We start from the raw sequence: 52,161 nt of genomic DNA on the forward strand, positions 1-52,161 counted from the left end.
ATTGCTCATCAGTGTGCCCACGGCGCCGCCGCGTAGCTGGCCCTGACGCAGACCTTCACGGGCGATGATGTAGAGGATCTGATCGCCATCCACTTTGTTGCCCTGGTGGTCAACCATGATGACGCGGTCACCGTCGCCGTCAAACGCAACGCCAAGATCCGCTTTCTCAGCCAGAACGCGGGCCTGAAGCGCCCGTACATCCGTTGCGCCCACGCCTTCGTTGATGTTGACGCCATCCGGCTCGCAGCCCATGGTGATGACTTTCGCACCCAGTTCACGGAACACGCTCGGGGCGATGTGATAGGTCGCGCCGTTCGCACAGTCAACCACCACTTTCAGCTCGTTCAGGCTCAATTCATTCGGAAAGGTCGCTTTACAGAACTCAATGTAACGGCCAGCAGCATCCACGATGCGGCTCGCCTTGCCGAGTTCAGCAGAGTCCACGCAGCTGATCTCTTTTTCCAGTTCTGCTTCAATTGCCGCTTCAACCTCGTCCGGCAATTTGGTACCGTCGATGGAGAAGAATTTGATCCCGTTGTCATAATACGGGTTGTGGGATGCGGAAATCACGATGCCTGCTTCAGCACGGAAGGTACGCGTCAGGTAGGCCACCGCCGGGGTTGGCATTGGCCCGGTGAATGATGCAGACAGCCCCGCAGCCGCCAGCCCTGCTTCCAGCGCTGACTCCAGCATATAGCCTGAAATACGCGTGTCTTTACCGATAATCACCTTGCGCGATCCATGACGCGCCAGCACCTTACCCGCCGCCCAGCCGAGTTTCAGAACGAAATCAGGGGTAATCGGCGCATCGCCCACGCGACCACGGATACCATCGGTGCCAAAATATTTACGGTTACTCATAGCGTTTATCTTCCCTTGCTGACAGCGTCGCTTCGACGACGCGCATCGCTTCTACTGTTTCTTTTACATCATGGACGCGAATGATTTGTGCGCCCTGCATCGCCGCGATCACCGCACAGGCAAGGCTTCCACTCAAACGCTCAGACGGCCCCACGTTCAACAACTGGCCCACCATCGACTTACGCGACATGCCCACTAACAACGGCAGGCCAAAGTGATGAAATTCGGACAGTCGTGCGAGCAAGGCATAATTATGGGTGAGATTTTTACCGAAACCGAATCCCGGGTCGAGCAACAATTTCTCTTTTGCGATGCCTGCCCGCTCACAGCGTGCGATCTGCTCAATAAAGAAACGATTTACATCGGCGAACACATCGTCGTAGTGCGGCGCTTCCTGCATGGTTTTCGGCTGACCCTGCATATGCATCAGGCAGACCGGCAGGCCCGTTTCTGCTGCTGCTTCCAGCGCGCCGGGTTCGGTCAGCGAGCGGATATCATTAATGATGTGAGCGCCCACTCTCGCCGATTCACGGATCACTTCAGGTTTTGAGGTATCAACGGAAATCCAGACTTCAAAACGCTGCGCAATGGCTTCGACAACCGGGATCACGCGTTCCAGCTCTTCTTCGACGCTAACGTCCGCAGCACCGGGGCGCGTGGATTCACCCCCCACGTCAATGATTGTCGCACCCGCGTTAATCATCAGATTGGCATGTTTGACTGCTTCCACCAGCGTATTGTGCGTACCGCCATCGGAGAAGGAATCAGGCGTAACGTTAAGGATCCCCATGACATGAGGAAAATTGAGGTCAAGTTCTGCGCCCTGTGCAGTCAGCTTCATGGTCTATTCCCTGGTATTTTTATGGTTATTTGAATAAGAAAAACCCCGGGGCAAGCCCCAGGGTTTCAGACAGAGACAGCGTCATCAACAGCGGATGACTTATTTATCACCTAACTGTTCTGACATGGTATTGCCCGGGTTCGGCGTACGCGGTTCATCGACCGGACGCGGCGCACGCGGGGTGCCATTGTTGTCAGAATTGTTCGGCGTATTCGGATCTTCCCAGCCTGCCGGTGCGCGGACTTCGCGACGGGCCATCAGGTCGTCGATCTGCGGCGCATCGATGGTCTCATATTTCATGAGCGCCTCTTTCATGGCATGCAGGATGTCCATGTTATCGTTCAGGATCTGACGAGCACGATTGTAGTTACGTTCAATCAGCGCTTTCACTTCCTGGTCGATGATACGCGCGGTCTCATCAGACATATGCTTCGCTTTCGCCACTGAGCGGCCAAGGAACACTTCGCCCTCTTCCTCTGCGTACAGCAGCGGACCGAGTTTGTCGGAGAAGCCCCACTGGGTCACCATGTTACGCGCCAGGTTGGTTGCGACTTTAATGTCGTTCGACGCCCCGGTAGACACATGTTCCACACCGTAGATAATCTCTTCCGCCAGACGACCGCCGTACAGCGTGGAGATCTGACTTTCCAGCTTCTGACGGCTGGCGCTGATGGCATCACCTTCCGGCAGGAAGAACGTCACACCGAGCGCACGTCCACGCGGGATAATCGTCACTTTGTGTACCGGATCGTGTTCCGGCACCAGGCGACCGATAATCGCGTGACCCGCTTCGTGGTACGCGGTTGATTCTTTCTGCGCTTCCGTCATCACCATGGAGCGACGTTCCGCACCCATCATGATTTTGTCTTTCGCTTTCTCGAATTCCACCATCGAGACGACGCGTTTGTTACCGCGAGCGGCAAAAAGCGCGGCTTCGTTCACGAGGTTCGCGAGGTCTGCACCCGAGAAGCCTGGGGTACCGCGGGCAATGATAGCCGCATCGATATCCGGCGACAGCGGGACGCGACGCATATGCACTTTCAGGATCTGCTCACGACCGCGAACATCCGGCAGGCCAACCACGACCTGGCGATCGAAACGGCCAGGACGCAGCAGCGCCGGGTCGAGAACGTCCGGACGGTTAGTTGCCGCGATAACGATAATACCTTCGTTACCTTCGAAGCCGTCCATCTCAACCAGCATCTGGTTCAGGGTCTGCTCACGCTCATCGTGACCGCCGCCAAGTCCAGCGCCACGCTGACGACCCACGGCATCGATTTCATCGATGAAGATAATGCAAGGTGCCGCCTTCTTGGCCTGTTCGAACATGTCACGCACACGAGATGCACCGACACCCACGAACATTTCAACGAAGTCAGAACCGGAAATCGTAAAGAACGGCACTTTCGCTTCACCGGCGATCGCTTTCGCCAGCAGCGTTTTACCGGTACCCGGAGGGCCGACCATCAGGACGCCTTTCGGGATTTTACCGCCCAGTTTCTGGAAGCGGCTTGGCTCGCGCAGGTATTCGACCAGCTCAGCCACCTCTTCTTTTGCTTCGTCACAACCGGCGACGTCAGCGAAGGTGGTTTTGATCTGATCTTCCGTCAGCATACGGGCTTTGCTTTTACCGAACGACATAGCCCCTTTGCCGCCACCGCCCTGCATCTGGCGCATGAAGAAGATCCAGACACCAATCAACAGCAGCATCGGGAACCAGGAGATGAAGATAGAAGCCAGCAGGCTCGGCTCTTCCGGCGGTTCACCAACCACTTTGACGTTTTTGGTCAGCAGGTTATCAAGCAGCTTAGGATCGTTAACCGGAATGTAAGTCGTGTAACGGTTACTATCTTTCTTGGTAACGTTGATCTCACGTCCGTTGATACGCGCTTCGCGAACCTGGTCATTATTGACCTCTTGCAGGAAGGTAGAATACTCCACCTTACGGCCATTCGACTCGCTGGGCCCAAAGCTCTGGAACACTGACATCAGCACAACAGCAATGACCAGCCAGAGTATTAGGTTTTTCGCCATGTCACTCAAGGGATTAACCTCTTATTACAACTGTGTTAAAAACAGCGTCAGGATACTCTATATCCAGCGTCTTTCAAAATTTCGCCTGAAATTCACCGTCTATTATTTTCGCCCGGTCGCTACAATGTACACTTCACGCGAACGTGCGCGTGAAGAGTCCGGCTTACGAACTTTGACCTTCGTAAACAGGGAGCGAATTTCCCGTAGGTACTCTTCGAAACCTTCGCCCTGGAACACTTTGACTACAAAACTACCGCCTGGCGCCAGGACATCCCGACACATTTCAAGCGCCAGCTCCACCAGATACATGGCCCGCGGAATATCCACCGCCGGGGTTCCACACATGTTCGGTGCCATATCGGACATGACAACCTGTACTTTACTGTCACCTACACGCTCAAGTAACGCTTTGAGGACTAATTCATCACGAAAATCGCCCTGAAGGAAGTCCACGCCGACGATTGGATCCATAGGCAAAAGATCGCAGGCGATGATTCGGCCGGTGCCGCCGATTTGCGTCACCGCATATTGCGACCAACCGCCGGGTGCAGCGCCGAGATCGACAATCGTCATTCCCGGCTTAAAGAGCTTGTCACTTTGCTGTATTTCATCAAGTTTAAACCAGGCACGGGAACGCAACCCCTTTTTCTGTGCCTGCTGAACGTATTTATCGCTAAAGTGTTCCTGGAGCCAGCGGCTTGAGCTGGCAGAACGCTTTTTACCTGTCATTTAACTTTCCATCCGGTTTCATCGTATACACCGACGTAAATTTCGACGCGGCAATTTGGCGATATTAGGGAGATGGCGGTAGAATGTACCGTTTTCAATCCCAACGTAAGTAAAAATATACGATGAATCTGAGTACTAAACAAAAACAGCACCTCAAGGGTCTGGCACATCCGCTCAAGCCAGTAGTTATGCTTGGCAATAATGGTTTGACCGAAGGGGTACTGGCCGAGATTGAACAAGCGTTGGATCACCACGAGCTGATCAAAATTAAGATCGCCTCTGAAGACAGAGAGACCAAGAGCCTGATCGTGGAAGCTATCGTCCGTGAAACCGGCGCCTGCAATGTACAGGTCATCGGTAAAACACTGGTTCTGTACCGTCCAACCAAAGAGCGCAAAATCTCGTTGCCACGCTAAGAATATCCTAAAGTTGCACACAACGTTGTGTAAAACGAGGGGTTCCGCGAGCAGACGAGCAAAATGCCATGCTCTTTACGTTGTTAAAAGGCCGCTATGCGGCCTTTTTCTTATCTTTACAATTTATCAACACGCAACAGGCTGCGATCAAATCAAAGGTATTCAACCTTAATGATTTCATATTCGACTTCGCCGCCTGGCGTACGGATGACCACAACGTCATCCTGCTCTTTGCCAATCAGGCCGCGCGCGATAGGCGAATTCACAGAAATCAGATTTTGCTTAAAATCGGCTTCGTCATCACCCACGATACGGTAGGTCTGCTCTTCGTCGTTATCGAGGTTCAGCACGCTGACGGTCGCGCCAAAAATCACCCGGCCATTTTTCGGCATTTTGGTGATGTCGATAACCTGCGCGTTAGACAGCTTCGCTTCGATGTCTTTGATTCGACCTTCACAAAACCCCTGCTGTTCGCGGGCGGCGTGGTATTCCGCATTTTCTTTCAGATCGCCATGCTCACGGGCTTCGGCGATGGCCGCAATGATTTCAGGGCGGCGAACGGATTTCAGATACTCCAGTTCTTCGCGGAGTTTTTCGGCACCACGTAAGGTCATCGGAATAGCTTGCATTTGTTATACCTCTTCATCATTCCTTCGAGGAACGGATTGACGCCGTTCCGGAGCTTCTGACCCGCGAATGGCAGGACAAAAGCAAAAGAAAACTGACCCGGGGGAAAACCCCAGGTCAGCAGCAATTTTTTCATTTGATACGCATTTTAACCTGAAGTTCACTATGGGTCATCGTTTACTTTTCAGGGCAATGCGCCGTAGTATGGCGGCTGGTTTCCAGGTTGTTAGCGCGGGATTATGCGATTTTCCAGATTTATCATCGGATTGACCACCAGTATAGCGTTCGGTGTGCAGGCGGCGAATGTTGACGAATACGTTAACCAGCTTCCCGCAGGTGCCAATCTTGCGCTTATGGTTCAAAAAATCGGCGCACCATCGCCGGACATTGACTACCACGGCCAGCAAATGGCGTTACCGGCCAGTACACAGAAGGTGATTACCGCGCTGGCGGCGCTTCTCCAGCTTGGCCCGGACTTTCGTTTTACGACCACACTGGAAAGTAAGGGTAGCGTAGAAAGTGGCGTTCTGAAAGGTGACCTGATTGCCCGCTTCGGTGGCGATCCGACGCTAAAACGTCAGGATATTCGCAATATGGTGGCCGTTCTGAAGCGATCGGGCGTCGAAAAAATTGCAGGAAATCTCCTCGTCGATACCTCCATTTTCGCCAGCCATGACAAAGCCCCACCGCCCGCCGCCGCGATTGTCGATCGCAACTGTTTCTCGGTATCGCTCTACAGCGCGCAAAAACCTGGCGATCTGGCGTTTATCCGTGTGGCCTCTTACTACCCTGTCACCATGTTCAGCCAGGTACGCACGCTGGCGCGCGGCTCTGGCGATGCCCAGTACTGCGAGCTCGACGTTGTGCCGGGCGATTTAAACCGTTTCACCCTGACCGGCTGTCTGCCGCAACGCAGCGAGCCGTTGCCGCTGGCGTTCGCTATTCAGGATGGCGCGGCCTACGCCGGGGCGATCCTCAAAGATGAACTTAAGCAGGCGGGCATCAGCTACACCGGCACGCTGCTACGCCAGACGCTACCCGATGAGCCAGGCACGGTCATCGCCAGCAAGCAGTCGGCGCCGCTGCACGACCTGCTGAAAATCATGCTGAAAAAATCAGACAACATGATTGCCGATACCGTATTTCGCATGATTGGCCATGCGCGGTTTGGCGTGCCAGGTACCTGGCGTGCGGGTTCCGATGCGGTACGGCAGATCCTCCGTCAGCAGGCGGGTGTTGATTTAGGCAATACGATCATTGCCGACGGCTCCGGGTTATCACGACACAACCTGCTCGCGCCGGCGACAATGATGCAGGTGCTGCAGTACATCGCACAGCATGATAACCAACTGAATTTCATCACCATGCTGCCGCTTGCCGGTCACGATGGTTCGCTGCAATATCGTGCAGGCCTGCACGCGGCGGGGGTAGATGGAAAAGTCTCCGCGAAAACCGGGTCGTTGCAGGGGGTTTATAACCTCGCCGGTTTTATCACCACCGCCAGTGGTCAGCGCATGGCCTTTGTGCAGTACCTCTCCGGCTATGCGGTCGAGCCAGCTGATCAGCGTAACCGCCGAATTCCGCTGGTTCGCTTTGAAAGCCGACTGTATAAAGATATTTATCAGAACAACTAATGAAAAGGCTCCCGTCGGGAGCCTTTTTCACTTAGCGCTTGTAGATAAATTCGACGCCTTCTTCGTCGTCTTCATCCCAGTCGTCGTCCCAGTCTTCATCATCCTCGACGTCAGCCTCTTCAAGCTGTTCGCGATGATAGTCGTCCCACATAAACTCGACTTTTTCCGCGACTTTCTCTTCTTCGGTCTGAACAATCGGGTTTTCGATGATAAAGGTCATGACGTCCCAGCACAGATCTTTCACGCCCACCTGCGTTGCCGCAGAGATGAGATAGAACTTTTCTTCCCAGCCCAGCGCGTCGGCGATGGCTTTCGCCTTCTCTTCCGCAGCGGCTTTATCCATCAGGTCGATCTTATTAAAGACCAGCCAGCGTGGCTTGGAGGCCAGTTTTTCGCTGTATTTCTCCAGCTCGCCAATGATGATGCGGGCGTTTTCCACCGGGTCGGAACCGTCGATAGGTTCGATATCGATGAGATGCAGCAGCACGCGGCAACGCTCCAGGTGCTTCAGGAAGCGAATGCCGAGGCCTGCGCCTTCTGCGGCCCCTTCAATCAGCCCGGGAATGTCAGCCACCACAAAGCTCTTCTCGTTATCCATACGGACAACGCCGAGGCTCGGCACCAGCGTGGTAAACGGATAATCCGCCACTTTCGGCTTTGCCGCGGAAACGGCGCGGATAAAGGTGGATTTACCGGCGTTCGGCATCCCCAGCATCCCGACGTCTGCCAGCAGCATCAGCTCCAGTTGCAGATCGCGCTTATCGCCCGGTGTACCCATCGTTTTCTGACGCGGTGTACGGTTAACGGAGGATTTAAAACGGGTGTTGCCGAGGCCGTGCCAGCCGCCCTTCGCCACCATCAGGCGCTGACCGTGTTTGGTCATGTCGCCCATCACTTCACCGGTGCCCTGATCGATAACGCGCGTCCCGACCGGCACCTTCACGGTGACGTCCTGACCACGTTTACCGGTACAGTCGCGGCTCTGGCCGTTCTGCCCACGCTCGGCGCGGAAGGCTTTTTCGAAACGGTAGTCGATCAGCGTGTTGAGGTTTTCATCCGCCTCAAGCCAGACGTCACCGCCATCGCCGCCGTCACCACCGTCCGGGCCACCTTTCGGAATGTATTTTTCGCGGCGGAAGCTGACGCAACCATTACCGCCATCACCTGCGACCACAAGGATCGTTGCTTCATCAACAAACTTCATCTTACTCTCCGTAAATCATTCGCCTGAGCGCGGTAACGGTATTACCGCTTCACGCTTGCGCCAGCGTCCCCAAAGACGATGACCAATGGCGGAATACATCGCGCCCGCAACCACGACAAACGCACCGAGATAACCTAAAAGGTTTAACATCGGTCTGGCGAAGAAATCGGGCCAGGCCAGTGATAACAAATCTGAAAATAACAGTGTAAACAAAGGGGTAAGCGTGATTAACGCGCTCACCTGCGCCGCCTGCCAGCGTGCCATGGCTTCCGCCAGCGCACCGTAGCCCACCAGGGTATTCAGGCCGCAGAAAATCAGGCAGGCCAGTTGCCAGTGGCTCAACGCAAATACCTTTCCCGGCGCTGCCAGCGGCAGCAACGCTATTGTACATAAAGTGTACAGCAAAAAGAGGATCTGCTGTGACGCCAGACGGCGCAATAACACCTTTTGCGCGACGCCGTAGCTCACCCATACCGTGGCGGCAGCGACGCCGAAAATCACGCCCCAGGTGTAATCCGTCAGGCGGGTAAAAATTTCAATCAGGCTGGTGTTAAAGAACATCACCAGACCGCTAAGCAGCATCAGCGCGCCGACCACCTGGGTGCCACGCATCTTCTCCTTGAGGATGACAACGCTCGCCACCATCATGCCAACCGGCGACAGCTGACCAATCACCTGCGAGGCCGTCGGGCTAAGGTATTGCAGGGAAGAGCTGAACAGAATGAAGTTTCCGAACAAACCGCCCGTGGCAATGGCTAACAGCACCAGCCAGCGCGGTTTACGAAAAATGCGCAGCGGCGGAAGTTTTCCTTTGATAGCCAGAATGGCCCCAAGGCCAATGCTTGCCATCAGAAAGCGATAGAACACCACCGTGGGCGGCTCCATCACTTCAAGCACCTGTTTCATTGCAATTGGCAACGCGCCCCAGCATACGGCTGTGATGAGCGCCAAAAGAATACCAATGCCTGCCTGCTGCTTCATGCCCGCGGTTTCCTGCTGAAAATTTTCCGGGTTTCCAATGTAAAAAGCCCCGCAACACGTTGCGGGGCTTTAATCCGTTACCGGACCGAGAAAACCTTACTCAGCAACGATGCTGATGTATTTACGGTTGTTCGGGCCTTTAACTTCGAATTTCACTTTACCGTCTGCTTTAGCAAACAGAGTGTGGTCACGACCGCAACCTACGTTAGTGCCAGCGTGGAATTTGGTACCACGTTGACGAACGATGATGCTACCCGCCAGAACGGATTCGCCACCGAAACGCTTAACGCCCAGGCGTTTAGCTTCTGAATCGCGACCGTTACGAGTGGAGCCGCCAGCCTTTTTATGTGCCATTTAAATCTCTCCTCAGGTCTTAGGCGCTGATGCCAGTAATTTTCACGTCAGTGTACCACTGACGGTGGCCCTGCTGCTTACGGTAGTGTTTACGGCGACGAAACTTAACGATTTTAACTTTCTCGCCACGACCATGAGCAACAACTTCAGCTTTGATTACGCCGCCATCAACGAAAGGAACGCCGATTTTGACTTCTTCACCGTTTGCGATCATCAGAACTTCAGCGAATTCAACAGATTCGCCAGTTGCGATGTCCAGCTTTTCCAGGCGAACGGTCTGACCTTCGCTTACTCGGTGTTGTTTACCACCACTTTGGAAAACCGCGTACATATAAAACTCCGCTTCCGCGCACGTAATCGTGTGATTCAGAGTGCGCTATAAATATTCACAATAGGGCGCGAATATTACGCAAATCGAGCGCCTTTGACAAGTGTGATCGTCAATCCATGCAGAAAAAAAACACAACTGGCACGGCAACGTTTATCTGGCGCGTTTTTTCAGTACAATCATGTCTACAATTCTAAGGTAAACCCTACGCTTTCTCCTAAGAGTCAGCGGTAAACAGGACATTTAGCCCGGCTTTTGCGATGAATTTAGAAAAAATCAATGAGTTAACCGCGCAAGACATGGCGGGAGTCAATGCGACAATTCTCGAACAGCTCAATTCCGACGTGCAGTTGATCAATCAACTGGGGTACTACATCATCAGCGGCGGCGGTAAACGCATCCGTCCAATGATTGCGGTACTGGCTGCGCGCGCGGTGGGCTACGAGGGTAACGCTCACGTCACCATCGCTGCACTGATTGAGTTTATCCACACTGCCACCCTGCTTCATGACGATGTTGTGGATGAGTCCGACATGCGACGCGGTAAAGCCACCGCCAATGCGGCATTTGGTAACGCCGCCAGCGTGCTGGTCGGCGACTTCATCNACCCGCGCGTTTCAAATGATGACCAGCCTGGGTTCGCTCAAAGTGCTGGAAATCATGTCCGAGGCGGTGAACGTCATCGCGGAAGGCGAAGTATTGCAGTTGATGAACGTCAACGATCCTGACATCACCGAAGCGAACTACATGCGCGTCATCTATAGCAAAACCGCGCGCCTGTTCGAAGCGGCGGCGCAGTGCTCCGGTCTGCTGGCGGACTGCACGGCCGAACAGGAAAAAGGGTTGCAGGATTACGGTCGCTACCTCGGTACGGCCTTCCAGTTAATCGATGATCTGCTCGACTACAGCGCTGACGGCCAGACGCTGGGTAAAAACGTCGGTGATGACCTGAACGAAGGCAAGCCAACGCTGCCGCTGCTGCATGCGATGCGCCACGGTACCGCTGAACAGGCGGCGATGATCCGCGGTGCCATTGAGCAGGGTAACGGCCGGCACTTACTGGAACCCGTCCTGGAAACCATGGCTGCCTGCGGTTCCCTCGAATGGACGCGTACCCGCGCAGAAGAAGAAGCCGACAAAGCCATTGCCGCGCTGCAGGTTCTTCCTGATTCCCCCTGGCGCGAAGCGCTTATCGGCCTTGCCCACATCGCCGTTCAGCGCGATCGTTAATTGACACGTTCTCGTACAAAAGTGCGAGAACGCTCCAATAAAACCGACATTACTTTCTCGTAGTTCCCTGATCCCTTGATATTTTCCGAATCTTACATCATTTTACTTGAACTTTTTAGAACAAATCTTCTTCCGGCGTTATAGTAATCGGGTCGCAGTACCCGGCGACACTCTGATAACGTCAATAACAGGGAGAAAAAATGGATAAGTTTATTGACTGGCATCCGGCGGATATCATTTCTGGATTACGCAAAAAAGGAACGTCACTGGCGGCAGAGTCCCGCAAAAATGGACTCAGTTCGTCCACGCTCGCCAATGCTCTGACCCGACCATGGCCGAAAGGAGAAGTGATTATCGCGACAGCACTTGAGACCGATCCCTGGATTATCTGGCCTTCCCGGTATCACGATCCGATTACGCATGAATTTATCGACAGAACGCGCCTGATGCGGCAACGCAAGAAGTAACCTGTGGCAGCAACCCCCTTGCCAGTACGGCAGGGGGCTGCGTTTCAGAGAGGAGAGCTTATTCGCCCTTCACGCGCTCGATATTCGCACCCAGCGCGCGCAGTTTGTCTTCAATGCGCTCATAGCCGCGATCGATATGGTAAATACGATCGACAACGGTTGTGCCTTCCGCAATACATCCTGCCAGCACCAGACTGGCCGATGCGCGCAGATCGGTCGCCATCACCTGCGCACCGGACAGCGTTGCTACGCCGTGGCAAATCGCCGTATTGCTTTCGATTTCCGCATGTGCGCCCATACGAATCAGCTCAGGGATGTGCATGAAGCGGTTTTCGAAGATGGTTTCGGTGATCACACCGGTGCCTTCAGCCACCAGGTTCAGCAACGTGAACTGTGCCTGCATATCCGTCGGGAACCCCGGATGCGGCGCAGTACGTACGTTAACCGCTTTCGGGCGTTTGCCGTGCATATCGAGGCTGATCCAGTCTTCACCGGTTTCAATTTCCGCACCCGCTTCGCGCAGCTTCGCCAGCACCGCATCCAGCGTATCCGGCTGGGCGTTACGGCACATGATTTTGCCACCGGAGATAGCGGCTGCGACGAGGAACGTCCCGGTTTCAATACGATCCGGCAGCACGCGATAAACGCCGCCGCCGAGACGTGTAACGCCTTCGATGGTGATGCGATCAGTACCCTGGCCGCTGATTTTCGCGCCCAGCGTGTTGAGGAAGTTCGCGGTATCCACGATTTCCGGTTCACGGGCCGCGTTTTCGATGATGGTCGTCCCTTCTGCCAGCGTCGCCGCGCTCATGATGGTGACGGTCGCGCCAACGCTCACTTTATCCATGACGATATGCGCGCCTTTCAGGCGGCCATCCACAGACGCTTTGACGTAACCCTCTTCCAGCTTAATTTCGGCACCCAGCTGCTCGAGGCCGCTGATATGCAGATCCACCGGACGTGCGCCAATCGCGCAGCCGCCTGGCAGAGAAACCTGACCCTGACCGAAACGCGCCACCAGCGGACCCAGCGCCCAGATGGACGCACGCATGGTTTTGACCAGTTCATAGGGCGCGCAGTAAACGTCGACCGGACCCGCATCAATCCAGACGGAGCCGTTACGCTCCACTTTGGTGCCGAGCTGGCTCAGCAGCTTCATCGTGGTATCGATGTCTTTTAGCTTCGGTACGTTCTGGATTTCTATCGGCTCTTCCGCCAGCAACGCGGCGAAAAGGATAGGAAGCGCGGCGTTTTTTGCACCTGAGATGGTGACTTCGCCCTGGAGCCGCGTTGGCCCCTGCACACGAAATTTATCCATTAATTCTGGTCTCTGTTAAGAATTCACACTTGCCGGAACGCGGTCGCTCCGGCTCAAAAGCCGTTTAGTTTACGATCGCGTTCCCACTCTTGCGGCGTATACGCTTTGATCGACAGGGCATGGATGCGGTTATCCGCAATGTATTCCATCAGCGGGCCATAGATGGTTTGTTGTTTCTTGACCCGGTTCATGCCGTCAAATACCTCACCCACAGCAATAACCTGAAAGTGACTGCCATCGCCAGAGACGTGGACTTCCTTTAGCGAGAGTGCGTTCATCAGCACTGTCTGAATTTCATGATTTTCCATGGGTTCAAATTTCATCTGGTTGTGAAAACAGCTCATCATCTTAGAGGAAAGTGGCGCTGTCTTAAACAAGCAAAAAGCCCCATTCTGAAAAACAATGGGGCTTTGAATAATAACGTGCTGAAAGAATTACGGGATCATGTCGGCGGGCAGGTTATATAACTGCGCCAGCGTCTGCACATTTTCGCTTTTTCCGCTCAGGCTGACGTGTCTGCCCTGCGCGCGAATGTCAGCAATCAGGTGGATCAACAACGCCAGTCCGGCGGTATCCACGCGGGTCACGCCTGCGAGATCGATAACGTCCACCTCTTTGGTGGCGTCAGCGCGGGCATTCCACAGGGGAACCAGCCAGTCCTGATCCAGCTCGCCATACAGCGATAAACGGCCGTTTTCGCGATCCCAGCGCAGTTCGTTCGCCATTATTTTTTCTGTTCCAGAGTGATCGGCTGTTTCGCAATAGACTGCAGCTGCGCGGTCAGACCGTCGATGCCTTTAGTCCGCAGCAGGTCGCTCCACTCGTTCTGCTTGGTCGTGATCATGCTGACGCCTTCCGCGATCATGTCGTACGCCTGCCAGTTACCGCTCTGACTGTTTTTACGCCACTGGAAATCCAGACGTACTGGCGGGGGGGCGGNCGGCCGTTCGGATCGATAATGGTCACGCGGATGGGCACGATAGTGGTGTCGCCCAACGGTTGCTCAGGGGCAATCTGATAGGTCTGGCCGTGATACATCGCCAGCGCCTGACCGTACGCCTGTTTCAGGTATTCACGGAATGCGGCAAAGTACGCGTCGCGCTGTGCCGGCGTGGCCTCTTTATAATAACGCCCCAGCACCAGCGCACCGGCATATTTCACCTGCACATACGGCAGCAGCTCCTGATCGACCACCTGACGCAGGTAGTCCGGGTTAGAACGGATCTGCGGCTGCTCGTTTTTAAGGCGATCAAACGTCTTCTGCGCCGCCTCATTCATCATTTTGTAGGGGTTAGACTGATCGGCCGCGTTGGCCGCCATGAACGGCGCCATCACCAGCATGCCAACCATCAGTAAACGTTTAAACATGTCTTCATTCTCCTGAAATTATTTCGTCGTACCCGCTGCGGACGGTGCTGCGTCAGTATGTTCTTCACCGGTTCCTTGCGCATCGCCAGAATTCTTATTGTCATCGCCTTTACTGTTGTAGAGGAACTGACCGATTAAGTCTTCGAGCACCATGGCGGACTTCGTGTCCTGAATGGTGTCACCTTCTTTAAGGATAGACGTTCCCAGTTCCGGGTCTTCAAACCCGACGTTGAGCGCCAGGAACTGTTCGCCGAGCAGGCCCGACGTGCGGATCGCCAGCGAACTGGTATCCGGGATATGGTTGTAGCGCTCTTCGATATCCATCGCGACGCGCGGCAGATAGGTTTTGGGATCGAGGGTAATGTCCGCCACACGGCCAATCACCACGCCGCCAATGCGGACCGGCGATCGCGCCTTCAGCCCGCCGATGTTGTCGAACGTCGCATACAGGCGGTACGTCGGCTCAGTGCGCATCGACGTGACGTTTGCCGCTTTCAGGCAGATGAACAATGCCGCCAACAGCGCGACCAACAGAAACACACCCACCCAGATTTCACTTTTTTTCGTTTGCATGAACTCAATTCCCAAACATCAATGCTGTCAGCACAAAATCCAGTCCGAGGACCGCCAGCGACGAGTGCACCACCGTGCGCGTCGTTGCCCGGCTGATCCCGGCCGACGTGGGGATCGCATCGTAACCGTTGAATAACGCAATCCATGTCACCGTAATGGCGAATACCAGGCTTTTGATCAGGCAGTTCACCAGATCAAGGCGCCAGTCGACGGCGTTTTGCATCGCCGTCCAGAAAAAGCCGGCGTCGATGCCTTTCCAGCTCACACCGACCAGCGAACCGCCCCAGACGCCGACTGCCACGAAAATAATGGTCAGCAACGGCAATGAGATGATCCCGGCCCACAGGCGTGGAGAAATCACCCGACGCAGCGGATCAACCGCCATCATTTCCATGCTGGAAAGCTGTTCGGTGGCGCGCATCAGGCCGATTTCCGCAGTCAGTGCCGAGCCGGCACGACCGGCAAACAGTAGCGCGGCAACCACCGGCCCCAGTTCACGCAGCAGCGACAGCGCCACCAGCATACCGAGGCTGGTTTCCGCGCTGTAGGTGGTCAATACCAGATAACCCTGCAGCCCCAGCACCATCCCGATAAACACACCGGAGACGATAATGATTAGCATCGACAGCACGCCCACGTTATACAGCTGGCGAACCAGCAGCGGCGCATGCTTGCGAAACTCAGGCTTGCCGACGACGGCGTTGAATAACATTAACCCGGCGCGGCCAAAGGTGGCGGTGGTTTTAATCCCCCGTCGCCCGAGCGCAGCCAGTGCATTTAACAGCATGAGTCAGTTAACTCCCTGTGCCTGGTAAGAGATCCTGATGATAGTCGCCCGCAGGATAGCGGAACGGCACCGGGCCGTCGGCAATACCATCAAGGAACTGACGAACCCGGGGATCGCTATTTTCCTGCAGCGACTGCGCGCTCCCCTGGGCCACGATTTTTTTATCCGCCACGATGTAGGCGAAATCAGCGATGCTGAGCACTTCGGGGACATCGTGGGATACCACAATGCAGGTCACGCCGAGAATGCTGTTGAGTTCGGAAATCAGCTTCACTAGCACGCCCATGGTGATGGGGTCCTGACCGACAAACGGCTCGTCGAACATAATGAGGTCGGGTTCCAGCGCAATCGCCCGCGCCAGCGCCGCACGGCGTGCCATCCCGCCGGAGAGTTCTGACGGCATCAGTTTCGCCGCCCCGCGCAGGCCGACGGCTTCGAGTTTCATCATCACCGTGCTGTGCAGCAGCGCGTCGGGCAGATGCGTGTGCTCACGCAGCGGGTACGCCACGTTGTCGAAAACGTTCATGTCGGTAAACAGCGCGCCGGACTGAAACAGCATACTCATGCGCTTACGCACGGTATAAAGGCGGGAACGCGACATCTGCGGCACATTCTCGCCATCAAAGAGGATCTCACCCGAATCCGGCGGAATTTGCCCGCCGATCAAACGCAACAGCGTGGTCTTACCGATCCCTGACGGCCCCATGATCGCGGTGATCTTGCCGCGCGGTACCGACAGCGAAATATCATCGAAAATCACGCGGTTGCCGCGGGAAAAGCTGACGCCTCGTATGTCGACTAAGTTCGCCTCAGTCTGGCTCATAGGATCATCCTTTATAGACTTCATGAGACAAGCATGACGCGTTATCTCACCCGAAACCCAACATTTTTACAGAATCTTACCTGTCGGGGTTAGCGAAAGCTGGCATTTGTTTTACTTTTACGGCGCTTAAAGTCAAAATTAAGAATTCGTTACGTTCTCAGGAACAGCCCTGCGCCGCGGACCCCGATTATACACACAATCATTCATGCTGCATCGAGGCGGCCAGCCTGGGAATCCTCAGGAGCTTACATAAGTAAGTGACTGAGGTGAGCAGGCGCAGCCAACGAAGAGGCAGCGTGAAGGATGAAGTGTATATACCTGAAGAAAGGATTGTAGATGTTATTAGCGACGGCTCTGTTAATTATTGGTCTCTTACTTGTGGTCTACAGTGCCGATCGTCTGGTTTACGCCGCGTCGATATTATGCCGGACGCTGGGCATCCCGCCGATTATCATCGGCATGACCGTTGTTGGCATAGGGACATCTTTGCCTGAGATCATAGTGTCCGTCGCCGCCTCCATGCATGGCCAGATCGATCTGGCGATCGGCACTGCGATCGGCTCCAATATCGTCAACATCTTATTGATCCTCGGCCTCGCCGCATTACTCCATCCTTTTACTGTGCATTCTGATATCCTGCGCCGCGAAATGCCGCTAATGTTAATCGTGAGCCTGCTGGCGGGTTGCGTACTGTATAATGGCGAGCTTTCCCGCATCGACGGACTGTTTTTGCTCGCGCTGGCCGTGCTCTGGCTGCTGTATATCATTAAGCTTGCGCGCCTCGCCGAACGTCAGGGCAACGACAGTCTGACCCGGGAACAGGTAGAAGAGTTGCCGCGAGACGGCTCGCTGCCGGTGGCTTTTCTGTGGTTAGGGCTGGCGCTGATCATTATGCCCGTGGCAACTCGCATGGTGGTCGATAACGCCACGGTGCTGGCGAACTATTTCGCCATGAGCGAACTCACCATCGGGCTGACGGTGATTGCGATCGGCACCAGCCTGCCGGAACTGGCGACCACCATCGCGGGCGCACGGAAAGGTGAGGATGATATCGCCATCGGTAATATCATTGGGGCCAATATATTCAACATCGCCATTGTCCTGGGGCTGCCTGCGCTTATCGCGCCGGGCGCGTTTAACCCACAGGCGTTTACCCGGGATTATGGCGTCATGGTGCTGGTGAGCATCGTCTTCGCACTCCTCTGCTGGCGCCGTAAACGGCAAATCGGCAAGGGCGCAGGCCTGTTGCTGACCGGCGGTTTTATCGTATGGCTGGCGATGCTGTATTGGGTGGCACCGCTTTTAGTGGAATGAGTCGGGATATCAACATGTCGCAAATAGATTTGCAGCCGGGTTTTGACTTTCAGCAAGCAGGACGTGAAGTCCTGGCGATTGAACGTGAAGGTCTGGCACAGCTCGATCAGTACATCAATCAGGATTTCGCCCTCGCCTGCGAAAAAATCTTCTACTGCAGCGGCAAAGTCGTTGTGATGGGCATGGGCAAATCCGGGCATATCGGCCGCAAGATGGCGGCGACGTTTGCCAGCACCGGCACCTCGTCGTTCTTCGTGCATCCTGGCGAAGCGGCGCACGGCGATTTAGGCATGGTGACGCCGCAGGATATCGTTATTGCGCTGTCGAACTCCGGCGAATCAAACGAAATTCTGGCGCTGATCCCGGTTCTGAAACGCTTGCAGGTGCCGCTGATTTGTATCACCAGCCGCCCGGAAAGCAGCATGGCGCGCGCGGCAGATATCCACTTGTGCGTGAAAGTGCCGAAAGAGGCCTGCCCGTTAGGGCTCGCGCCAACCTCCAGCACGACGGCCGCGCTGGTGATGGGCGATGCGCTGGCCGTGGCGCTGCTGGAAGCGCGCGGGTTTACTGCTGAAGATTTCGCGTTGTCGCACCCTGGCGGCGCGCTTGGCCGCAAACTGCTGCTGCGCGTGAACGACATCATGCACACCGGCGATGAAATTCCGCACGTCACGAAAGAGGCGTCGCTGCGTGATGCGCTGCTGGAAATTACGCGTAAAAACCTTGGCATGACGGCGATTTGCGATGACCAAATGCAAATCCTTGGTATCTTTACCGATGGCGACCTGCGCCGGGTGTTTGATACTGGTGAGGACATGCGTCAGCTCAGCATTGCTGACGTGATGACGCCGGGCGGCATCCGCATTCGCCCCGGCACGCTGGCGGTGGATGCGCTGAACCTGATGCAGTCCCGCCACGTCACCTGCGTACTGGTTGCCGATGGCGACCATCTGTTGGGTGTGGTACATATGCATGATCTACTGCGCGCAGGCGTGGTGTAATGAAGGAAAGTAGAATGAGTAATGCTGGTGCAATGGTGTCGACCTGCTACGGCCCCGTGAGCGCAGAGGTTATCGCACGAGCGGAAAAAATCCGCCTGCTGATTCTGGATGTAGACGGTGTCCTGTCTGATGGCCTCATTTATATGGGCAACAACGGCGAAGAGCTGAAAGCGTTCAATGTGCGCGACGGCTACGGGATCCGTTGCGCGCTGACCTCTGATGTAGACGTCGCGATTATCACCGGTCGAAAGGCAAAACTGCTGGAAGATCGCTGCGCGACCCTCGGCATTACCCATCTTTACCAGGGGCAGTCGGATAAACTCGTGGCTTACCGGGAGCTGCTGGAAAAACTCGCGCTTTCCCCGGACGCCGTTGCCTACGTGGGCGACGATCTGATCGACTGGCCGGTCATGGCCGAAATTGGCCTGAGCATCGCGGTCGCTGACGCGCACCCCCTGCTGCTCCCGCGCGCAGATTACGTCACGCGAATTAATGGCGGACGCGGAGCGGTACGGGAAGTTTGCGATTTGATACTATTGGCGCAGGGCAAGCTTGAGGAAGCCAAAGGTCAATCGATATGAGTAAAACCAGACGTTGGGTTATCATTCTGCTGTCGCTTCTCGTGCTAATCCTGATTGGCGTGAATCTGGCGAGCAATGATGATTCTGAACAGACCGTGACCAATACCAGCGATCCGACGTACAAGAGCGAGCACACCGACACGGTGGTTTACAGCCCGGAAGGCGCGCTCAACTACCGCCTGATCGCCGAGCACGTCGAGTATTTTTCTGACCAGGCCATTTCGTGGTTTACCAACCCGGTGCTGACGACGTTCGATACTGATAAAGTGCCCACCTGGTCAATTAAGGCAGATAAAGCCAAACTCACTAACGATCGTATGCTGTATCTGTACGGCCACGTGGAAGTTAACGCGCTGACGGCAGATTCGCAATTGCGGAAAATTACAACGGATAACGCCCAGGTTAACCTGGTGACTCAGGACGTAACCTCTGATGACCTGGTGACGCTGTACGGGACGACATTTAATTCCAGCGGCCTGAAAATGCGCGGAAATCTACGCAGCAAAAACGCCGAGCTGATTGAAAAGGTTAGAACCTCATATGAAATTCAGAACAAACAAACTCAGCCTTAAGCTTGTCATTGCCAGCGCATTGCTGGCCGCCAGCCTGCCCGCGCTGGCGTTAACGGGTGATACCGATCAGCCGATTCATATTGAGTCCGACCAACAGTCGCTGGATATGCAAGGCAACGTCGTGACCTTTACCGGCAGCGTCGTGGTGACGCAGGGCAGCATCAAAATCAACGCCGATAAAGTGGTGGTGACGCGTCCTGGCGGTGAAAAAGGCAAAGAGGTGATCGACGGTTTTGGTAATCCGGCCACCTTCTACCAGATGCAGGACAGCGGCAAGCCGGTCAAAGGCCACGCGTCTAAAATGCATTATGAACTGCAGAATGATTTCGTGGTGCTGACCGGTAACGCCTACCTTGAGCAGCTCGACAGCAACATCAAAGGCGACAAGATCACCTATCTGGTCAAAGAGCAAAAAATGCAGGCCTTCAGTGAGAAAGGGAAGCGCGTAACGACCGTGCTGGTTCCGTCTCAGTTGCAGGACAAGAGCAACAACAATCAGGCCCCGGCGCAAAAGAAGAGTAACTAATTCGTTATGGCAACATTAACTGCAAAAAACCTCGCCAAAGCCTATAAGGGCCGCCGCGTGGTGGAAGATGTCAGTCTGACCGTCAACTCTGGCGAGATTGTCGGTCTGCTTGGTCCGAACGGTGCAGGTAAAACCACCACCTTTTACATGGTGGTCGGGATCGTGTCTCGCGACGCGGGCAACATCATCATTGATGACGAAGACATCAGTTTGCTGCCGCTGCATGCGCGCGCGCGCCGCGGCATCGGCTATTTGCCGCAGGAAGCGTCCATTTTCCGCCGACTGAGCGTGTTTGATAACCTGATGGCGGTGCTGCAAATCCGTGACGATCTGAGCAGCGAGCAGCGTGAAGATCGCGCGAACGAGTTGATGGAAGAGTTTCACATCGAACATCTGCGCGACAACCTCGGTCAGTCGCTCTCCGGCGGTGAACGCCGCCGCGTTGAGATTGCCCGCGCGCTGGCCGCCAATCCGAAATTTATTCTCCTTGATGAGCCGTTTGCGGGCGTCGATCCCATTTCTGTTATCGACATCAAACGCATTATTGAACATCTGCGCGACAGCGGCCTCGGCGTCCTCATTACCGACCATAACGTTCGCGAAACGCTGGCCGTGTGTGAACGCGCTTACATCGTGAGCCAGGGCCATTTAATCGCCCATGGCACGCCGCAGCAGATCCTCGAAGATGAGCATGTTAAGCGCGTCTATCTTGGGGAAGACTTCAGACTCTGATAGGGTAAGGGTAACTGGCATCATTCGGAGAGTAATGACCTAAATATGAAGCAAGGTTTGCAGTTAAGACTCAGCCAACAGCTTGCCATGACGCCGCAGCTGCAACAGGCCATCCGCTTGTTGCAGCTGTCGACGCTTGAGCTGCAGCAGGAACTTCAGCAGGCGCTGGAGAGTAATCCGCTGCTTGAGCAAACCGACCTTCATGAGGAAGTGGATACCGCCGACGAGCAGGACACCGAATCGCTGGATACCGTTGACGCGCTGGAGCAAAAAGAGATGCCGGACGAGCTGCCGCTTGACGCCAGCTGGGACGAAATCTACACCGCCGGCACGCCTTCCGGCACCAGCGCGGACTACATCGACGACGAGCTCCCCATCTACCAGGGTGAAACCACCCAGTCCCTGCAGGACTACCTGATGTGGCAGGTCGAACTGACTCCGTTTTCCGATACCGACCGGGCGATTGCCACCTCGATTGTCGATGCCGTGGATGAGACCGGCTATCTGACGGTGTCCGTCGAGGATATTCTCGACAGCATGGGTAACGACGACATTGGTCTTGATGAAGTGGAAGCGGTACTCAAACGCATCCAGCGTTTTGACCCGGTGGGTGTGGCGGCAAAAGATCTTCGCGACTGCCTGTTGATCCAGTTGTCGCAGTTCGCCAAAGAGACGCCGCGGCTTGAAGAAGCGCGTCTTATCATCAGCGATCATCTCGATCTGCTCGCCAACCACGATTTCCGCACCCTGATGCGCGTCACTCGCCTGAAAGAAGAGGTGCTGAAAGAAGCGGTCAATCTGATCCAGTCGCTGGATCCGCGCCCGGGGCAGTCGATCCAGACCGGTGAGCCGGAATATGTGATCCCGGACGTGCTGGTGCGCAAAATCAGCAACCGCTGGGTCGTCGAGCTCAATTCCGACAGCATTCCGCGCCTGCAAATCAATCAGCAATACGCCGCGATGTGCAACAACGTGCGCAGCGAAACCGACGGCCAGTTCATCCGCAGCAATCTGCAGGAAGCGAAGTGGCTGATCAAAAGCCTGGAAAGCCGCAACGATACGCTCCTGCGCGTGAGCCGCTGCATTGTCGAACAGCAGCAGGCGTTTTTTGAGCAGGGCGAAGAATATATGAAACCGATGGTGCTGGCGGATATCGCTCAGGCCGTCGAGATGCACGAGTCCACGATTTCACGCGTGACCACGCAAAAGTATCTGCACAGTCCGCGGGGAATTTTTGAGCTTAAGTATTTCTTCTCCAGCCACGTGAACACTGAAGGGGGCGGCGAAGCCTCATCGACGGCGATTCGCGCACTGGTGAAGAAGTTGATCGCCGCGGAAAATCCCGCGAAACCACTGAGCGACAGTAAGCTAACGTCCATACTGTCTGAACAGGGCATTATGGTCGCGCGCCGCACTGTCGCAAAGTACCGAGAGTCTCTGTCCATTCCGCCGTCAAACCAGCGTAAACAACTGGTGTGACATAACTGATAAGGAAGACACTATGCAGCTCAACATCACAGGACACAACGTCGAAATTACCGATGCTCTGCGCGACTTCGTTACCACGAAATTTGCCAAGCTGGAACAATATTTCGAAAGGATCAATCAGGTCTATATTGTGTTAAAAGTGGAGAAAGTGACGCATGTCACGGACGCCACTCTGCATGTTAACGGTGGCGAGATTCACGCCAGTGCGGAAGGTCAGGATATGTACGCAGCCATTGACGGATTGATCGACAAACTGGCGCGACAGCTGACTAAACATAAAGATAAACTGAAACAACACTAATTGTCCGGGCGTTCGCCTGATGTGGTTTACCGCATCAGGCGATGCTTAGGTGAATTTATGATGAACAACGATTCGGCTCTACCATTGAGCAATGTCCTTAACCAGGAATGCACCCGTAGCGGCGTCCACTGCCAGAGTAAAAAGCGTGCGCTGGAAATTATCAGCGAACTGGCCGCTAAACAGCTCAGTCTGCCGCCGCAGGTGGTGTTTGAAGCGATCCTCACCCGCGAAAAAATGGGCAGTACGGGGATCGGCAATGGCATCGCCATTCCGCACGGCAAACTGGAAGAGGATACGCTGCGCGCTGTTGGCGTTTTTGTGCAGCTCGAAACCCCGATCGCGTTTGACGCGATCGATAACCAGCCGGTGGATCTCCTTTTCGCCCTGCTGGTGCCTGCCGATCAGACCAAAACGCATCTGCACACGCTCTCGCTGGTCGCTAAGCGCCTGGCGGACAAAACCATCTGCCGCCGCTTGCGTGCCGCGCAAAGCGATGAAGAACTGTATCAAATCATCACCGAAACAGAAGGCAGTGATGATGCATAACAGGCAGATGTGTATTCCCTTTGTCGTACTGAGGAGAAACGGTACATGGTACTGATGATCGTCAGCGGCCGCTCAGGCTCGGGNNCGCCTGAAATTTTCGAACAGGCGATGAAAAATCTGCCAGACGCGTTTTCCCCTCAACTGCTGTTCCTTGATGCCGACCGCAACACGCTGATTCGCCGCTACAGCGACACCCGTCGGTTGCATCCGCTCTCCAGCAAAAACCTGTCGCTGGAAAGCGCCATCGACGAAGAAAGCGACCTGCTGGAGCCGCTGCGCTCACGGGCGGATCTGATCGTCGATACTTCCGAAATGTCCGTTCACGAACTGGCAGAAATGCTGCGTACCCGCCTGCTGGGTAAACGCGAACGCGAACTGACGATGGTGTTTGAATCCTTCGGCTTCAAGCACGGCATTCCTATTGATGCCGACTATGTGTTTGACGTTCGCTTCCTGCCTAACCCGCACTGGGATCCTAAACTGCGCCCGATGACCGGTCTGGACAAGCCGGTGGCCGCGTTCCTTGACCGGCACACAGAAGTTCACAATTTTATTTACCAGACCCGCAGCTATCTTGAGCTATGGTTACCGATGCTGGAGACCAACAATCGCAGCTACCTGACGGTGGCGATTGGGTGTACCGGCGGTAAACATCGTTCGGTGTATATTGCCGAACAGCTGGCTGACTATTTCCGCTCACGCGGTAAAAACGTTCAGTCTCGTCACAGGACGCTGGAAAAACGTAAAACATGACCGTAAAACAGAGTGTTGAGATCACCAATAAGCTGGGCATGCATGCCCGCCCGGCAATGAAACTCTTCGAACTGGTCCAGGGATTTGACGCAGAAGTTCTGTTAAGAAACGACGAAGGCATTGAAGCGGAAGCCAGCAGCGTGATCGCGCTGTTGATGCTGGATTCCGCAAAAGGTCGGCAGATCGAGATTGAAGTCAGCGGCCCGCAGGAAGCGGAAGCAATGGCGGCGGTCATCGCGCTGTTTAACGCCGGGTTTGACGAAGACTGACTCAGTCGAGTTCGTTCTTCCGCATAAAGCTTTCCCCACCTAACTGCCGCATCTGACGCAAGATCCACGCCTGGCGGCTGTGAACATACCCCGATGGCGCACTGGCTTTAAACCGCAACGGGTTTGGCAATACGGCGGCCAGCAACGCCGCTTCCGACATCGTCAACCGGCTGGCGGGCTTATGAAAATAGCGCTGCGCTGCCGCTTCCACGCCAAAAACCCCGTCGCCAAATTCGGCAACGTTCAGGTAAACGGTCAGGATCCGCCGCTTGGTCCAGACGGTTTCAATCCCCACCGTCAGCCCTGCTTCCAGCCCTTTGCGCAGCCAGCTACGACCGTCCCACAGAAACACATTTTTCGCCGTCTGCTGCGACAGCGTTGACGCTCCGCGGATCCGCGTTTCGTGGCGCTCATTGTGGCTCAGCGCTTTTTCGATCGCCGACATGTCAAAACCCCAGTGGTCAGGGAATTTCTGATCTTCGGCGGCAATCACCGCAAGCCCCATCCACGGTGAAATCTCATCCATGCTGACCCAGTCAGAATGGGCAACATAATCAAAATCACCGCGAAACCAGGCGCCGATCTGCCGCTCCACCATCACCGCAGAAAACGGCACTGGCATAACGCTGAAAAGCAGAATACCGCCACCCCACAGCACGGCGAACAATAACACCGCGCGCAGCAGCAGGCGTTTCATAACACTTAACGAGAAACGGCGTTTACTCATTCGGTCAGAACCAGCACGCGATCAACCAGCTTGTCGATCCCGGTGGCCGCTTCCGCGATGTTCTGCGCCAGCATATAAGCAGGCGTGGTCACCACTTTGTTGTCTTCATCCACCACAATATCGTCGACCGGGCACGGCACATGTTCAGCGCCCATCTCTTCCAGCACTTCGGCGGTGTCGATGTCAGTGCCAATAGTGATACGCAGCGGAAAATCGAAAATTTTCGGCAGCATTGCCGGAGCAATACACATAAAGCCGATCGGTTTACCTTCACGGTGCATCGCCAGGGTCAGCGCTTTTAGATCGGCATCTACCACACATTCGCTCCCCTGCGAGGCAAAATTACTCAGGTTTTTTGCTGCGCCAAAACCGCCAGGCACGATTAACGCGTCCAGATCGGCAGACCGTGCCGTCGCCAACGGCTTTACTTCACCGCGTGCGAGGCGTGCCGCTTCGATCAGCACATTACGCGTTTCTGACAGAGATTCACCGGATAAATGGTTAATCACGTCAGACTGGCTTTTGTCGGGGGCAAAACAGACCGCCAGGGCACCGCTACGGGCGATTGCCAGCAGGGTCAACACGGCTTCATGGATTTCAGAACCGTCATAAACGCCGCAGCCACTGAGCACCACACCGATTTTTTTCATATCACTGTTCCTATGTTGCATTTGGGCGAAGCTAATTAAAAATGCTGATTTACTCGCTATGCTTCACACATTTTACTGATTCACGTAACAAAATATTTAATATTTGCTATCTTAATGGGCGTGCAACCCGAATTCTCAGGTTGCGTCCGTGCTAAAACCTCTTAAAACGATTCCGGCGCAGCCACGTTTTCCCTGGTGTTGGCGCAGTATTCGCGCACCCCGGTTTATCCGGGGTCATTTTTTTCCAGCGTTTGCTGCTACCCAGGCCTTCAACGCGTCTACATCGTGCCGCCACTCGCTCTTCATCTCCTCGACCCATTCACCTACGTTATCCCACCATGCCGGAAGATCTGGCGACTGAATCTGCTGCCCTAACTGCTGAATGTGGCGTAATCCCACGGAACCGGCCGCGCCTTTGATTTTATGGCCTTCCTCGACAATCCCTTTCTGGTCACGGGCGGTCAGATTGGACTCCAGCACCGCCAGATACCCCGGCATCATCTTCTCGAACACCGCGAGACCGTCGGTGATCAACTTCGGCCCGACCAGCTCGATGTATTGCTCGAGCATCGGGATATCCAGTAACGTCTGTGATTTGCTCTGATCGGGTGTGGCCATGTCGTCGTCCTCGTCTGCGCAGGTATCCCAGTACTTCTTAATCATGGCGGTCAGCGCAGGAACGGAGAGCGGCTTGCTCAGCACGTCATCCATTCCTGCGTCCAGATACTCTTTTTTGTCCTTCAGCACGTTGGCGGTCAACGCCACCAGCGGCGGCAGATCGTCAGCGTGGTATTTCTCTTTCAGCTCGCGGGAGATATCCAGCCCGGTCATGTCCGGCAACTGAATATCCAGCAGCACAAGATCGTATTCGCCAGGCGTGAACATCTCCAGTGCCGCCTTGCCGGTCATCGCGACATCAACGCTGTTGCCCAGTTTTTCCAGCACCGAGCGCGCCACAATCACGTTCAGTTCGATATCTTCCACCAGCAGGACGTGCAGCGCCGGTAACGGCAGGTCGTCCTCGGCCAGCGTATCGTCAACCTCTTCCGCCAGCGCAGGCGCCTGCACCGTCAGGGTAAAGACGGAGCCATGGCCCGGCTGGCTGGACACGGTGATGTCGCCGCCCATGCTTTTCGCCAGACGCCGCGACACGGCAAGCCCGATGCCGGTGCCGGTCGCCGGTTTGCCGCCGTGGCTGTCTTTCACCTGATAGTACATGGCGAAAATTTTGTCCTGCTCATCCTGTGGAATACCGATGCCGGAGTCTTCCACGTCGAAATGCAGCATGTTGCCTTTTTCATAGCTGACACGAACGGTCACCTGCCCCTGTTGGGTAAACTTGACGGCGTTGCTGATCAGGTTCCACAGGATCTGCCGCAGACGAGTGNCCAGAGAGGTTTTCCAGATCGGCAAGGAAGCTGGTGAAATCGACCGGCTGGTTGTCGAGCTGAACCTTGCGGCGCTCCATCTTATCCATGTCGATGATGTCATTGAAAATGTTCCCCAGCGTCACGGCGGAAACGTGGATCGTTTTCAGGTATTTTTCCTGCTCCGTAGTGAGTTCGGTATCCAGCAGGATGCGGCTCAGTCCGACGATGCCGTTGAGGGGCGTACGCAGTTCATGGCTGATGGTGGAAATGAAGGTGGTTTTATCGCGGCTCGCGCGCTCCAGCGCGTCCTGATAGCGCTTGCGCTCGGTGATGTCTCGGCCAAAGCCCATCAGACCGTGGCGTTTCCCCACGCGGTCGTAATAAGGCACTTTACGGATTTCAAAACAGGCTTTGCGACCGTCCGGGTAATCCAGCCACTGTTCGTACGTCAGCGACACGTTATGGCGGAACACTTTCTCATCCGTCTCAATGACTTTTGCCGCCGCCTCTTCGCTGTAAACGTCGTGCGGCTTCAGATGAATCAGCTGCTTCTCGCTCTTGCCGGTCAGCAGTTCCATCGCCCGGTTACAGCCAGAAAACTCTTTATCTTCATTGCGATAGAAAACCAGGTCGGGGGAAGCATCAAGGAAAGAACGTAAGAATGAGGATTGTTGTTCGAGCTGGATTTGCGTCTCTTCACGCTCTTTCATCTCAATTTTCAGCCGTTCCAGCGTCGCCTGACGCTCAGCTTCCGCTTTTTCACGATCGCTGATTTCCTGATTCAGCTGCGCGATGTTGTCCTTGAGCTGAACGTTGAGTTTTAAGTCACGCTCGCGCATTTCTTCCAGCTTTTCAACCAGCCGCGACAGACGCTGGCGCGACTCTTCAAGCTGCTCCACCACCACCGACAGAAAATAGACCGCCCAGGGGGTGATCAACAGACCAAAGAAGATAGAGCGGATCACATCGATGCTTTCGACCTGGCCGTGCAGCACCATGGTCACCGCCATCTGCACCACAATGGCCAGCACCACCAGCGCCAGCGCCAGCAGCATCGAAAAGCGTACCAGACCCAGTTTCATCATCAGGTCGACGTAATACTGCGCCAGTAAACGGATTTGCTTCATAGAGAATTCCTTCGCGACATCACCGCTCAATAATACCCAATTCTGAGCGAGGCGTTGCAGTAAGTTGCAGCGATGTGACCTGGACGTTGCAGTTCAGCGCGGGGCCCAGCTACGTCCCAGCGCTGAGCCCTGCACGCCGTGCGCATTCAGGTATTTGTCGAGCTCCACCATGCCTGTCCAGCGGTTTTCACACCACAGCGGCGCCAGTAGCGTCGGACGGCGGGCGCTGGCGGAGATGCGGTGATAAACCACTTCCGGCGGCGTGTGGCGGATCATCTCGCCCGCGGTGACGGTGTAGTCGTCAAGTTCGATGCCGTTGAGTCGCCCGGCGGCCCAGGCTTTAGCCATCGTGCTGCCTTTGACGATGTGCAATGGATGCAGCTTGATACCGTCAACGCCGGTCTCCACGACCCGCGCCAGTGTCTGCAGGCACTCCACCTGCCCTTCGCCGGGCAGACCGACAATCAGATGAGAACAGACTTTCAGGCCGCGCTCACGCGCCAGTCGCGTCGTCCGCTGATAGCAGGCAAAGTCGTGGCCGCGATTAATTCGGTGCAGGGTTTTATCGTGCGCCGACTGTAAACCCAGTTCCAGCCACACCTCATAGCCCTGCGCGTTGTACTCCGTCAGCAGATCCAGCACCGCTTCCGGCACGCAGTCCGGGCGCGTGCCCACGCACAGCCCGACAATGCTTGCCTGCTCAACGGCCTGTTGATACATCGAACGTAGTACCTGAACTTCGGCAAAGGTGCTGGTATACGCCTGAAAATAGGCCAGATAGCGTTTCGCGCGATTCACCCGTTGCGCCTGATGCGCCAGTTGTTCCGCAATGGAGCGATGCTGCTGCGCTTCATCGGCAAAAGAAGCCACATTACAGAACGTGCAGCCGCCGCGTCCGATGGTACCGTCGCGATTCGGGCAGCTAAACCCGCCGTGCAGCGTCAGCTTATGCACCTTTTCGCCATAACGGCGCGTAAGATCCCCACCAAACATGTTGACTAATTTCTGTAACTGCATAATCTGATAGACCGGCCTGGAGAAAAGGGCCAAGCCTGCCACTTTTAGCCCATTTCGGCGATGACCTGGATCAATCGCCCGGACAGGCTTTTATCTATTGAATATTCAATCACTTTATTTGCAATTTAATTCACTCCCGCCGCGATTATTTTTCCTTATGACATCTCGTTTTTTTTCATTCTTCCTTTAATGAGCATAAAACAGAGCCATGAAGCAGAGTTACGTCAGTTTGCAGAATAAAAATCTACCTAAAATGTCGTACTCAGCACACTAAAGTGCTCATAGCGTACTGAGATAGTGAGTCAGATCACACTCGCCCGGCGGCTTTCACCGGGTTCACCCCATACGAAATCTGATTAATAATCTTAATTTTCAATAAATTATGTAGCGTATAGCACACTTTAGTATAAATAAGATTGCCATTTGACCTGTGTGCGGATTCCCGATAACGTGGAAATCCGCTGGAAGCTTTCTGGATGAGCGCTCTGCTCATCATATTTATGCAGTTATAAGATTCCCTCTAAAAGCAAGTCCTCAAACTTGTTTACCGTTGCGAAAAGGATAAAGAGGGCGAATGCGAGGCAGGCGTATGAAACGCACAGCCCCGTCGCCAGGCTCTTGCTGCGCCTGTGCGCAACGGTCAGGAGGGTGTCACGTAGAGCCTGGGGAGGTTCACTGATATGTTGTACGATAAATCCCTTGAGAGGGATAACTGTGGTTTCGGCCTGATCGCCCACATAGAAGGCGAACCTAGCCACAAAGTGGTGCGTACCGCCATCCATGCGCTGGCCCGCATGCAGCACCGTGGCGCGATCCTCGCCGACGGCAAAACCGGCGACGGCTGCGGCCTGCTGCTGCAAAAGCCGGATCGTTTCTTTCGCATCGTAGCGGAAGAGCGCGGCTGGCGTTTAGCCAAAAACTACGCCGTCGGGATGATCTTCCTGAATAAAGATCCCGACCTGGCCAGCGCCGCGCGCCGCGTTGTCGAAGAAGAGCTGCAGCGCGAAACCCTCTCCATTGTTGGCTGGCGCGATGTGCCGACCAACGACGGCGTGCTCGGTGAAATCGCCCTCTCCTCACTGCCGCGCATCGAACAAATCTTTGTTAACGCCCCGGCAGGCTGGCGTCCGCGCGATATGGAGCGCCGTCTGTTTATCGCCCGTCGCCGCATTGAAAAACGCCTGCTCGATGATAAAGACTTCTACGTCTGCAGCCTGTCGAATCTTGTGAACATCTATAAAGGTCTGTGTATGCCGGCGGATCTGCCGCGCTTTTACCTGGATCTCGCGGATCTGCGTCTGGAATCGTCCATTTGCCTGTTCCACCAGCGCTTTTCGACCAACACTGTGCCGCGCTGGCCGCTGGCACAGCCGTTCCGCTACCTCGCGCACAACGGCGAAATCAACACCATCACCGGCAACCGTCAATGGGCGCGTGCACGTACCTATAAATTCCAGACCCCGCTGATCCCTGACCTGCAGGACGCCGCGCCATTTGTTAATGAAACGGGCTCCGACTCCAGCTCGCTGGATAACATGCTGGAACTGCTGCTGGCGGGCGGGATGGACATCGTGCGCGCCATGCGTCTGCTGGTGCCGCCAGCCTGGCAAAATAACCCGGATATGGATCCGGAACTGCGCGCCTTCTTCGACTTTAACTCCATGCACATGGAGCCGTGGGACGGCCCGGCGGGCATCGTCATGTCCGACGGTCGTTTCGCCGCCTGTAACCTCGACCGTAACGGTCTGCGCCCGGCGCGCTACGTTATCACCAAAGACAAGCTCATCACCTGCGCGTCCGAAGTGGGCATCTGGGACTATCAGCCGGACGAAGTGGTAGAGAAAGGCCGCGTCGGCCCCGGCGAGCTGATGGTGATCGACACCCGCAGCGGCCACATTCTGCACTCCGCAGAAACCGATGATGATCTGAAAAGCCGCCACCCGTATAAAGAGTGGATGGAGAAAAACGTTCGCCGCCTGGTGCCGTTTGAAGATCTGCCGGACGAAGAGGTGGGCAGTCGCGAACTGGACGACGATACCCTCGCCAGCTTCCAGAAACAGTTTAACTACAGCGCCGAGGAGCTGGATTCGGTTATCCGCGTCCTGGGTGAGAACGGTCAGGAAGCGGTCGGCTCAATGGGTGACGACACCCCCTTCGCCGTACTTTCCAGCCAGCCGCGCATCATTTACGACTACTTCCGCCAGCAGTTTGCGCAGGTGACCAACCCGCCCATCGATCCACTGCGCGAAGCGCATGTCATGTCGCTGGCGACCAGCATCGGCCGTGAAATGAACGTCTTTTGCGAAGCCGAAGGCCAGGCGCACCGGCTGAGCTTCAAATCACCTATTCTGCTGTACTCCGACTTCAAACAGCTCACTACGATGAAGGAAGAGCACTACCGCGCCGACACGCTGGACATCACCTTCGACGTTAACGAAAGCACACTCGAAGCGACAGTGAAAGCGCTGTGCGATACCGCTGAGCAGATGGTGCGTAACGGCACCGTGCTGCTGGTGCTCTCGGATCGTAACATCGCCAAAAATCGCCTGCCGGTTCCGGCACCGATGGCGGTAGGCGCTATTCAGACACGTCTGGTCGACAAGAGCCTGCGCTGCGATGCCAATATCATCGTGGAAACCGCCAGCGTGCGCGATCCGCACCACTTTGCGGTACTGCTGGGCTTCGGCGCGACGGCAATCTACCCGTATCTGGCGTATGAAACGCTGGCGAAGCTGGTCGACAGCAAGGCGATTGAAAAAGATTACCGCACCGTGATGCTGAACTATCGTAACGGCATCAACAAAGGGCTGTACAAGATCATGTCCAAAATGGGCATTTCGACCATCGCCTCCTACCGCTGCTCGAAGCTGTTCGAAGCCGTTGGCCTGCACGCTGACGTCTCCGGTCTGTGCTTCCAGGGCGCAATCAGCCGTATCGGCGGCGCTAACTTTGATGACTTCCAGCAGGATCTGCTGAACCTGTCGAAGGTTGCCTGGCTGGCGCGCAAACCGCTGTCGCAGGGCGGCCTGCTGAAATACGTTCACGGTGGCGAGTATCACGCCTACAACCCGGACGTGGTGCGGACGCTGCAGCAGGCAGTACAGAGCGGTGAATACCGCGATTATCAGGAATACGCGAAGCTGGTGAACGAGCGTCCGGCGGCCACGCTGCGCGATCTGCTGGCGCTGAACCCGGGTGATAACGCGGTCAGCATCAACGACGTTGAACCGGCCACGGAGCTGTTTAAGCGCTTCGATACCGCAGCGATGTCCATCGGCGCACTGAGCCCGGAAGCCCACGAATCACTGGCGGAAGCCATGAACAGCATCGGCGGCTTCTCCAACTCCGGNAAAGTCTCGCGCATTAAACAGGTTGCTTCCGGCCGCTTCGGCGTGACCCCGGCGTACCTGGTTAACGCCGACGTCATTCAGATTAAAGTCGCGCAGGGCGCGAAACCGGGCGAAGGCGGTCAGTTGCCGGGGGATAAAGTCACCCCGTATATCGCCCGTCTGCGCTACTCCGTGCCTGGCGTGACGCTGATTTCACCGCCGCCGCATCACGATATCTATTCGATTGAGGATCTGGCGCAGTTGATTTTCGACCTCAAACAGGTCAACCCGAACGCGATGATCTCCGTGAAGCTGGTTTCCGAACCTGGCGTTGGGACGATTGCCACCGGCGTGGCGAAAGCCTACGCGGATCTCATCACCATCGCCGGTTNCTGTCATCGGTGAAATACGCCGGTTGCCCGTGGGAGCTTGGTCTGGTGGAAACCCAGCAGGCGCTGGTGGCCAACGGCCTGCGCCACAAAATTCGTTTGCAGGTGGATGGTGGTCTGAAAACCGGTCTCGACATCATCAAAGCGGCGATCCTCGGCGCGGAAAGCTTTGGTTTCGGCACCGGGCCGATGGTGGCGCTGGGCTGTAAATACCTGCGTATTTGCCACCTGAATAACTGCGCCACCGGCGTGGCGACCCAGGACGACAAGCTGCGTAAGAATCACTACCACGGTCTGCCATTCAAAGTGACCAACTACTTTGGCTTTATCGCGCAGGAAGTGCGCGAGCTGATGGCGCAGTTGGGCGTGACGCGTCTGGTGGATCTGATTGGCCGCACCGACCTGCTGAAAGAGCTGGACGGTTACACTGCCAAACAGCAGAAGCTGGATCTGGCGAAGCTGCTGGAAACCGNCGTTTGTCGATGACAAACAGAGCAAAACCTTCTGGTTTGATATCCGCAACACCGACCGCTCTATTGGCGCGTCGTTGTCGGGGTATATCGCCCGGACGCATGGCGATCAGGGGCTGTCTGCCGATCCGATTAAAGCGCACTTCAGCGGCACCGCGGGCCAGAGCTTTGGCGTGTGGAACGCGGGCGGCGTGGAACTTTACCTGACCGGCGATGCCAACGACTATGTCGGCAAAGGCATGGCGGGGGGGGGGGCNNTGAATACATGACCGGCGGCATTGTCTGCGTCCTCGGCAAAACCGGCGTTAACTTTGGCGCAGGCATGACCGGTGGTTTCGCCTACGTGCTGGATGAAAGCGGTGATTTCCGCAAACGCGTTAACCCGGAGCTGGTGGAAGTGCTGGCGGTCGATTCGCTGGCGATTCATGAAGAGCATCTGCGCGGGCTGATTACCGAGCATGTGCATCACACCGGCTCCTCACGCGGCGAAGAGATCCTCGCGAACTGGCCTGCGTTCTCTGCTAAATTCGCGCTGGTGAAACCGAAATCCAGCGATGTTAAAGCCCTGTTGGGTCACCGTAGTCGTAGCGCAGCTGAGCTGCGCGTGCAGGCGCAGTAAGGAGTCCAGATGAGCCAGAACGTATATCAATTTATCGACCTGCAGCGCGTTGACCCGCCGAAAAAAGCCCTCAAGATCCGCAAAATCGAGTTTGTGGAAATTTACGAGCCGTTTTCTGAAGGCCAGGCCAAAGCGCAGGCAGACCGCTGTCTGTCGTGCGGCAACCCGTACTGCGAGTGGAAATGCCCGGTACATAACTACATCCCTAACTGGCTGAAGCTGGCGAACGAGGGGCGTATTTTTGAAGCGGCAGAGCTGTCCCACCAGACCAACACGTTGCCGGAAGTCTGCGGCCGAGTCTGCCCACAGGATCGGTTATGCGAAGGTTCCTGCACGCTGAACGACGAGTTTGGCGCAGTGACCATCGGCAATATCGAGCGCTACATCAACGATAAAGCGTTCGAAATGGGCTGGCGGCCGGATCTCACCGGCGTGAAGCAAACCGACAAACGTGTCGCCATTATCGGCGCGGGTCCGGCTGGTCTGGCGTGCGCCGACGTGCTGACCCGCAACGGCGTGAAGGCGGTGGTGTTTGATCGTCACCCGGAAATCGGCGGTCTGCTGACCTTCGGTATTCCGGCCTTTAAGCTGGAAAAAGAGGTGATGACCCGCCGCCGTGAAATCTTCACCGGTATGGGTATCGAGTTCAAACTCAATATCGAAGTGGGTCGCGACGTGCAGCTTGACGATCTGCTGAAAGAGTACGACGCGGTGTTCCTGGGCGTCGGCACTTATCAGTCGATGCGCGGCGGGCTGGAAAACGAAGACGCCGACGGCGTGTTTGACGCGCTGCCGTTCCTCATCGCCAACACCAAACAGATTATGGGTTTCGGTGAAACAGCGGATGAGCCGTACGTCAGCATGGAAGGTCGCCACGTGGTGGTGCTCGGCGGTGGCGACACCGCGATGGACTGCGTGCGTACGTCCGTCCGTCAGGGCGCAACGCACGTCACCTGTGCCTATCGTCGTGACGAAGAAAACATGCCTGGCTCAAAACGCGAAGTGAAAAACGCGCGCGAAGAGGGCGTGGAGTTCCAGTTTAACGTCCAGCCGCTGGGCGTTGAGGTGAATGCGAACGGCAAAGTCTGCGGCGTGAAAATGGCGCGCACTGAAATGGGCGCACCGGATGCCAAAGGCCGCCGTCGTGCGGAAATCGTGGCGGGCTCCGAGCATGTGGTTCCGGCCGATGCGGTGGTGATGGCGTTTGGTTTCCGTCCGCACAGCATGTCGTGGCTGGAAAAACACAGTGTGGAACTGGACAGCCAGGGCCGTATTATCGCCCCGGAAGGCAGCGAAAACGCCTTCCAGACCAGCAACCCGAAAATCTTCGCCGGTGGCGACATCGTGCGCGGTTCCGACCTGGTGGTGACGGCGATCGCCGAAGGCCGCAAGGCCGCTGACGGGATCCTGAACTTCCTTGAGGTGTAATAAAAAACCCGGCGGGAGCACCGCCGGGCTTTTTCAGATGTCTGCTGCGCTGCGATGCAGCTTGATCACCACTTTNAACGTCTGTTCCCCTTCAATGGCGTCGCACAGCTGATAATCGCCCTCTTCGTTCCATACATCGCATTCACGCGCACTGCCGTTCAGGCCATAGTGGATCCGCTCTTCGCCTTCCAGCAGCACCTGAATATCAAGGTAGTCGCGGTGCAGCTCAGCGCGTTTCTCCTGCGGTAGCTGGGTGGCAAACTGCATCACGTTCATATACAGCGTATCGCCCTGCAACGGGTGCTGCCCGGCCTCTTTGTGCTCCGGCTTCGCGGCGAGCGCCTGCGTCAACGCATCGGCAATCGCCTGCGGTAGCCCCGCCGCCTGAGGCTGGGGGATNNCACCGACGATCATGACAACGCTCCTTCTGCCCATAATGCTGCCCCCAGCAGCCCCGCATCGTGGCGGAAACGGGCTTCGCGCAGTTCGGTCTGATACGCCTGCGGCTCTTCTGCGAGGAACGCTTTCACCTGCGCCAGATACCCTTCCGCCAGCCCGACGCTGCCGCCAACGACCACGCATTCGCAGTCAGTGACCGCTTTGACATCGGCAATCAACCGGGCCAGCGTCTGCGCCGAGTGCGTAATCAGCGCAACCGCCTNCACCATCACCGGCACTGGCGTCAGCAGCGCATGATATTCCGCCAGCGCGGCAGCCTGCGCGTCGTTCAGTGCCACACACGGCAGAGCGGTGATGCGTGATAGCGTGTCCACCAGTGGAAACCGCGCCAGGCCGCCGAGGTTCGCCGGGTTAATCGACGTCAGTATGCCGTCGTGAATGATCCCCGTTGAGGCCACCGCCACCCGCGTGGCGCCCGATACCAGCGGCTGTACCAGCTGCNCATTTCACGGCGTTCGGTAATCTGCAGGGCGTCATTCATCCGCCCCGCTGCCAGCTTCGTACCGCCAATATCTATCGCCAGCGTGGTCATGAGCGCATCCTTACGTCGCTTTTATGGCCCCCCAAAGGCACGGCGCCGCTGAAAGGTTTGCCATCGATGGCATCATGCGTGCGCAGCGCTTCCGGGCGGACCCAGCGTTGCACGCGTGACGGCATATCCAGACCAATCAGCAGGATCACCACAAACGTCAGGCCGAAGGAGAGCGATCCCAGCGCGGTGCCCAGATCCAGCTTCTGCGCGATCAGCGCGCCGATCACCGGTGCCAGTGCGCCCCCGAGCGCGCCGACGTTATAGGTGAAGCCCAGCCCGGCGGCACGTTGATCGGTATCGAAATAACCGCCAATCAGCTTCGGCAGGATCCCCGAGATCCCCTGTCCCAGCATTTGCTGGAAGAAGAGTAAAAAGCCCAGCACCCAGACGCTGGTGCCGCCGATGGCAAACACCGGGATAATCAGCACCTGTGAGGCCAGCAGGCTGTAGACGTAGGCTTTGCGGGTACCGAGCCAGTCACCAAGGAAACCGCCGACGCAGCAACCCACCGCCGCGCCAAAGCCGCTGAAGAACAGCACGCGAGCCACGGTGGAAGGATCGTACGCCAGTTCCGTTTTCAGATAGGTTGGCAGCAGTGCCTGGATCGGCCACGAGTAAAGGAAGGCAAACAGCACGACGACCATCAGCATCACACCCGTCGGCCAGCGCTTGCCGCTGCTCTGCACCATGAAGCTAATAAAGATCGCCGCACAGACCAGACCGAGGATCGCCACCATCACCGCCGTGCGCATATCGCCCGCGAAGCAGTACCACAGCGACGCAGCAGCGACAACGGTCATGATGATGTTGATCACGCGGTGGTCGCCGCGGTAGAGAATATCCACCATCGTGCGCACCGGCGCTTTACCTTCGTGTTTTTCTTTCCAGTCTTCCGCTTCCGGAATGTTTTTCCGCAGCCACAGCGCGAAGGCAATCGGCAGAATGCCAATGAAGAACAGCGCACGCCAGCCCCAGACCGGTACCACCAGACTGTAGACCTGGGCGGCCACCACGGCGCCGACCGAGAAGCCGGAAATCAAAAAGCCGCTGGCTTTGTTACGCAGATGCTTTGGCCAGCTTTCAATGACATAGGTGGCGCTGGAGCCGTACTCGCCCGCCATCCCCATGCCAATCACCAGACGAGCGATAAACATGGTGGTAAAACCGGGCGCCAGACCGCAGGCCAGCGTCCCGACGGAAAACAGGACGATACTACTGACCATCGCCAGACGACGGCCGTAGCGGTCGCCCATCGCGCCTAACATCAGCCCGCCAAACCAGCGGGAAATAAAGGCCGCAGAGATGAGGCTCGCCGCCTGCACTGTCGTCAGACCAAACTCACCCTGAATTTCGGTGAGCACCAGGGCAATCAGAACAAAATCGAAACCATCTAATAAATACCCCAACCAGGCGGCGGAAAATGCGCGCCACTGTTCTTTGTTGAGATGGCGGTACCACGGGATGCTTTGGGTTGACATACTCATATCACTCTCCCGACGCTCTTTGTTTCGTTGTTTTACCCGGCTGCCCTTCGCAGACCGGGCTGACTGAGCGTGTACAATGGGTAGGCCGGACTAACGTGTTGTCGCCCGGCAACACGTTAGCGCTTCTCAGCCTGCAGCTGGTTCGCCAACGCCTTCAGTTCCGGCAGATACTTTTCTTCCACCGGGGCAAACGGCTTACGACACAACGGAACAGAAACCACGTCCATGTAGTGCAGCACGGTTTTCAGCCCGCGGAAGACGCCGGTTTTGATCAGCAGATCGATAACCTTATTACATTCGCTTTGCAGCTGTTGAGCCGTGGTGATATCCCCCGCCTGCAACGCCTTCACGATATTAAGGTAGCGCCAGACCATGATGTTGTAGGTGCTGCCGATCCCACCGTCAGCACCGGCCATCAGGCCGGAGGCGAAGATTTCGTCATAACCGTTGTAGAGCACCAGATCCGGGTGTGCGCGACGGATCTGTTCCATCTGATAGAGATCGCCTGACGTCTGCTTCAGCGCGCCCACGCCCGGCAGCGTCACCAGGGTGTTGATCTGATCCAGGTTCAGCTTCACGCCACTCAACGCCGGAATGTTGTACACCACCATCGGCAACCCATCAGCGGAATCAATGACTGCCCGGTAGTGATCGCAGTGCTCTTCAAAATTGAACGGGTAATAAAACGGCGTGACCGCAGAAACCGCATCAAAGCCGTAACGGCTCGCCGCCGCGGCCAGTTGCTGCGTTTCCGCGGTGCTGACGCAGCCAACGTGCGCGATCAGCGTCACTTTGCCTTTTGCCTCTTCCGCTACGATTTCAAGCACTTCCTGGCGCTCTGCGAGGCTCTGCACAAACGCCTCACCCGTTGAACCGCCGACATATAACCCGTCAATACCCTGACTAATGTTGAAGCGCACCAGTCGCCGCAAACTCTCTTTATCGAGTCCCTGTTCTTTGTTGAAGGGGGTCAGTAAAGCGGGCATGACCCCACGTAAATTCACGCTCATAAATACCTCGTAGTGATGTTTTAACGCAAATATCGATATACCTTTATACCTGTTATACCAGAACAAATAAGCAGCAGTTAATGGCAGATCGTTAATCTGCGATCGGCTTCACTAAACAGAGATCGTTACGATCGTGAGGATTTGCGGGTTTTCTTTTCCTGGCCAAAGGCGTGCCAGGTGGCGGAAACGCTGTTGAGGTGAGTTTGCAGGGCACGATCCGCTTCGTCAGGATCGCGATGGCGGATCGCGTCGACGATCGCCACATGCTGCTGGTAACTGACGTAGTTATGCTGATGGAGTTCCTGATCCGGCACTTTTGGCCGCGCGGCGATCAGCCAGTCGAGCAGCGCGACGTGGATCGCCATGAAAATCGGGTTGCCCGGGATCTCAGCCAGTACGCGGTGGAAATCGACGTCGGAACGGATAAACAATACGTTGTCATCCAGCGACTGGTTGTTGAGCTCCAGCGCTTTCGTCAGCCGGTCGACCTGCTCCGGCGTGGCGTGTTCCGCCGCGTAACGCACGAGGCTGGATTCGAAAAACAGGCGCAGCTGTTCAAAATGGGCGATGCCGCCGGGATGGGAGAGGAAATCCTTCGCCATGCCGGACAGTTCGCTGATGATGGTATCCGCCGACGGGCGCGACACGCGGGCGCGTTCGCCGTTGCTGATTTGCACCAGCCCTTTGCGTTTAAGCGCCGCCAGCGCTTCTCTGACCGAGGGGCGGCCAACGTTGAAAAAGGTCATCAACTCACGTTCGGAGGGCAGCTGTTCCCCCTCCGCAAACTCACGGCGGCGAATCATCTGCTCCAGCTCTTCTTCCACCATTTCGGACAGTTTTTTACGCGCCAGCGGGCGGCGACGCAAACTGCGACCAATGGTGTCTGAAGCGTTTTCTTCTTGCGGATCAAATGCGTTCATAAATGCCATAGCGTTGATATGTGACAGCTTTCTTCATCTTATCACAGGAATTTACGGCTGGCGAAACGGGCTGCGGATAACAAAACAGGCCCACAAGGGCCTGTTGAAAGCTTACTTCACCACGCGCAGCGCCGGGCGGCCACCACGAGGAGGCGGGGTATCATCAGGATCGTCGTCATCCTCATGATCGGGTTTATCACCGTCGATCACTGACATCATCGTTTCGGTTTCCCCCGTCACGGTGGCGTCGTCATCGATCAGGCTGACGCCCTCTTCGTCATAAGCCGCTTCTGGCTCGAACATGGTGCCTGCGCCGTTTTCACGTGCGTAAATCGCCAGTACCGCCGCCAGCGGAACGGAAACCTGACGCGGTACGCCACCGAAGCGCGCATTGAAGCTCACTTCGTCATTGGCCAGCTCCAGGTTCCCCACAGCGCGAGGGGCGATGTTCAGCACAATTTGCCCGTCACGGGCATATTCCATCGGCACGCGAACGCCTGGCAGCGTAACATCCACCACCAGGTGCGGCGTTAACTGATTATCCAGCAACCACTCGTAGAAGGCCCTTAACAGATAGGGGCGGCGCGGAGACAGTTGAGATACATCCATGCAGTTAGCCTCGACCGAGGCGCATTTCACGCTCGGCTTCAGTTAAAGAAGCGAGGAAGGAGTCACGCTCGAAGACGCGTGTCATGTACCCTTTCAGCTCTTTCGAGCCTGCGCCAACCAGCTCAATGCCGAGTACCGGTAAACGCCACAGCAGCGGCGCCAGGTAGCAGTCGACCAGGCTGAACTCGTCGCTCAGGAAATACGGTTTCTGAGTAAATACCGGCGCAATCGCCTGTAACTCTTCACGCAGTTGTTTACGGGCAGCATCAGCCTGAGAAGCAGAACCGGTGGTGATGACGTTCATCAGCGAATACCAGTCTTTTTCGATACGATGCATATACAGGCGGCTTTCACCACGCGCCACCGGATAAACCGGCATTAAAGGCGGATGCGGGAAACGCTCATCCAGATATTCCATAATGATGCGGGATTCCCACAGGGTGAGCTCACGATCCACCAGCGTCGGGACGCTCTGGTTCGGGTTGAGGTCAATCAGATCCTGAGGTGGGTTGTCCTTCTCCACGTGCTCTATCTCAAAACTGACACCTTTTTCGGCCAGCACAATGCGGACCTGATGGCTATAGATGTCAGTAGGACCAGAAAACAGCGTCATTACCGAACGTTTGTTGGCAGCGACAGCCATGAAAACCTCCAGGTATATTCAGAATTTTTACTGCTGCCAGCCACTCAGTGGCCGGCCAGATATAAGGCCCCATTTGCACGAAGGACACCCTTTGCTCAACGTGAAAACAAAAAATGAACAATCCCCGGCATTTGGGCAGAAAATTGGATGATAGTTTACCAGATTTTGTTGGCTTTGGGGTGAGGCGATTCTGGAAATGCTGAAAAAGAGAGTAGAATCAGGGTTCAATTGCGGATACTGCGTATTTATTCCATAAAAAAAACCCGCCGGAGCGGGTTTTTTCGCCAATTGTTCTCCTGCAAATGCAGGACAACATTAACGTTTGGAGAACTGCGGACGACGGCGTGCTTTACGCAGACCGACTTTCTTACGTTCAACCTGACGAGCGTCACGAGTGACGAAGCCAGCTTTACGCAGTTCAGAACGCAGAGACTCGTCGTACTCCATCAGAGCGCGGGTGATACCGTGACGGATCGCACCAGCCTGACCAGAGATACCACCACCTTTAACGGTGATGTACAGATCCAGTTTCTCAACCATGTCGACCAGTTCCAGCGGCTGGCGAACTACCATGCGGGCAGTTTCGCGACCGAAGTACTGTTCCAGAGAACGCTGGTTGATAACGATTTTGCCGTTGCCCGGTTTGATGAACACACGAGCTGCGGAACTTTTGCGGCGACCAGTGCCGTAGTATTGATTTTCAGCCATTGCCTATAATCCCGATTAGATGTCAAGAACTTGCGGTTGCTGTGCCGCGTGGTTGTGCTCGTTGCCCGCGTAAACTTTCAGTTTACGGTACATAGCACGACCCAGCGGGCCTTTTGGCAGCATGCCTTTAACCGCGATTTCAATCACACGCTCAGGACGGCGAGCAATCATCTCTTCAAAGGTCGCTTCTTTGATACCACCGATGTGACCGGTGTGGTGGTAGTACATTTTGTCTTCGCGCTTGTTGCCGGTAACAGCCACTTTTTCTGCGTTCAGAACGATGATGTAATCACCAGTATCTACGTGCGGAGTGTATTCCGCTTTGTGCTTACCGCGCAGGCGACGAGCCAGTTCGGTAGCCAGACGGCCCAGAGTTTTACCGGTCGCGTCAACAACATACCAGTCGCGTTTTACGGTTTCTGGTTTAGCTGTAAAAGTTTTCATTAAAAGCTTACCCAAATAATTAGTTTCACGTTGGTGAACACACAAACGTCTAAAAATATGTGAGGTTCACACGACATTGTCCAGTAAACCTACCCCCTCGGATATGTTTAGCCGGCACACAAGGTTTCGGGAAAAAAACGCTTGTTGTAACGTGGGGTCGCAGGATTATAGAGAAGTCGGGGTCAAAGATCGACCCCTTTTTGTGATTCGCGCAGGGTTTTTAACCCGCTAAATGCTCGCGCTTCAGATATTCTTCGCTCTGCATTTCCTGTAGACGCGACAGGCAGCGCTGGAACTCGAATTTCAGCCGCTCGCCCTGGTAAATCTCATATAAAGGCACCGCCGCACTGACCACCAGCTTCACGTGCCGCTCGTAGAATTCATCGACCAGCGCGATAAAACGGCGTGCTTCGCTTTCCATCAACGGCGTCATCACCGGGACATCCAGCAGCAACACGGTATGGAACAGGCGCGACAGCGCGATGTAGTCATGCTGGCTGCGCGCATCGACGCACAACGTAGTGAAGGAGACCGCCAGCGTTTGATTCTCCACCCCCAGCGTTTGCAACGGACGGTGGTTGATTTCCAGCTCCGGGGCATGTTCACGCCGCGAACCCGCCAGCGCCAGCCAGAGTTTGTCCATCTGCTGCGTGGTCTCGTCGTTGAGCGGAGAAAGCCACAGGTGCGCCTGGGTCAGCGTTCGCAGGCGATAATCAACACCCGCATCGACGTTCATGACGTCGCAATGCGCCTTAATAGCGTCAATGGCGGGCAGGAAACGCGCGCGCTGGAGGCCGTTGCGGTACAGCTCATCCGGCGGGATATTCGAGGTAGTGACCAGCGTAATGCCGCGCTCAAACAGCGCTTTCATCAGCCCGCCCAGCAGCATGGCGTCGGTGATGTCGGAGACGAAAAACTCATCGAAACAGAGCACGTCCGTTTCGGCCTTAAACCGGTCGGCGATGATCTCCAGCGGATCGCTGTGGCCCTGCAGTTGCGTCAGCTCTTCGTGCACCCGCAGCATAAAACGATGAAAATGCAGACGCTGCTTTCGCGTACCCGGCAGGCTCTGGTAAAAGAGATCCATCAGCCAGGTTTTGCCGCGCCCAACGCCGCCCCACATATAAAGCCCACGCACCGGCGTTATCTCCACCGTCTCGCGTTTACCCAACAGCTTGCCGACTCTGGCCATCAGTCCACCGCCAGACGACGGCACAGCAGGTCGCTGCGTCAGTTCCTGCCAGATGTTTTCCAGACGATTCACAGCCTCTCGCTGCACATCATCCGGTTGATGACTGCCCTCACTGAGAGCCTGAAGGTAACGCGATGTTGGGGTGATGCTTTGCATGAGTTATTGTTATTCCTTGAAAAGCGCGATGCCGCAGTTCACGATTGACGTATAAAGTGGCCGTTCTACACTACGCGATGATACGCCAGGATTCCACTTCCTGGCGAATAGCGGTTATAGTGGCATTATCAGGCGCGTGCAAGGAATCGCCTCACGGCCAACACCCTACGGAACCACAAAACAACGGGAGAAGTTCATGACCTGGGAATATGCGCTAATTGGCTTAGTTGTCGGCATTATTATCGGTGCTGTCGCCATGCGTTTTGGTAACCGCAAATTACGCCAGCAGCAAGCCCTGCAGTACGAACTGGAAAAGAACAAAGCAGAGCTGGATGAGTATCGTGAAGAGTTAGTGAGCCACTTTGCCCGTAGCGCAGAACTGCTCGATAACATGGCGCACGATTACCGTCAGCTGTATCAGCACATGGCGAAAAGCTCCAGCAGCCTGCTGCCGGAAATGTCAGCGGAAGCCAACCCGTTCCGCAGCCGTCTGTCGGAATCTGAAGCCAGCAACGACCAGGCGCCGGTTCAGATCCCACGCGACTATTCCGAAGGCGCGTCCGGCCTGCTGCGCAGCGGTGTAAAACGCGACTGATCGCACAATCGCCATTATTTTTTACGGGCGCTGCCGCTGCGCCCGTCCCTTCTTTCTTACCCCAGCTATTATTTAATCATTGTCCGCATTGTTAGCCGATTGAAAATTCAATAACATCGGTCTGTTTCGGGATCTTTTTTTTACCCATCAGGTTACGAGAGCCAGCATCAATGAAGAAATCTACTTTGCTGTTGAGTGCGTTAGCGTTAAGCGTCGGGTTATCTCTCTCTGCGATCCAGCCCGCAGCGGCGTCACTCCCTACTGAAGTTCCGGGCCAGGGTGCGCTGCCCAGCCTCGCACCGATGCTGGAAAAAGTCCTGCCCGCCGTGGTCAGTGTTCAGGTGGAAGGTACGGCGGTACAGAGCCAGCAAGTGCCCGAAGAGCTGAAGAAATTCTTTGGCGAGCAGGGGCCGGACGAACAGGCACAACCGTTTGAAGGTCTCGGTTCCGGCGTCATCATCAATGCAGCGAAAGGTTACGTGTTGACCAACAACCACGTTGTCAGCCAGGCGCAGAAAATCAGCGTACAACTCAACGATGGTCGCGAGTTCGACGCCAAACTGATTGGTAGCGACGATCAGAGCGACATTGCGCTGCTGCAACTGCAAAATCCCGCCAACCTGACCCAAATCGCCATTGCCGACTCCGACAAGATACGCGTCGGAGATTTCGTGGTGGCTGTCGGTAACCCGTTCGGTCTCGGGCAAACCGCCACATCGGGGATTGTCTCCGCGCTGGGCCGCAGCGGTCTGAATCTTGAAGGGCTGGAGAACTTTATCCAGACCGACGCATCCATCAACCGCGGCAACTCAGGCGGCGCGTTGCTCAACCTGAACGGCGAACTGATCGGCATTAACACCGCGATCCTCGCCCCTGCGGGCGGCAGCGTCGGCATCGGTTTCGCCATCCCCAGCAATATGGCGCGCACGTTGTCCCAACAGTTGATTCAGTTCGGCGAAATCAAACGCGGTCTGCTCGGCATCAAGGGCACCGAAATGAGCGCCGATATTGCCAAAGCTTTTAAGCTCGACGTGCAGCGCGGGGCGTTCGTCAGTGAAGTGCTGCCGAATTCCGGTTCGGCGAAAGCGGGCATTAAATCCGGTGACGTGATCGTTAGCCTCAACGGTAAACCGCTCAGCAGCTTCGCGGAACTGCGTTCGCGCATCGCCACCACTGAGCCGGGCACGAAGGTGAAGCTCGGCCTGCTGCGTGACGGCAAGCCGCTGGACGTTGAAGTGACGCTGGATAAGAGCACCTCTTCCACCGCCAGCGCGGAACTCATCGCCCCGGCGTTACAGGGCGCCTCGCTCAGCGACGGGCAGCTGAAAGACGGCACCAAAGGGATCGCCATCGACAACATCGAAAAAGGCAGCGCCGCCGCGCAGGTTGGTCTGCATAAAGATGACGTCATCATCAGTATTAACCGCGAACGCGTGCGCTCTATCGCCGAAATGCGCAAAGTGCTGGAAGCGAAACCCTCCGTTATTGCGCTGAACGTCGTGCGAGGTAACGAAAGCATTTACCTGCTGCTGCGTTAAGCGACGCCGTCCGGGCATCACATGGCGTGTGATGTCCGGATAACTCGTGTTATGCTTCGGCTGTTTACTCACCAGTGATATCAGCATCATGCTTGTAAAGCTCATACGTTCGACCGCGATCGGTTTGATTGTTGGTGGCATTTTATTGGCCGCCATGCCCTCATTGCGCCAGATTGGAACCCAGACCGCAGCCAGTTTTGACAGCGCGGATGAATCGCCCACCAGTTACAACCAGGCGGTGCGACGCGCCGCGCCTGCCGTCGTTAACGTCTATAACCGTGGGCTCAACAGCACCAGCAATAATCAGCTGGAGATCCGCACCCTTGGATCCGGCGTCATCATGGATGAACGTGGCTATATCATCACCAACAAGCATGTGATTAACGATGCTGACCAGATTATCGTTGCTCTGCAGGATGGCCGCGTGTTTGAAGCGCTGCTGGTAGGTTCCGACACGCTGACCGACCTCGCAGTCCTCAAAATCAACGCCACTGGTGGCTTGCCGATTATCCCCATCAACCCGAAACGCATTCCGCACATTGGTGACGTGGTGCTGGCGATCGGCAACCCGTATAACCTCGGGCAGACCATCACCCAGGGAATTATCAGCGCCACCGGTCGTATCGGCCTGAACCCCACCGGGCGACAGAACTTCCTGCAAACCGACGCCTCCATCAACCACGGCAACTCCGGCGGCGCGCTGGTGAATTCATTGGGCGAGCTGATGGGCATCAACACCCTCTCTTTTGACAAGAGCAACGACGGCGAAACACCGGAAGGCATCGGATTCGCTATCCCCTTCCAGCTCGCCACCAAAATCATGGACAAGCTGATCCGCGATGGGCGCGTTATTCGCGGCTACATCGGCATTGGCGGTCGTGAAATTGCGCCGTTGCATGCGCAGGGCGGCGGTGGGATCGATCAGATCCAGGGGATTGTGGTTAACGAAGTGGCACCTGGCGGTCCGGCGGCGCTGGCGGGTATTCAGGTTAACGACGTTATCATGTCGGTGAACGGCAAACCGGCCATCTCTGCGCTGGAAACGATGGACCAGGTGGCGGAAATTCGCCCGGGTTCAGAAATCGACGTAGTCGTGATGCGTGATGATAAGAAAATCACGCTGTCGGTGACGGTGCAGGAATATCCCGCCACTAACTGATCGCCATAAAAAAACCGGAGCTCTCAGGCTCCGGTTTTTGCATCAGCGAAAACTTACTTGTTCACGAACTCTTCGCCGAGCGTGATATCTTTCTTCAGCGTTTCCAGCATTCCTTCCAGCGCCTGTTGCTCAAAAGCACTCAGTGTGCCGACCGGTTTACGCTCTTCGATACCGTTTTTACCCAGCAGCAGTGGCTGAGAGAAGAAACGGGCGTGCTGACCGTCGCCTTCAACGTAAGCGCATTCCACAACACCTTTTTCGCCCTGCAGCGCGCGCACCAGGGAGAGACCGAAGCGTGCTGCCGCCTGACCCATCGACAGGGTTGCGGAGCCGCCACCGGCTTTAGCTTCAACCACTTCGGTACCCGCATTCTGGATACGTTTGGTCAGATCGGCAATTTCCTGATCGGAGAAGCTCACGCCCGGGATCTGCGACAGCAGTGGCAGAATGGTCACGCCTGAGTGACCGCCGATAACCGGCACTTCAATCTCAGTCGGCTGTTTGCCTTTCAGTTCGGCAACAAAGGTGTTGGAACGAATGATGTCCAGCGTGGTCACGCCAAACAGTTTGTTCTTGTCATAAACGCCGGCTTTTTTCAGCACTTCGGCCGCGATGGCAACCGTGGTGTTAACCGGGTTAGTGATGATACCAATGCAGGCTTTCGGGCAGGTTTTCGCAATTTGCTGTACCAGATTTTTCACGATGCCCGCGTTGACGTTGAACAGATCGGAACGATCCATCCCCGGCTTACGCGCCACACCTGCGGAGATCAGTACCACGTCAGCACCATGCAGTGCGGGCGTTGCGTCTTCACCGGAGAAACCTTTAATTTTTACATCGGTAGGAATATGGCTAAGATCCACGGCCACGCCAGGGGTTACTGGCGCGATATCATACAGGGAGAGTTCTGAGCCTGAAGGCAGTTGGGTCTTAAGTAGTAGGGCAAGCGCCTGGCCAATACCGCCAGCTGCGCCAAGGACTGCGACTTTCATCCTAAACTCCTTATTATGGTTAATTTAATCTACCGTATCTCGCTGCGGCGACCTTAATTCACAAGGTCAATAATTACAATAAGATCGCTTTTAGAATGCGGGGTACATACCGATTCAACAATCTTTTAAGAATCACTCGCCGCCACTACCGGGAAACGGTTGACTGTTGGTTACAATACACCCTGCCAGACTAGCAAAACAACATCATTTTTATAACATTTGTTTTACTTTCCTCCATATTTTCGTCTCGTGACGCAGGCATGTTTCTTGATAACGTTTTTTGATAAAATCCCTCCCTTTCATAACATTATTTCAGCCTTCTCCATGGCAGAACGTTTGCATAAAAATTCATTCAAATGCATAATAATGTTGTTTTCTCCGCCATGATACGGGTGACATATGCGAAGCTCGGCAAAACAAGAAGAGTTAGTAAAAGCATTCAAAGCGCTACTCAAAGAAGAAAAATTCAGTTCTCAGGGTGAGATCGTCCAGGCATTACAGGAGGATGGATTCGATAATATCAATCAGTCCAAAGTCTCCCGTATGCTGACGAAGTTTGGTGCCGTGCGCACGCGCAACGCCAAAATGGAAATGGTCTACTGCCTGCCTGCCGAACTGGGTGTTCCTACCACCTCCAGCCCGCTGAAAAATCTGGTTCTGGATATCGATTACAACGATTCTGTGGTGGTTATCCACACGAGTCCAGGTGCGGCACAGTTGATCGCCCGCCTGCTGGACTCGCTGGGTAAAGCAGAAGGTATCCTCGGCAGCATCGCCGGTGACGACACCATCTTCACCACTCCGGCTCGCGGTTTTTCCGTGAAAGAGCTGTTTGAAGCCATTCTGGAGCTGTTCGAACAGGAACTCTGATCCGCAATACCCTCTGGCGTCTGTCAGAGGGTTACTCTGCCCCAAATTAACCAAACCGTAACAAACACCCCTTTTAATTTAACAAATAGTGCGATTCACCAGCGAAACACATTCATCTAGTGAATACTAACGCACAAAATGTCAAAGTCAGTTATCTCTATGATTTTCTTATCGTTCGTTAAGATAAACGTCCTTCATCCCTTATTTTTAATTCCTCTGTGTTATAAAAAATGATTTTCTTAGCGTGTAATCAGGCAGTAAACAATTAGCAGGGTATTAATTTTTTCCGTGACGAGTGTATACTTGATTTTGTGATGAGGGTCACGAAATGAGGGCCCCACGAAAAAATTCGACGAGGTAAAGATTATGAAAACCACTAGCACTGTAGCTGTTCTGAGTCTCCTGTCCGCGCTCTCTTTTGGCGCATTCGCTGCCGATTCCATCACCAGCGAGCAGGCACAAAATCGTCAGCCTATCGGTACCGTTTCCGTTGGCGCTATCGCCTCTTCTCCGATGGACATGAACGCCATGCTGAGCAAAAAAGCCGATGAGCAAGGCGCAACGTCCTACCGCGTGATTGAAGCCCACAATGGCGACCAGTGGCACGCCACTGCAGAACTGTACAAATAAGTTTTAACGATTCCCAACCCGATATTTATCAGCGGCAACCAGGCATAAAAAAAGCTGTTTAACCCTTCTCGCCGCTGATACGCCCTTTTTTATGGAGTAAATAGTTATGAAACGCGCAATGATCATCGCATCCCTTGGTTTAGCTTCTGTGCTCTCTTTTGGCGCCAGCGCCGCTGTCCATCAGGTCAGCGCCGATCAGGCGAAGAGCCTGCAACCGATGGGCACCATTTCAGTCGCTCAGATCGGTAGCGCACCGATGGATATGCGTGAAGAACTGGCCGCAAAAGCAGAAAAACAAGGCGCTTCCGCCTACCGCATCATTGAAGCCCGTTCCGGTGCCTCCTGGCACGCTACGGCTGAGCTGTACAAATAAACCCTCGTCGTCTTGTCCGACGACTTGCCCCCGCTCGCCGGGGGCTTTTTTATCGCTGAACGTTAAAGCGCAACTGCCCCTCCGACTCCTCTTCGGCTTCATCAAACAGCAGAATCAGGGCGCCAAACCGTCGGCGCTGAACGTCGCTGAGATGGGAGAACTCAATCTCCAGCGGCAGCGGCAAAACGCTTCCCGTCACCACATCCCACAGCGAATCCAGATCATTAACCTGTTCACGCGCCAGTGCGAATACGTGGCGGAATTGCCGGTAAAAATCATCCATGCTTTCGATTTCGTCAAAATCAAACGTATAGATTTTCATGCCCGCGCCCCATCCCGGTCGGGTGACAAACGCGCCACCCGTTTCCTTATCGACTTACAATCCCCCAAGATGCAGGGTTTTCACTTCCAGAAACTCCTCCAGCCCCAGCACGGAGCCTTCGCGACCCAGCCCGGACTCCTTCACACCGCCGAACGGCCCAAGCTCTGTCGACACGGAGCACTCGTTGATGCCGATCATGCCACTTTCCAGCGCCTGCGAGACGCGGAAGACACGCTGCAGGTTCTGCGTGTAGAAATAGGCCGCCAGACCAAACGGTGTGTTATTCGCGCGCTGAATGACTTCATCTTCGGTAGTGAAGCGGAAACAGGCCGCGACGGGGCCGAAGGTCTCCTCCTGCGCCAGTTTCATGTTGTCGCTGCATTCGCCCAGCACCGTCGGCTGCCAGAAATTACCGCCCAGCACATGCGGTTTGCCGCCAGCCAGCACGCGGGCACCTTTTTCTACCGCATCGGAGACGTGCTCCTGCACCTTTTCGACGGCCGATGGCTCAATCAGCGGACCCACCACCACGCCCTCTTCCACACCGTTACCCACTTTCAGCGCATTCACTGCATCGGCAAGCTGACGGGTAAACGCGTCATACACGTTTTCGTGGATATAGAAGCGGTTAACGCTCACGCATACCTGCCCGGCGTTACGGAATTTGTTGGCGATCGCCCCTTTCACCGCGGCGTCGATGTCAGCGTCCTCAAAGACGATATACGGCGCGTTGCCGCCCAGCTCCATCGACACTTTTTTCATGGTTTCTGCGGCATTGCGTACCAGCGTTTTGCCGACCGCTGTCGAACCGGTGAAGGAGATTTTGCGCACCTCATGGCTCGCCATGATGGCGTCGCTGATTTCCGGCGTATTGCCCGCCACGGCGTTCAGCACGCCATCGGGGACACCGGCCTTTTTCGCCAGTTGTAGCAGCGCGAAGGCACTCAGCGGGGTGTTATTCGCTGGTTTGATCACCCCCGTACAGCCTGCAGCCAGCGCCGGGCCGAGCTTACGCGTCAGCATTGCCATAGGGAAATTCCACGGCGTGATCGCCGCGACCACGCCGACGGGTTCGCGCGTTGCCAGAATGCGCGAGCCGGGCTTCACAGACGGAATGATTTCACCATTGGCGCGCTTTGCCTGCTCGGCAAACCACTGGATAAAGCTGGCGGCGTAATCCACTTCCCCTTCGGCTTCTTTAAGCGGTTTCCCCTGTTCAGCGGTCATCAGCCTGCCGAGCCAGGATTTGTTCTCGATGATCAGCTGATACCATTTATTCAGAATTTCCGAACGCTCTTTTGCGGTTTTCGCCCGCCAGCCTGGGAAGGCTTTACTGGCGGGCGCCATAGNTTTCTCCGGTCGCCGGATTCACCACGTCGAAGGTGGTGTCGAGATTTTTCCAGACGCCGTCAACGAAATAACCGGTCCGAAACAGCTCATGATCCTGGAGCGCCTGCATTGTCATTTGTCCTCCTGGTATGTTGTGTTCTGCCTGACAAATAAGTATAGCCACAAAAAAACCGACGCTTCTGGCGTCGGTTTTCAGTGGTTAGTTATCGGTCAGCGCATTCTGGTATTTGTTCAGCATAAAGCTGAAATCACGATCGGCGCCTTTCTCCTGCAGCGTATTCACGAACAGCAGACGCATGCGCTGAATGCGCTGGCGCATGTCCGTCAGTTCCTGTTCCCAGATGGCGCGCAGGGCGTCGTTGCTGAGAATGGTCGCTACCACAGAGGCCCC

At 55.6% G+C, this 52,161-nt stretch carries 49 protein-coding genes and 8 pseudogenes (1 of these 57 running past the window's edge); 23 read left to right on the forward strand and 34 right to left on the reverse strand.

The annotated features are described in order from the left end of the window. From glmM to rlmE, 4 genes are all read right to left on the reverse strand, one after another. Positions 1–861: the 5' portion of a phosphoglucosamine mutase gene (glmM, locus tag GM30_RS12540; RefSeq protein ID WP_049848891.1), read on the reverse strand. Its footprint begins 477 nt before the window's first position; only the first 861 of its 1,338 coding nucleotides appear in the window; its start codon is at positions 859–861; its stop codon lies beyond the left edge, outside the window. Further along, complete coding sequence (gene folP / locus GM30_RS12545; protein ID WP_049848892.1) at positions 854–1,702, reverse strand: dihydropteroate synthase; 849 nt, start codon at positions 1,700–1,702, stop codon at positions 854–856. Before folP ends, glmM begins: the two co-directional genes overlap by 8 nt. A 99-nt stretch (positions 1,703–1,801) precedes the next feature. After that, positions 1,802–3,736: an ATP-dependent zinc metalloprotease FtsH gene (ftsH, locus tag GM30_RS12550; protein WP_049848893.1), complete on the reverse strand. Its 1,935-nt coding sequence runs from the start codon at positions 3,734–3,736 to the stop codon at positions 1,802–1,804. A 102-nt stretch (positions 3,737–3,838) separates the two neighbouring features. Beyond that, the gene (gene rlmE / locus GM30_RS12555; protein ID WP_049848894.1) at positions 3,839–4,465 is read right to left on the reverse strand and encodes a 23S rRNA (uridine(2552)-2'-O)-methyltransferase RlmE; all 627 of its coding nucleotides are present in this window, start codon (positions 4,463–4,465) and stop codon (positions 3,839–3,841) included. A gap of 122 nt (positions 4,466–4,587) precedes the next feature. On the opposite strand from rlmE, the gene yhbY reads away from it, so the two are divergent. Further along, positions 4,588–4,881 (forward strand): ribosome assembly RNA-binding protein YhbY, encoded by a 294-nt coding sequence (gene yhbY, locus GM30_RS12560; RefSeq protein WP_038160901.1) that lies wholly within the window; start codon positions 4,588–4,590, stop codon positions 4,879–4,881. Between the two features lie 152 nt (positions 4,882–5,033). On the opposite strand, the gene greA is transcribed toward yhbY, so the two are convergent. After that, positions 5,034–5,510 carry a transcription elongation factor GreA gene (gene greA / locus GM30_RS12565; RefSeq protein WP_049848895.1) on the reverse strand — a complete coding sequence of 159 codons (477 nt, stop codon included), beginning with the start codon at positions 5,508–5,510 and terminating at the stop codon, positions 5,034–5,036. A 237-nt stretch (positions 5,511–5,747) separates the two neighbouring features. Between greA and dacB the strand changes: the two genes are divergently transcribed. Continuing rightward, positions 5,748–7,142 (forward strand): serine-type D-Ala-D-Ala carboxypeptidase, encoded by a 1,395-nt coding sequence (dacB, locus tag GM30_RS12570; protein WP_049848896.1) that lies wholly within the window; start codon positions 5,748–5,750, stop codon positions 7,140–7,142. Positions 7,143–7,173: 31 nt separating this feature from the next. Here dacB and cgtA read toward each other — a convergent pair whose 3' ends face one another. The 4 genes from cgtA to rplU all read right to left on the reverse strand — a co-directional run bounded on the left by cgtA (position 7,174) and on the right by rplU (position 10,012). Continuing rightward, positions 7,174–8,346 (reverse strand): Obg family GTPase CgtA, encoded by a 1,173-nt coding sequence (gene cgtA, locus GM30_RS12575; RefSeq protein WP_049848897.1) that lies wholly within the window; start codon positions 8,344–8,346, stop codon positions 7,174–7,176. 15 nt (positions 8,347–8,361) lie between these two features. Then, entirely contained in the window at positions 8,362–9,327 is a 966-nt protein-coding gene (locus GM30_RS12580) for a DMT family transporter (protein WP_049848898.1), read from the reverse strand. 96 nt (positions 9,328–9,423) lie between these two features. Beyond that, positions 9,424–9,681, reverse strand: coding sequence for a 50S ribosomal protein L27 (gene rpmA / locus GM30_RS12585; RefSeq protein ID WP_003861831.1), 258 nt, complete (start codon positions 9,679–9,681; stop codon positions 9,424–9,426). 19 nt (positions 9,682–9,700) lie between these two features. After that, on the reverse strand, positions 9,701–10,012 hold the full coding sequence (gene rplU, locus GM30_RS12590) for a 50S ribosomal protein L21 (RefSeq protein WP_049848899.1): 312 nt from the start codon (positions 10,010–10,012) through the stop codon (positions 9,701–9,703). A 257-nt stretch (positions 10,013–10,269) separates the two neighbouring features. Here rplU and ispB point away from each other — a divergent pair. Further along, positions 10,270–11,239: pseudogene (gene ispB / locus GM30_RS12595) on the forward strand (octaprenyl diphosphate synthase). A 200-nt stretch (positions 11,240–11,439) separates the two neighbouring features. Continuing rightward, positions 11,440–11,706: a DNA-binding transcriptional regulator SfsB gene (gene sfsB / locus GM30_RS12600; protein ID WP_038160878.1), complete on the forward strand. Its 267-nt coding sequence runs from the start codon at positions 11,440–11,442 to the stop codon at positions 11,704–11,706. 58 nt (positions 11,707–11,764) lie between these two features. Here sfsB and murA read toward each other — a convergent pair whose 3' ends face one another. The 7 genes and pseudogenes from murA to mlaF form a co-directional block, all read right to left on the reverse strand. After that, positions 11,765–13,024 carry a UDP-N-acetylglucosamine 1-carboxyvinyltransferase gene (murA, locus tag GM30_RS12605; RefSeq protein WP_049848900.1) on the reverse strand — a complete coding sequence of 420 codons (1,260 nt, stop codon included), beginning with the start codon at positions 13,022–13,024 and terminating at the stop codon, positions 11,765–11,767. 53 nt (positions 13,025–13,077) lie between these two features. Then, positions 13,078–13,332, reverse strand: coding sequence for a BolA family iron metabolism protein IbaG (gene ibaG / locus GM30_RS12610; RefSeq protein WP_049848933.1), 255 nt, complete (start codon positions 13,330–13,332; stop codon positions 13,078–13,080). A 126-nt stretch (positions 13,333–13,458) separates the two neighbouring features. Beyond that, positions 13,459–13,749, reverse strand: coding sequence for a lipid asymmetry maintenance protein MlaB (mlaB, locus tag GM30_RS12615; RefSeq protein WP_049848901.1), 291 nt, complete (start codon positions 13,747–13,749; stop codon positions 13,459–13,461). Beyond that, positions 13,749–14,392: pseudogene (gene mlaC / locus GM30_RS12620) on the reverse strand (phospholipid-binding protein MlaC). The gene mlaB and the pseudogene mlaC overlap by 1 nt, the downstream one beginning before the upstream one ends. Positions 14,393–14,410: 18 nt before the next feature. Next, entirely contained in the window at positions 14,411–14,965 is a 555-nt protein-coding gene (mlaD, locus tag GM30_RS12625) for an outer membrane lipid asymmetry maintenance protein MlaD (RefSeq protein WP_049848934.1), read from the reverse strand. A 4-nt stretch (positions 14,966–14,969) separates the two neighbouring features. Beyond that, entirely contained in the window at positions 14,970–15,752 is a 783-nt protein-coding gene (gene mlaE, locus GM30_RS12630; RefSeq protein ID WP_038160866.1) for a lipid asymmetry maintenance ABC transporter permease subunit MlaE, read from the reverse strand. Positions 15,753–15,759: 7 nt separating this feature from the next. After that, positions 15,760–16,575: a phospholipid ABC transporter ATP-binding protein MlaF gene (mlaF, locus tag GM30_RS12635; protein ID WP_049848902.1), complete on the reverse strand. Its 816-nt coding sequence runs from the start codon at positions 16,573–16,575 to the stop codon at positions 15,760–15,762. Between the two features lie 336 nt (positions 16,576–16,911). Here mlaF and GM30_RS12640 point away from each other — a divergent pair, with 336 nt between their 5' ends. From GM30_RS12640 to npr, 11 genes and pseudogenes are all read left to right on the forward strand, one after another. Then, a complete protein-coding gene (locus tag GM30_RS12640) occupies positions 16,912–17,889 on the forward strand; it encodes a calcium/sodium antiporter (RefSeq protein ID WP_049848903.1) in 978 nt (325 codons plus the stop codon). A 14-nt stretch (positions 17,890–17,903) separates the two neighbouring features. Further along, positions 17,904–18,890, forward strand: a complete 987-nt coding sequence (gene kdsD, locus GM30_RS12645) for an arabinose-5-phosphate isomerase KdsD (RefSeq protein ID WP_049848935.1) — start codon at positions 17,904–17,906, stop codon at positions 18,888–18,890. Positions 18,891–18,904: 14 nt separating this feature from the next. Beyond that, positions 18,905–19,471 (forward strand): 3-deoxy-manno-octulosonate-8-phosphatase KdsC, encoded by a 567-nt coding sequence (gene kdsC / locus GM30_RS12650; protein WP_049848904.1) that lies wholly within the window; start codon positions 18,905–18,907, stop codon positions 19,469–19,471. Then, complete coding sequence (gene lptC / locus GM30_RS12655; RefSeq protein WP_049848905.1) at positions 19,468–20,043, forward strand: LPS export ABC transporter periplasmic protein LptC; 576 nt, start codon at positions 19,468–19,470, stop codon at positions 20,041–20,043. Before kdsC ends, lptC begins: the two co-directional genes overlap by 4 nt. Further along, positions 20,012–20,569: a lipopolysaccharide ABC transporter substrate-binding protein LptA gene (gene lptA, locus GM30_RS12660; RefSeq protein ID WP_049848906.1), complete on the forward strand. Its 558-nt coding sequence runs from the start codon at positions 20,012–20,014 to the stop codon at positions 20,567–20,569. The genes lptC and lptA overlap by 32 nt, the downstream gene beginning before the upstream one ends. Before the next feature lie 6 nt (positions 20,570–20,575). Beyond that, positions 20,576–21,301, forward strand: a complete 726-nt coding sequence (lptB, locus tag GM30_RS12665; RefSeq protein WP_049848907.1) for an LPS export ABC transporter ATP-binding protein — start codon at positions 20,576–20,578, stop codon at positions 21,299–21,301. A gap of 45 nt (positions 21,302–21,346) precedes the next feature. Then, positions 21,347–22,780, forward strand: a complete 1,434-nt coding sequence (gene rpoN, locus GM30_RS12670; RefSeq protein ID WP_049848908.1) for an RNA polymerase factor sigma-54 — start codon at positions 21,347–21,349, stop codon at positions 22,778–22,780. Between the two features lie 22 nt (positions 22,781–22,802). Continuing rightward, entirely contained in the window at positions 22,803–23,090 is a 288-nt protein-coding gene (gene hpf / locus GM30_RS12675; protein WP_049848909.1) for a ribosome hibernation promoting factor, read from the forward strand. Between the two features lie 57 nt (positions 23,091–23,147). Further along, positions 23,148–23,636 (forward strand): PTS IIA-like nitrogen regulatory protein PtsN, encoded by a 489-nt coding sequence (ptsN, locus tag GM30_RS12680; RefSeq protein ID WP_038160845.1) that lies wholly within the window; start codon positions 23,148–23,150, stop codon positions 23,634–23,636. Between the two features lie 85 nt (positions 23,637–23,721). Continuing rightward, positions 23,722–24,389, forward strand: a pseudogene (gene rapZ / locus GM30_RS12685) (RNase adapter RapZ); the annotation flags it as partial. Further along, a complete protein-coding gene (gene npr, locus GM30_RS12690) occupies positions 24,386–24,658 on the forward strand; it encodes a PTS phosphocarrier protein NPr (RefSeq protein ID WP_049848910.1) in 273 nt (90 codons plus the stop codon). The pseudogene rapZ and the gene npr, both read left to right, overlap by 4 nt. A 1-nt stretch (position 24,659) precedes the next feature. On the opposite strand, the gene mtgA is transcribed toward npr, so the two are convergent. The 4 genes and pseudogenes from mtgA to mnmL form a co-directional block, all read right to left on the reverse strand. After that, the gene (mtgA, locus tag GM30_RS12695) at positions 24,660–25,385 is read right to left on the reverse strand and encodes a monofunctional biosynthetic peptidoglycan transglycosylase (RefSeq protein WP_049848911.1); all 726 of its coding nucleotides are present in this window, start codon (positions 25,383–25,385) and stop codon (positions 24,660–24,662) included. Beyond that, on the reverse strand, positions 25,382–26,035 hold the full coding sequence (gene elbB, locus GM30_RS12700) for an isoprenoid biosynthesis glyoxalase ElbB (protein ID WP_049848912.1): 654 nt from the start codon (positions 26,033–26,035) through the stop codon (positions 25,382–25,384). The genes mtgA and elbB overlap by 4 nt, the downstream gene beginning before the upstream one ends. Positions 26,036–26,269: 234 nt before the next feature. Further along, positions 26,270–28,532: pseudogene (gene arcB / locus GM30_RS12705) on the reverse strand (aerobic respiration two-component sensor histidine kinase ArcB). Between the two features lie 93 nt (positions 28,533–28,625). Continuing rightward, the gene (mnmL, locus tag GM30_RS12710; protein ID WP_049848913.1) at positions 28,626–29,549 is read right to left on the reverse strand and encodes a tRNA modification radical SAM protein MnmL/YtqA; all 924 of its coding nucleotides are present in this window, start codon (positions 29,547–29,549) and stop codon (positions 28,626–28,628) included. A 680-nt stretch (positions 29,550–30,229) separates the two neighbouring features. Between mnmL and gltB the strand changes: the two are divergent. Together gltB and GM30_RS12725 are read left to right on the forward strand one after the other, a co-directional pair. After that, positions 30,230–34,356 (forward strand): annotated as a pseudogene (gene gltB / locus GM30_RS12720) (glutamate synthase large subunit). Positions 34,357–34,365: 9 nt separating this feature from the next. Continuing rightward, positions 34,366–35,784 (forward strand): glutamate synthase small subunit, encoded by a 1,419-nt coding sequence (locus tag GM30_RS12725; protein ID WP_049848914.1) that lies wholly within the window; start codon positions 34,366–34,368, stop codon positions 35,782–35,784. A gap of 33 nt (positions 35,785–35,817) precedes the next feature. Here GM30_RS12725 and GM30_RS12730 read toward each other — a convergent pair whose 3' ends face one another. The 10 genes and pseudogenes from GM30_RS12730 to zapE form a co-directional block, all read right to left on the reverse strand. Further along, a complete protein-coding gene (locus GM30_RS12730) occupies positions 35,818–36,219 on the reverse strand; it encodes a YhcH/YjgK/YiaL family protein (protein ID WP_080993429.1) in 402 nt (133 codons plus the stop codon). After that, positions 36,195–36,775, reverse strand: a pseudogene (locus tag GM30_RS12735) (ROK family protein). Before GM30_RS12735 ends, GM30_RS12730 begins: the two are co-directional and overlap by 25 nt. Further along, a complete protein-coding gene (locus GM30_RS12740) occupies positions 36,772–38,259 on the reverse strand; it encodes an MFS transporter (protein WP_049848917.1) in 1,488 nt (495 codons plus the stop codon). Before GM30_RS12740 ends, GM30_RS12735 begins: the two are co-directional and overlap by 4 nt. A gap of 116 nt (positions 38,260–38,375) precedes the next feature. After that, entirely contained in the window at positions 38,376–39,269 is an 894-nt protein-coding gene (gene nanA / locus GM30_RS12745; protein WP_049848918.1) for an N-acetylneuraminate lyase, read from the reverse strand. Between the two features lie 125 nt (positions 39,270–39,394). Continuing rightward, the gene (nanR, locus tag GM30_RS12750; protein ID WP_049848919.1) at positions 39,395–40,198 is read right to left on the reverse strand and encodes a transcriptional regulator NanR; all 804 of its coding nucleotides are present in this window, start codon (positions 40,196–40,198) and stop codon (positions 39,395–39,397) included. 102 nt (positions 40,199–40,300) lie between these two features. After that, positions 40,301–40,798 (reverse strand): ClpXP protease specificity-enhancing factor, encoded by a 498-nt coding sequence (sspB, locus tag GM30_RS12755; protein ID WP_049848920.1) that lies wholly within the window; start codon positions 40,796–40,798, stop codon positions 40,301–40,303. A gap of 4 nt (positions 40,799–40,802) precedes the next feature. After that, positions 40,803–41,441 (reverse strand): stringent starvation protein SspA, encoded by a 639-nt coding sequence (gene sspA, locus GM30_RS12760; RefSeq protein ID WP_049848921.1) that lies wholly within the window; start codon positions 41,439–41,441, stop codon positions 40,803–40,805. 315 nt (positions 41,442–41,756) lie between these two features. Further along, entirely contained in the window at positions 41,757–42,149 is a 393-nt protein-coding gene (gene rpsI, locus GM30_RS12765; RefSeq protein ID WP_000829818.1) for a 30S ribosomal protein S9, read from the reverse strand. Positions 42,150–42,164: 15 nt separating this feature from the next. Beyond that, a complete protein-coding gene (gene rplM / locus GM30_RS12770) occupies positions 42,165–42,593 on the reverse strand; it encodes a 50S ribosomal protein L13 (RefSeq protein ID WP_002918559.1) in 429 nt (142 codons plus the stop codon). A 220-nt stretch (positions 42,594–42,813) separates the two neighbouring features. Next, positions 42,814–43,941, reverse strand: coding sequence for a cell division protein ZapE (zapE, locus tag GM30_RS12775; protein WP_049848922.1), 1,128 nt, complete (start codon positions 43,939–43,941; stop codon positions 42,814–42,816). A 196-nt stretch (positions 43,942–44,137) separates the two neighbouring features. Here zapE and zapG point away from each other — a divergent pair, with 196 nt between their 5' ends. From zapG to degS, 3 genes are all read left to right on the forward strand, one after another. Then, the gene (gene zapG / locus GM30_RS12780) at positions 44,138–44,536 is read left to right on the forward strand and encodes a Z-ring associated protein ZapG (RefSeq protein ID WP_049848923.1); all 399 of its coding nucleotides are present in this window, start codon (positions 44,138–44,140) and stop codon (positions 44,534–44,536) included. Between the two features lie 170 nt (positions 44,537–44,706). Next, complete coding sequence (degQ, locus tag GM30_RS12785; RefSeq protein ID WP_049848924.1) at positions 44,707–46,074, forward strand: serine endoprotease DegQ; 1,368 nt, start codon at positions 44,707–44,709, stop codon at positions 46,072–46,074. A gap of 88 nt (positions 46,075–46,162) precedes the next feature. Continuing rightward, entirely contained in the window at positions 46,163–47,233 is a 1,071-nt protein-coding gene (degS, locus tag GM30_RS12790) for an outer membrane-stress sensor serine endopeptidase DegS (RefSeq protein ID WP_049848937.1), read from the forward strand. Positions 47,234–47,286: 53 nt separating this feature from the next. Here the strand turns inward: degS and mdh are convergent, their stop codons facing one another. Beyond that, entirely contained in the window at positions 47,287–48,225 is a 939-nt protein-coding gene (gene mdh, locus GM30_RS12795; RefSeq protein ID WP_049848925.1) for a malate dehydrogenase, read from the reverse strand. A 399-nt stretch (positions 48,226–48,624) separates the two neighbouring features. Here mdh and argR point away from each other — a divergent pair, with 399 nt between their 5' ends. The 3 genes from argR (at position 48,625) to yhcN (GM30_RS12810) (ending at position 50,098) form a co-directional block, all read left to right on the forward strand. Then, the gene (gene argR / locus GM30_RS12800; RefSeq protein ID WP_038160782.1) at positions 48,625–49,095 is read left to right on the forward strand and encodes a transcriptional regulator ArgR; all 471 of its coding nucleotides are present in this window, start codon (positions 48,625–48,627) and stop codon (positions 49,093–49,095) included. A gap of 366 nt (positions 49,096–49,461) precedes the next feature. Next, on the forward strand, positions 49,462–49,725 hold the full coding sequence (gene yhcN, locus GM30_RS12805; RefSeq protein ID WP_038160779.1) for a peroxide/acid stress response protein YhcN: 264 nt from the start codon (positions 49,462–49,464) through the stop codon (positions 49,723–49,725). A gap of 106 nt (positions 49,726–49,831) precedes the next feature. Further along, the gene (yhcN, locus tag GM30_RS12810; protein WP_049848926.1) at positions 49,832–50,098 is read left to right on the forward strand and encodes a peroxide/acid stress response protein YhcN; all 267 of its coding nucleotides are present in this window, start codon (positions 49,832–49,834) and stop codon (positions 50,096–50,098) included. Between the two features lie 49 nt (positions 50,099–50,147). On the opposite strand, the gene GM30_RS12815 is transcribed toward yhcN (GM30_RS12810), so the two are convergent. From GM30_RS12815 to GM30_RS27945, 3 genes and pseudogenes are all read right to left on the reverse strand, one after another. Beyond that, positions 50,148–50,420, reverse strand: coding sequence for a barstar family protein (locus GM30_RS12815; protein WP_049848927.1), 273 nt, complete (start codon positions 50,418–50,420; stop codon positions 50,148–50,150). Between the two features lie 54 nt (positions 50,421–50,474). After that, positions 50,475–51,885 (reverse strand): annotated as a pseudogene (locus GM30_RS12820) (NAD-dependent succinate-semialdehyde dehydrogenase). Beyond that, positions 51,857–52,161, reverse strand: a pseudogene (locus GM30_RS27945) (aromatic amino acid aminotransferase); the annotation flags it as partial. The pseudogenes GM30_RS12820 and GM30_RS27945, both read right to left, overlap by 29 nt.

This window comes from Trabulsiella odontotermitis, from assembly GCF_001188485.1.
GTDB lineage: Bacteria > Pseudomonadota > Gammaproteobacteria > Enterobacterales > Enterobacteriaceae > Trabulsiella > Trabulsiella odontotermitis_A.

Bases quoted from the DNA above. Each gene is read 5' to 3' on its own strand.
- folP (WP_049848892.1), bottom strand. From the start codon at position 1,702: ATGAAGCTGACTGCACAGGGCGCAGAACTTGACCTCAATTTTCCTCAT.
- ftsH (WP_049848893.1), bottom strand. From the start codon at position 3,736: ATGGCGAAAAACCTAATACTCTGGCTGGTCATTGCTGTTGTGCTGATG.
- rlmE (WP_049848894.1), bottom strand. From the start codon at position 4,465: ATGACAGGTAAAAAGCGTTCTGCCAGCTCAAGCCGCTGGCTCCAGGAA.
- yhbY (WP_038160901.1), top strand. From the start codon at position 4,588: ATGAATCTGAGTACTAAACAAAAACAGCACCTCAAGGGTCTGGCACAT.
- greA (WP_049848895.1), bottom strand. From the start codon at position 5,510: ATGCAAGCTATTCCGATGACCTTACGTGGTGCCGAAAAACTCCGCGAA.
- dacB (WP_049848896.1), top strand. From the start codon at position 5,748: ATGCGATTTTCCAGATTTATCATCGGATTGACCACCAGTATAGCGTTC.
- cgtA (WP_049848897.1), bottom strand. From the start codon at position 8,346: ATGAAGTTTGTTGATGAAGCAACGATCCTTGTGGTCGCAGGTGATGGC.
- GM30_RS12580 (WP_049848898.1), bottom strand. From the start codon at position 9,327: ATGAAGCAGCAGGCAGGCATTGGTATTCTTTTGGCGCTCATCACAGCC.
- rpmA (WP_003861831.1), bottom strand. From the start codon at position 9,681: ATGGCACATAAAAAGGCTGGCGGCTCCACTCGTAACGGTCGCGATTCA.
- rplU (WP_049848899.1), bottom strand. From the start codon at position 10,012: ATGTACGCGGTTTTCCAAAGTGGTGGTAAACAACACCGAGTAAGCGAA.
- sfsB (WP_038160878.1), top strand. From the start codon at position 11,440: ATGGATAAGTTTATTGACTGGCATCCGGCGGATATCATTTCTGGATTA.
- murA (WP_049848900.1), bottom strand. From the start codon at position 13,024: ATGGATAAATTTCGTGTGCAGGGGCCAACGCGGCTCCAGGGCGAAGTC.
- ibaG (WP_049848933.1), bottom strand. From the start codon at position 13,332: ATGGAAAATCATGAAATTCAGACAGTGCTGATGAACGCACTCTCGCTA.
- mlaB (WP_049848901.1), bottom strand. From the start codon at position 13,749: ATGGCGAACGAACTGCGCTGGGATCGCGAAAACGGCCGTTTATCGCTG.
- mlaD (WP_049848934.1), bottom strand. From the start codon at position 14,965: ATGCAAACGAAAAAAAGTGAAATCTGGGTGGGTGTGTTTCTGTTGGTC.
- mlaE (WP_038160866.1), bottom strand. From the start codon at position 15,752: ATGCTGTTAAATGCACTGGCTGCGCTCGGGCGACGGGGGATTAAAACC.
- mlaF (WP_049848902.1), bottom strand. From the start codon at position 16,575: ATGAGCCAGACTGAGGCGAACTTAGTCGACATACGAGGCGTCAGCTTT.
- GM30_RS12640 (WP_049848903.1), top strand. From the start codon at position 16,912: ATGTTATTAGCGACGGCTCTGTTAATTATTGGTCTCTTACTTGTGGTC.
- kdsD (WP_049848935.1), top strand. From the start codon at position 17,904: ATGTCGCAAATAGATTTGCAGCCGGGTTTTGACTTTCAGCAAGCAGGA.
- kdsC (WP_049848904.1), top strand. From the start codon at position 18,905: ATGAGTAATGCTGGTGCAATGGTGTCGACCTGCTACGGCCCCGTGAGC.
- lptC (WP_049848905.1), top strand. From the start codon at position 19,468: ATGAGTAAAACCAGACGTTGGGTTATCATTCTGCTGTCGCTTCTCGTG.
- lptA (WP_049848906.1), top strand. From the start codon at position 20,012: ATGAAATTCAGAACAAACAAACTCAGCCTTAAGCTTGTCATTGCCAGC.
- lptB (WP_049848907.1), top strand. From the start codon at position 20,576: ATGGCAACATTAACTGCAAAAAACCTCGCCAAAGCCTATAAGGGCCGC.
- rpoN (WP_049848908.1), top strand. From the start codon at position 21,347: ATGAAGCAAGGTTTGCAGTTAAGACTCAGCCAACAGCTTGCCATGACG.
- hpf (WP_049848909.1), top strand. From the start codon at position 22,803: ATGCAGCTCAACATCACAGGACACAACGTCGAAATTACCGATGCTCTG.
- ptsN (WP_038160845.1), top strand. From the start codon at position 23,148: ATGATGAACAACGATTCGGCTCTACCATTGAGCAATGTCCTTAACCAG.
- npr (WP_049848910.1), top strand. From the start codon at position 24,386: ATGACCGTAAAACAGAGTGTTGAGATCACCAATAAGCTGGGCATGCAT.
- mtgA (WP_049848911.1), bottom strand. From the start codon at position 25,385: ATGAGTAAACGCCGTTTCTCGTTAAGTGTTATGAAACGCCTGCTGCTG.
- elbB (WP_049848912.1), bottom strand. From the start codon at position 26,035: ATGAAAAAAATCGGTGTGGTGCTCAGTGGCTGCGGCGTTTATGACGGT.
- mnmL (WP_049848913.1), bottom strand. From the start codon at position 29,549: ATGCAGTTACAGAAATTAGTCAACATGTTTGGTGGGGATCTTACGCGC.
- GM30_RS12725 (WP_049848914.1), top strand. From the start codon at position 34,366: ATGAGCCAGAACGTATATCAATTTATCGACCTGCAGCGCGTTGACCCG.
- GM30_RS12740 (WP_049848917.1), bottom strand. From the start codon at position 38,259: ATGAGTATGTCAACCCAAAGCATCCCGTGGTACCGCCATCTCAACAAA.
- nanA (WP_049848918.1), bottom strand. From the start codon at position 39,269: ATGAGCGTGAATTTACGTGGGGTCATGCCCGCTTTACTGACCCCCTTC.
- nanR (WP_049848919.1), bottom strand. From the start codon at position 40,198: ATGGCATTTATGAACGCATTTGATCCGCAAGAAGAAAACGCTTCAGAC.
- sspB (WP_049848920.1), bottom strand. From the start codon at position 40,798: ATGGATGTATCTCAACTGTCTCCGCGCCGCCCCTATCTGTTAAGGGCC.
- sspA (WP_049848921.1), bottom strand. From the start codon at position 41,441: ATGGCTGTCGCTGCCAACAAACGTTCGGTAATGACGCTGTTTTCTGGT.
- rpsI (WP_000829818.1), bottom strand. From the start codon at position 42,149: ATGGCTGAAAATCAATACTACGGCACTGGTCGCCGCAAAAGTTCCGCA.
- rplM (WP_002918559.1), bottom strand. From the start codon at position 42,593: ATGAAAACTTTTACAGCTAAACCAGAAACCGTAAAACGCGACTGGTAT.
- zapE (WP_049848922.1), bottom strand. From the start codon at position 43,941: ATGCAAAGCATCACCCCAACATCGCGTTACCTTCAGGCTCTCAGTGAG.
- zapG (WP_049848923.1), top strand. From the start codon at position 44,138: ATGACCTGGGAATATGCGCTAATTGGCTTAGTTGTCGGCATTATTATC.
- degQ (WP_049848924.1), top strand. From the start codon at position 44,707: ATGAAGAAATCTACTTTGCTGTTGAGTGCGTTAGCGTTAAGCGTCGGG.
- degS (WP_049848937.1), top strand. From the start codon at position 46,163: ATGCTTGTAAAGCTCATACGTTCGACCGCGATCGGTTTGATTGTTGGT.
- mdh (WP_049848925.1), bottom strand. From the start codon at position 48,225: ATGAAAGTCGCAGTCCTTGGCGCAGCTGGCGGTATTGGCCAGGCGCTT.
- argR (WP_038160782.1), top strand. From the start codon at position 48,625: ATGCGAAGCTCGGCAAAACAAGAAGAGTTAGTAAAAGCATTCAAAGCG.
- yhcN (WP_038160779.1), top strand. From the start codon at position 49,462: ATGAAAACCACTAGCACTGTAGCTGTTCTGAGTCTCCTGTCCGCGCTC.
- yhcN (WP_049848926.1), top strand. From the start codon at position 49,832: ATGAAACGCGCAATGATCATCGCATCCCTTGGTTTAGCTTCTGTGCTC.
- GM30_RS12815 (WP_049848927.1), bottom strand. From the start codon at position 50,420: ATGAAAATCTATACGTTTGATTTTGACGAAATCGAAAGCATGGATGAT.